The sequence below is a fragment of the Bradyrhizobium sp. HKCCYLS1011 genome (assembly GCF_051167795.1).
Taxonomy (GTDB): domain Bacteria; phylum Pseudomonadota; class Alphaproteobacteria; order Rhizobiales; family Xanthobacteraceae; genus Bradyrhizobium.
In genome coordinates, this window is record NZ_JBNPTT010000004.1 from 682,681 (window position 1) to 738,955 (window position 56,275).

Consider the following 56,275-nt stretch of genomic DNA (forward strand, 5'->3'; position numbering starts at 1 on the left):
GGCTTCAGCAAGGCCGCGGCGACGAGCTACAGGCTGGTTGCCAACCTGATCGCCAACAACCCGGCGCAGGCCTCGGTCTCAGGCACGGTGGTCAATGATCTCAACACCACCTCGGCGGCGAGCCTGATGTCAATCACCCAGGGGACCAACAACGGCTCGTTCTCCTACGATTTCGTCGCCGGCGCGGCGCTCGGGACCACGCCTTCGGCCAATCCCAACGCCGTGGTGGCGATTTCCGATCCCGCGACCGCCAGCAACACGACCGGCAGCGTGCTGATCAACGGTCATACGACCTACCTGGATCCGGCGAATGGTACGTTGGGGGTTAGCGGCATCCCAAATGCCACCATCAATATCCCGACCCTGGTGCGGACCGGCACTGGATCGATCGACATCACCGCCGCGGACAACGTCGCCTTCATCGATCAGGTGGCGCCGGGCGCCGTCTATACAGCAGGCGCACAGGTGACGACGCCGGCCGGCTATACCGTCCCCGCGGTCGGCGTCAGTTACGTCACCACCCCGACGGGGCTGGTGGGCCTGCCGGCCTGGTCGAGCGGCGGCGGCGCGGTGACGGTGACGGCAGGGGGCTCGATCATCGGCATCGAGAACCCGAGTGATAATTCCACCGGAAGCCAGTACGGCGTTGCGAACGGACCGACCGGCGAGTTCTGGAGCTCCTGGTACATTCACTATGGACAATCGAACGGGACGGCGACGCCGTTTACCAACTGCCGATCCAACAAGGCCTGCCAGACTTCGGCCTGGATCGATTTCAACGACTTCTTCCAGGGCTTCGGCGCGCTGGGCGGCGGCAACATCTCGCTGACATCAGGCGCCGACATCGTCGACGTCGGTGCCTCCTTGCCGGAAACCCTGGTGGTCAGCGGCGGCACCGGCACGCGCGACGCCAGCGGCAATCTGATCAATCCCGCGGCCACTTATTACGGTGGCGGCAATCTGATGGTAAAGGCCGGCCGCGACCTCCTGAGCAGCGACTTCCTGGTCGGCCGCGGCGCGGGCCTGATCCAGGTCGGCGGCACCGTCAAGGCCGACACCTCCATCGCGACGTCAACCTCGACCGACCCGATCACCAACCAGCCGATCGCAACCGGGCAAACCCCGCTACCGCTGCTGCTTGCGGAACAGGACGGTTTCGTGACCATCGCCGCGCGGGGATCCGTCACCCTCGGTGGGGTCTACGACCCAGCATCGCTGCCGATGGACGGCCAATTGCGCATGAAGGTCGGTCTTTGGCCCAACGGAATCGCGCTGACCCTTGCCCCTGGTTGGGGCTCACCTTTCACAACTCTCGGCGCCACCAGCGGCATCGCGCTGACCAGCACCGCCGGCGACGTGACAGCGCTGACGATCGACAACGCGTCCAACGCGAGCACGAGTTCCGCGTTGTTTCAGCATGGTACCACACTCAACTCCGCCAACTCCGCGGCCGGGGAGCTGCTTCCGGCGACGCTCGATCTGGTCTCGCTGCAGGGCAATGTCGACCTCAGCGGCGCGACCGCGGCCAATCTGGTCCCGATCCCGACCCAGACCGGCAGCGATACCGGTACGATCAGTATCGTCGCGGCGCGGTCGATTTTCCTTGGGCCTTCGCTCAACATGCCGGATCTCAACACCAGCGCGACCAACCGCGTTGGTCCTACTGTTACAGTCGTTACCAACTATGTCAGCCCGCTCGGGCTGGTGCTGCCCAGCCTGACGCAGGCGCTGCACGCCAACGATCCGCAGCCGGTGATCATCGCGGCTGGCGGCGATATCAGCGGAAGCCTCGGCGTGATCAAGCCGGCGCTGATTGAGGCGGGCAACAATATCAATCTGACAACCTTTACCGGTCAGAACAACAACTTTGGCGACATGACCAGCATCGTCGCCGGCAATAATCTGACCGGCGGAATCTATCAGCTCTATGGTCCCGGCACCTTCCTGCTCCAGGCGGGCCATGATCTGGGTCCGTTCACGCCAAATAGTGCGGGCATCTTCACCCTCGGCGACGGCAGCCCATCCCCGACGGCGATCTTCCCAGTCAAACCCTATCTGCCGCACCAGGGCGCCGAGCTCGACTTGTTGTTCGGCGTGAAGCCGCAGATCAGCAACTACACGGCCGTGATTGCGCTCTACGTCGATCCGGTCAACTCGGGTACGAGCGGCATCGACCTCTTGAAGATCATCGCGGGCATGCTCAATGACGGGGTCGACCCGGCCAAGTCGTGGGACACTACGGCCCGCCAGAAAGTGTGGAGCGACTTCAAGCTGTTGTCCGCGTCGCAACAGCAAAGCCTGGTCGACCGGGCCTTGACCAGCTATTTCGGTACCGGCCCGCGGGCCAACTACATGGCCTTCATCACGCAGTATCTCGCGCCCGGCGCGGCCGATGTCGGTTATGATCTTCTGTCCGATGTCGCGAAGGCCTTGGGCGTCAGCAGGAATGCGGCCGGTGTGCTGTTTGCGCAGGTCGCGACGGGGCAGCAGCCGCTGACCCAGCCCGAGAAGCTTGCGATCGACCGCGCCCTCAATGATCTGCTGATCCAGGTCGGCAAGGACGCCAAGGATCCGACAAGCCCTTACGTCGGCAAATATGCTCGCGCCTATGCAGCAATCTCCACCCTGTTCCCGGCCGCCCTCGGCTACACCGACAACAGCACGGGGAGCGGTAACGGTGCGGCGGCGAAGATCGCGACCGGCAAGATGAATTTGGCCGCAGCCCTGCTTGAGACCCAACTCGGCGGTGACATCAACATCATTGGCCCCGGCGGCGGCATCACAGTCGGCCATAGCTCCACTGATACGCTGCTACCGAATCAGGAAGGCATCCTGACGCTCGGCGGCGGAAACATTCGCATGTTCACGGATGATTCCGTGGTGGTGAACCAGAGCCGCATCATGACCCAGCAGGGCGGCGACATCGGCGTGTTCGTTGCCAATGGTGACATCAGCGCCGGCTCCGGGCCGAAGACCTACGCCTCGAGCCCGGCCGTCAGCGAGATCTGCACCCAGGATGGCTATTGCTACGTCAATCCGCAGGGGCTGGTCACCGGCGCCGGCATCGCCGCGCTGCTGACCGTGCCGGGACAGGATCCGAGCAAGAGCAATGTCACCTTGGTGGCGCCGCACGGCACCATCGACCTCGGCTCGGCCGGCGTACGTGCCACCAGCGCAATCTTTGCGGCGTTGACCGTGGTAAACGGCTACAACGTCCTGGCCGGCTCGGTGGTCGGCCTGTCCTTCACGCCGCCGCCGAACACGGCGGCGCTGACCACGGCCTCCAACGCCACGGCCGCGACCCAGCAGGCTGCCCCAGTCACGCAGCCGCAGAACAACGACCGGCCGTCGATCATCATCGTCGAGGTGGTCGGCTATGGCGGCGGCAGTACCACCAACGAGAACGTGGTGGCCCCGGCGAATGGCGTTGACACAAATCGCGCTGCCAAGGATGAGGAGGAGCGCCGCCGCCGGAAGCCTTAGGCTCGGCCTCGACAGGCCGATCAATCTAGCTGGCGACCCGACCTGGCGACCCGACGGGCGGTTTCGCTGCCGGGCGAGCAATCGCGATCCCCGCAGTATGATGCGAGCGCACGACATGCGCTACTGCAACGCGCATCGCGCCTATCAGACAGAGCGCTTCTGAATAACGAAGCCGGGCGCCTTTTGGCGCCCGGCTTTAGTGGTGGTTGCGAGCTGGCGTTGAGATCTTAGTTCGCGCCGCCGGTGACACCCTGGCAGCCATCGACCTGACTGCCGGAGGCGCTGTAGGCCGCGATTGCGGTCGGCCGACCGCCATCGATGCTCGGAAGCAGATATTGGCCCTGAATGGCAGCCGCCCAGGCCGGATCCAACTCGTGAAGACCGTTGTTGCGGACAATCGCCGCCACGTTCGGATCGTAACCCGGATTGACAGCGTTCGACGTCGCCGGGTTGTAGGCCGGCAGGCCGGTCTGCGATCCGCCGTACAGCCAGGCCAGCCAGTTCGTCAGCGCCGGCACGCGAGTTCCTGAAGCATCCGCATAGCAGCTATAGACGTCGAGGAAGCTCGCGCCCGTGATCGGATAGGCCCCTGCGCGCTGTGGCGTCGCCAGGATGGACAAGCCATCATAGTGCACGCCACCGAAGACAGTGTTGGTGCCGAACACCTGGGCGTAGACGTTCCAGGCGTCATAGGTTGCCGGCGGTCGGGGGAAGCTGAGGCTGCGGAACGCGGTCTCGGCGCCGGCCGGAGTCGGCGGGATGAAGTTCTGCGCATGGCCGCTGACGACCTGGCCCGGATGATAGACGCCGATGATGCGCTGGTTCAGGTTCTGGATGCTGGCCGAGAGCGGCGCCGGCGCCGCGTAGGTCTGGCCCAGGATCTCTTCGCTGACCGTCGTCGCATAAGGCTGCGTGAAGTCGGCGCTGAGATAGCCGATGTGACCGGCACGGAAGGCCTCGGTGCCGACCTTCAGAGCCTCGTGGTTGCTGCCTTCGGCACTGATCCAGTGCGGATCGGGCCGATCCGAGTCGTCCTCGACGGCGAGCGAATCGCGATGGTCGTGATCGGTGTCGCCTTTGATCGCGCGGATGTTCTCGATCAAATTGGAGAAGTCGGCCGACGGCAGGTTCGCCGTCGTGGTCACCGTCGTGCCGTTGGTGATGCCGACGCCAGTGAAGATCTGCTTGTATTGATAGGTGCCGGTGGGGTCGAGCAGCGGGCAGTTCGTGGCCAGGTAGTTGGTCAGTATGAAGGTCGTGCCGGATTCATCGGAGCGGAACACGACCTTGATCGGCAGGCGCCCGCTGGCATAAGCGGTGGCCGTGACCGTGCCGTCGGTATTGTCGTCGTAGAAGTGCTGGAGCTGCTGCGTTCCGGTCTTGTCGAGATAGGGGATCAGCGTCGTGCTGTCAGCCCAGTCGGTCACCGTGGCCGAGAAGATGGCGCAGAGTTGCGCGGTCGAGAGCTGGATGGCGCCGCCCGCCTGGGTGTTGGGCGAGAGCGCCGACTGGATGGTCCAGGTCACGCCGTTCACGGGATTGGTGGTGTTGACCGCAATGGCGACCGGCACTTCCAGCGCCGGCACCTGGATCGGCGCGCCGACCGTGGTCGGATCGTAGGTTGCGGCCGTGCTGGTGCGGGCGAGGATCGCGAACACCGACTGCCAGTTGGTCGACGGCGTGAAGTCGCCGAACGAAACCGTGGTCAGGCTGCTGACGGGGCTGGCGAGAGGCGCATCGCTGGTGGTGAAATCGAGCCGCGGATAGGGATAGGTTGCGAAGTTGGAGTTCGCGGTGTCCACGAAGGGCGGATTGATCGAAGGCCTCTTCACCACGGTGGGCGCCGATTTCGGATTGCCACGAAACAGCTGATGCGGATCGTTGGCGATAAAGGCCCGCTGGCCATTGCCGCTGCCGACGGCGGCGAACAGGCCCTCGACCGCGGTGGAGACCAGTGTGCAGCTGGTGGGCAAGAGGTCCGGCGATGGCGCCGCGGTGGTGAAGCTCGGCGAGAAGCTGTGGCCGTCATTGGCGACGGTGGTGCCGGCATAGCAGTCGAACAGCTGCCGCAGCGCGAGCGAGGGCAGCATGCTGCCGCCGCCATAGAGGCCGGTCGAGATCGTGCTCTGCGCTGCGGCGGGCGTCTGAGACGCGATGGTGGCGACAGCCGACAGCACGACCAGCGAGGTCGTGCCGAAGAGGCGGGCGGCGAAGGATTTCGTCGTCATGGTGATACTCCCTGTTTGAGATGGTGATGCGTTCGCCGACGCTCGGATGATCTCGCGATCCGGCAGGGATCCTGTTGGTGATGATGAAGAAATGCGATGAAGACAACCTGCAAGAACTAACAAGATTGCGAGCTTATGCGGCGCGCGAGGCAGGCGGCCTTGCGCGTCGTAGCGGCATTGACGCCGGCGAGCGGTTCACATCCTTAAGACAATGTGAGCAGGTGCGACGCGAATCGATTGTTGCTGATTTTGTCGGCCGTCACCCAACGTGACGGATTTGTTGCTGTTCAGCGGTGGATCAAATGTCTTTCGCCATGTCTTTAACTAATAGAACCTGTCGACTCACTGCTGATCCAGTGACGTTTTCACGTGGCGATGCGCGTTTTTCAGCTGCAAAAAAACCGGGCGCCTTGTGGGAGGTGCCCGGTCGTTGTCGTCAGAGCGTTGATGCCGGATCAGGCGCGGCGGCACGATGCGGCATCGTCACGTATCACGGATTGGCGCCGCCGGTGACGCCGGTGCAGCCGTCCACGCTGCCGCCCGAGGCGAGGGCGATGGTAGAGCCCGACCCCGCAACCAGGTAGACATTCTGAACGGCGGAGAGCCAGCCCGAATTCAGCTGGTGGAAGCTATTGTTCGCCAGAATGTCCGCGACATTCGAATCGGTGCCGTTGGTCTGGTAGTACCAGTTCAGGAAGTTGAGCAGGTTCGTCCCGTTGGTATCGTTGCCGTAGCAGCTGTACGCTGCCAGGAAGGTCGTGCCCGAGAGCGGATAGGCGTTGACCTTGCTGGTGAGCGGCAGGACCGGAAGTCCAGCCACCGCGACGCCGCCATGGGCCGGCTCGGTCGACGGGAAGTTGATGCCGTAGACGTTCCAGTTGGCCCAGGTCGAGCCGGCGCCGGGAGCGACCAGCGCGGAGTCTGCCCAGGCGTTATCCACATTGGCCGGCGTCGGCGGGATGAAGGTCAGCGCGGTCGCGGTCGAGGACGGAGTAGTTACGCCCGCAATGCGCTGGTTTTCGTTTTGCACCGACCCTGCATAGGGCGCGTTGCTGGCGATCGCGAACGGCTTGACGAAGTCGCCGCTGACATAGCCGATGCGGCCCGCCTGCGCCGTGGTCACGCCGACCGCGGCCTGAACGCCGCCGCTGCCGCTGGCGCCGACCCAGGCACCCGCCACCGTCGTCGCGGGCGTCCAGGGACCGTTGCCCCGGGCGTTCTGGATGTTGGTGATCAGGTTCGAGAAGCTGGTGCTCGGCAGGTTCGAGGCGCCGAAGATCGTCTTGTACTTGAAGGTGTCGGTCGGATCGATCAGGGGGCAGACGGCCTTCAGGTAGTTGGTGATGATGAAGCTGGTGCCGCTGCCGTCAGAACGGAACGCCACCGATATCGGCAGCGAGGCGCTGGCGTAGGCTTGGGCAGTCGCGACGCCATTGCCGACGTTGGTGTAGTCGAACGCTTGGTTCACGACCGTGCCGGTGCTGGAGAGCGTCGGGATCGTGGCCGTGCTATTCCAGTCGGTCACGAGGCCCGAGAAGATCGCGCAGAGCTGCGCGCTCGAGAGCTGGACCGCGCCGCCGGCCACGATAGTGCCGCCGGACTGGATCTGCGAGTTGATCGTGAACGAGGCGGTCGATGTGTTGCTGACGTTGACCGGAATGGCGACCGGAACCTCGAAGGCCGGCAGCTGGACCGGGTTGCCCCAGGCGGTGACGTTGAAGCTCGCCGGAGTGCTGCTGCCGACCGCAACCTGGGTGGTCGACGTGGTCGCACCGCTCGCCCAGTTGGTCGACGGGGTGAAGCTGAATGCCGCGGTGGTCAGCGACGCCAGCGTCGACGCCAGCGGCGAGTCGGACAGGCCGACATCGACGCGCGGATACGGATAGCTGCCGAAATTGGCCGAGTTGGCCGTATCGACGTAAGGCGGCTGAGCAGCCGGGAACGGCGTGGCAATCGTCGCGCCAGCGTTGACCGTGCCGCCATACCACTGCGCCGGATCGTTGCTGATATAACCACGGAAGCCGTTGCCCGAGCCGACACCGGCATACATGCCCTGGACGGTGGTATCGATGCCGGTGCAGCTGAAGGGCAGCTTGCCGGGCGACAGGGGCGCCGTGGTCGTCAAGAAGGTGAAGCCGTCATTGCCGACGGTCGCGCCGGTGTAGCAGTCGAAGATCTGGCGGAACGCTTCGGAGGCGAGCGTGGAGCCGCCGAAGTAGAGGCCGTTGGTCGCTTGCGCGTTGGCCGGTTGCGCGGCCGAGAGCAGGGCAGCGGCCGACAGCACCAGCGCCGACGACGTGCCGAGCAGATACTTGGTAGTCGATTGCATGTTCATCTCACTCATCCTGAGGGTTGGAACCATCGGCGCGCGGCGTCATCCCATCGTCACGAGACGGACAAGTCAACGTCAGGAATCCTGAAGTATTATGTGCCGTTTGTTCTGGGCCATTTCTCGTCTATTTCAGTAAGGCCTAAGTATCTCGTGCGCCGAAGGAATGTCTCCGTTCGTCGATGATTGGCTCACGACTGATAGACAACTCGAGCGTGAGATTCGCGCAGAGATTATTTCCAGCATTGAGTTGAAAAAATCTTGGCAATACCCGACGATGTGATCTATGGAATCGCGGCGCGATCATGGTGATCTGTGGATGCTGTTCCATGGAGAACAACCTTGGCGCGATCAGTTGGCGGGCGAGGCTTCCATATGGAAGACAATTCGAGCGGGCGACTCGCGATTCGAGTGGAGCATGACGGTCATGCGTTATTGGCTCGTCCCGCGTCGTATGGCGGTCATCATTCGGGACCTTCCAATGTGAAGCGCGCGCAGGAGCTGCATCAGCAGGGCATCGCGCATGCGCGGGCCGAGCGCTGGCGTCAGGCGCTGCGTGCGTTCAACGAGGCGGTGCGGCTCGCGCCGGATCAGCCCAGCTTCAACTATTGCAAGGGCGTGGCGCTCTGCCGGTTCGATCGCTTCGACGACGCGCGCGATGCATTCATGGCGGAGCTGCGCGTGACGCCGACGCACGCGCCGGCGCTGGCCGAGATCGGCACCTGTCTGGCGCGCACCGGCCGTCCACGCGAGGGCATTCCCTACCTGCAGGAGGGCCTGCGGCTGCTGCCGAACATGCCGCTCGCGCAATATAGCCTCGGTCTCGCGTTGCTCACCGATAACCGGCGCAGCGAAGCGCTGGAGGCGCTCGACAGGGCGATCACGCTCGATGCCGGCTACGTTGATGCCTATCGAACGCGTGGGCTGGCCTACGTGATGGATGGCCAGTTCGACAAGGCGGTCGAGGATCTGCAGGCCGCCTCCACTATCGACAGTCAGAACTACAAGGCGATCCTCGAACTCGGCATGAATTTCGGCGTGGCCGAGCGTCACCAGCAGGCCGCGCGCCTGTTCGAGCTCGCCGCCGAGAGCGCGCCGGGCGTCGCCTTGCCGCAATATCTCTATGGTCATTTCCTGATCAATCAGCGCCAGTTCGAACGTGGGCTTAGCTATGTCGACCGTGCGCTCGCGCTGGACCCGCTGCAGGCCGAGCACCACGTCGCCCGTGGTTTCGGCTTCCTTGGCCAGGGCCGCGTCGAAGACGCGGTCGCAGCCTATCGGCGCGCCGGCGAGCTCGATCCCGCCAATGCCGCGGTCGCCGGGACGCTGCTGTTTGCGCTTCAGCACAAGCCGGGGGTGACCCGTGACGAATTGTTGCGCGAGCACAAGCGATGGGCGGCGCTGTACCGTCCCAGCGCGCCGAACGATCGGCTGTCTTTTTCCAACACCCCGGATCCGAGCCGCAAGCCGCGGCTCGGCCTGGTGTCGGCCGACCTGCATCGGCACGCCGTGTCGTTCCTGATCTTGCGTGCCGTCGAGCAGCTCGCAGCGCTCGGCCACGAGATTGTCTGCTACAAGACCGATAGCAAGCGGCAGGATGACGATTTCAGCGAGCGTTATAAGGCGGTGTCGGTGGCCTGGCGCGACGTGTCGAGCAGCAACGATGCGGAGCTCGCGCGCCAGATTGCCGAGGACGGCGTCGACATCCTGTTCGATCTTGCAGGCCACACCGCCGGCAATCGTCTGTCGCTGTTTGCCGGTCGTGCTGCGCCGATCCAGTTGGGCTGGGCCGGCTACGTCGGCACGGTCGGGCTCGACACCTATGACGGCTTGATTGCCGATCCGGTCGAGATTCCGCCGGAGCATGATGCGAGCTATGTCGAGCGGCCGATCCGGCTGCCGGATTGCTATGTCTGCTACCAGCCGCCGACCAGCGCGCCCGACGTGGCGCGGCTGCCGAGCGAGACTGCCGGCCGCTTCGCCTTCGGCTGCTTCAACCGTCCGGCCAAGCTCAATGCCGACGTCGGCAGGGCCTGGGCCCGCATTCTCGCGGAGGTGCCGGAGGCGAGCATCTTGATGGTCTATGGCGGTCTCGGCGAGACCTCGACGCGTGAGGCCGTCTATGCGGTGCTGGAGCGCGGCGGCCTGTCGCGCGAGCGCGTCGAATTGATCGGCGAGAGCGAGCAGGCCAAGCTGCTGGAAGCCTATGGCCAGGTCGATCTCGCACTCGATCCGTTTCCTTATTCGGCCGGCGTCACTACGCTCGAGGCGATGTGGATGGGCGTGCCGACGGTGACCTTGGTCGGCGACACATTTGCCGGTCGCCACTCTGCCGCGCATCTGACTGCTGCTGGCCTCGGCCAGTTCTGCACCACGAGCATCGACGGCTATATCGCGCTTGCCGTCGACTGGACGCGCCGGCGCGGCGAGCTCGCCGAGCTCCGGAGCTCCTTGCGCGGACGGCTGGAAGCGTCACCGCTCTGCGACGCGCCCCGTTTTGCGGATCATCTGTCGCGTGCGCTGATGCAGCTCTGGACCGAGTGGTGTGCCACGCGCAACGCCGTGTGACCCGCCGTCCATCGGCTTGTGACGGCGCACGATGATTGAAGTGGCTGTGAACCGAACACGGGAGGAACGTGGCGATGGCGCGAGCCGGGAACAGTAAGGCGCAGGCGCAAAAAGGCGCGGCTCCGATGTTGAAGCAGGTCTCGACCGAGCGCCAGGCCGAGTTTGCGCAAGCGGTCTTGGACCGCGCCTTCGCGCTGTTCGGTGCCGGACAGATCGATAGCGCCGATGTCCTGCTCGAAACCATGGAGCAGCAGCCGACAGTGCGGCAGCGGGTCGTGCACCTGCGCGGCGTGATCGCCCTGTGCCGCGGCCAGGACGAGGACGCGCTCGATTTCCTGGAAGAAGCGATCAGGCTCGAGCCGTCCGATGCTGATGCTCACGCCAATATCGGCGCCTTGCTGCTGAAGTCGGGGCAGTATCCGCAGGCGCTGGCCGCCTACGCCGCAGCGCTGACCTTGCGGCCGGACAATGCCGCGGCGCGATTTGGCGTTGCGCGTGCGCTCGCCGGCTCGGATCTGCCGGAGCTGGCCATTGATGGCTTTCGCGATGTGCTCATCGCCGATCCCGAACAGGTCGATGCAGCGGCGGAGCTGGCGCTGCTGCTCAAAGATCACGGTCGGCGCGAGGAGGCTGTGGCGCTTCTGGACCAGATGCGCGCGCGTCATCCGGAGCATGAAGCGTTGGCGCGGCTCGCACGCGAAATGACCGACGCCGCGGACGGCGTCGGGGCAGGCGCGAGAGCCGGAGAGGTTTCGCCCAATCCGGGCGGATCGGCGGACCCAGTGATGGCCAGCGCCTTGCGTATGACGGCGACGCCGCGGGTCGCAAGCGCGACGCTTTGCGACGCGCTCTTCATGGAAGGATGTCGTCATCATCGCGCCGGCAATATCGCGCGGTCGAAGCGCTTTTTCGAGCGCGTTCTCGAGATCGATCCGGCGCATATCAATACGCTGTGCAACCTCGGCGCAATCGCGCTCGCGCTCGGAGACGTGGCCCGCGCGCAGATCTTGGCGCAGTCGGCCGTGACTTTGGCGCCCGAGCTTGCGCCGGCGCGGGTCGCGCTCGCCGATGCGATGATGGCCGGCGGCAAGGTCGAGCAGGCACAGGCACACTATCACAAGGCACTGGAACTCGCGCCCGGCGACGATGCAGTCCATGCGCAATACGCGATGGCATTGCAGGCGATCGGTGATCCCGATGATGCAATGGTGCATTTTCTTGCAGCGACCAGGATCAGTCAGCAGCAATCGCCACGGTTCTACGAGGCTCTGGGACGAACCTGCGCTGCGCGTGGAAATTCGCAAGGTGCCGAAATCAGCCTGAAGCACGCGCTTGCGCTCGATCCGCGGTGCGTCGGTGCCCATTGTGCGCTCGGTGAAGTCTACTTGGGAGCCGGTCGGCATGGCGACGCGGAAGCTGCCTTTCGCGCGGCGCTTGCTCTTGACGCAAACGATCTCCAAGCAAGGCGCGGCGTTGAACGGACTGCCCATGCGCGCCGATGCGAAGCGGACGGCGCGCCATGACGTGCGCGCAGTTCCGCGCGAGGAACGGCGGACTTGCGAACGCCGCTTGGCGACCAGGCTGACGTCTGTATTTGCTAGGTTGAAGTTGAGTCTTGACCGGGCAACGCAGGATTGGTCGCCGAGTTGCATGTGTTGTTAGTTGCGCGTGCCGTGCAGCTTTGGTTTCGCAGATGAGTTCATTGCGATGTCATCAACTTTGGTTATGAACAGCGCGGCTGAGATCAAGCGGGCAGAACGCTGCAGCTGGGGATGGGGTCCCTGCTATGAGCGACACCAATCGAGCGGCGTTGCTCAGCCTTCTGGTTGCGAGCTACGACGACCTCAGATCGCGCTTGGCGCGACGCGCTGGCTCTGCAGAGTTGGCGGACGAAGCGCTCCAGGACACATTCCTGCGCCTCTCCAACGCAACCGGAATAGGGCCGGTGCGCGATCTCAAGGCGTATCTGTTCAGGGTGGCGCTGAGCATCGTCAGCAATCGGCGCGTTGCGGAACGTCGCCGTCGCACCATACCGGAAACCGATGCGCTGTTCGACATGGTGGACGACAAGCCGGGGCCGGACCGCGTGATCGAGGCGCGCTCGGAGATCGGCGCGTTGAAGCAGGTGATCCAGGAACTGCCGTCGCGTCGACGCGAGATCTTCATGGCGACCTTTGTCGACGAAGTTCCGTTGCGGGACACGGCGGAACGATTCGGTGTCAGCGTGCGAACGGTGCAGGTGGAGCTCAAGCAGGCTCTGGTCCATTGCGCGAGGCGCCTCGACCGGACGACGCAGGCGTCGCGTTCGACGCGGTTGCAGAACCAGCTCTATCAGCAGGCGCAGGCGCGACGCGCGTTGCATTGGAATCAGACGCTTGCAGCCGACGATTGTCCGCGCATGGCAGCGCCCGACGAGCCGGTGTGATCTTGCGCAGAGAGATGCCAAGCCGTCGGCCGGCGGTCTTGATTGCAGGGTGCCAATCGGCCGGTCGCAGCGCAAGGACCGGATCGACATGAGCTCCGTCGAGGAGAAGATCAGACCGCGGACGCGACGGCCTCTGCCCGTCGACTTCATGGCGCATCTCGCTGCGCGCGGCGCGTTGCGGGACGCCCAGGCGGCGGACGTGGCACGAACGCCGCGCCACGGCGAGGCAATGTCCGCACCCGTCGATTGGAGTGCATTGACCAAGCTTACCGCATCGGCCCTTGCCGACGAACTGGCAGGCTTCTACGGCTGCGGCCGCGTCAAGCGCGACGATCTCACCCAACGCCGCTTCGCCGGCGGCGATATGTCGATGCGTTTCCTGAGGGAGGGCCGGCTGTTTCCTTATGAGGACGCGGGCGGCGCCTGCAATCTGGCGGTGGCCGCGCCGATCGACGACGAGACGCTGCGGTCGATCGAGATTGCATTGCGCAAGCCGATCGCGCTGGCGGCGGCGACCGCCGACGATATCGATGCGGCGCTGTCGCTGCAGATCGAGGCGGATCAGACCAACGCCCTGCCGCAGGCGTCCGCCGGCGCAGGCGAGGACGACCTCGACAACCTTCGTGACCTCGCCCGCGGCGCCCCGGTGGTGCGCGCGCTGGATGACCTGCTTCGCCTGGCAGTCGAGCAGCGCGCAACGGATCTGCACATCGAACCCAATGGCGACGGCCTGCAGGTGCGGCTGCGCATCGACGGCATGTTGAAGCACGTCCCGGCACCGCCGATGAGCATGGCCAAGGGCATCCTGTCGCGCCTGAAGATCCTGGCGGGGCTCAACATCATCGAGCGCCGTCTTGCCCAGGATGGCCGGGCGCATATCGCCGTCGGGGGCTCGGAGATCGATCTGCGCGTCGCGACCATGCCGACGATGCATGGCGAATGCGCCGTGATCCGTCTGCTGCGCAAGGGTTCCGGTCTGGTCGCGCTGAACCAGATCGGGCTCGGCCCGCGCGACGAGGCCATCCTGCGCAAGGCGCTGCTCGCACCTTACGGCATGATCATCGTCACCGGGCCGACAGGCTCGGGCAAGACGACCACGCTGGCCGCCTCGCTCGCCGTGATCAACGAGCCGACGCGCAAGATCCTGACCATCGAGGATCCGGTCGAGTATCAGATCCCCGGCATCAACCAGACCCAGGTCCATCCCGCAATCGGGCTGACCTTCGCCTCGGCGCTGCGCTCCTTCATGCGCCTCGACCCGGATGTCATCATGGTCGGCGAAATGCGGGATTCTGAGACCGCGCATATCGGCGTCCATGCGGCGCTGACCGGGCATCTCGTCTTGACGACATTGCACACCAACACCGCGGCCGGCGCGATCACGCGGATGATCGACATGGGAATCGAAAGCTTCCTGTTGGCGTCCTCTGCGCGGGTGATCGTGGCCCAGCGCCTGGTGCGCATCCTCTGCGACCATTGCAAGGAGCCTCACCGTTTGACGGAAGCGGAGGTCGGCGCGGACGAGCGCTATGCCGCGCTCGGCATCGCACCGGGTGAGACCGTCTGCCGTCCCAAGGGCTGCGAATGGTGCGGCTTCACCGGCTTTCGCGGACGCAAGGGCGTGTTCGAGATCATGGAGATCGGCCCCGCGCTGCGCCGGGCAATCGGTCCGAAGACGGATGCCAGTGAGCTCGAAGCGGCCGCGCGGCGCGAAGGCATGAGCACGATGACCGAGGACGGCATCGTCAAGCTCCGCGCCGGGCAGACCACGCTCGACGAAATCTTCCGCCTCACCTCGAGCCTGTAGCGACCATGCCGCATTACCGCTATCGCGCGCTGACCCGGGCCGGAGAGATCATCCTCGGCGATGTCGAGGCGCCCTCGCGCGAGGAGGTGTTGCGGCGGATCGAATATCTCGGCCATCTGCCGGTCGAGGCCGAGATCGCCGGCTCTGGCGCGAAGCGAAGCAGCCTCATCAGCCGCGGATCGTTGGGCGCGCGCGAGCTGACGACCTTTCTCCGGCTGCTCGCGCTTCTGCTGCGCTCCGGATTGAACCTCGAAGCCTCGCTGCAGACACTGGAGGACGACACCAATAAATCGGTCGCGCGTTTTGCCGCAGGGCTTCGGTCCGCGGTGTCCGGCGGTGATGGTTTTGCCGAGGCGCTGGAGCGGCAGGCCACCTCGCTCGAGCCGATGTATGTCGCGATGGTCCGCGCCGGCGAGGCGTCGGGCAAGCTCGAAGTGGTGTTGCGCGCGATCGTCGAGGACCGCACCCGCCGCGAGCAGATGTCGCAACGGATCAGCACGGCGACCCGCTATCCGCTGTTCCTGGTTGGATCGGCGATCGTGATCCTGTTCTTCTTCCTGCTCTATGTGGTGCCGCAGTTCGAGCCCATCTTCACCGAGATGCAGGGCCGTCTGAATACGGGCGCGGCCTTCGCGCTGACAGCGTCGACCTGGCTGCGCTCGCATCTCGATCTGCTGCTCGGCATCGGCACCGGCGTGCTGCTGGTCGGCTGGCTCATCCTGCGCCAGCCGGCCGCGCGTGCCCGACTGGCGGCCGGCTTTGCCAGCCTTCCGGGGATTGCCGGGCTGATGCACGATCGCCGTGCGGCGCGCTTCATTGGTACGCTTGGACTTCTGGTGGAAAACGGCGTGGCGCTGCCGGCGGCGCTGAAAATTCTGCGCGATATCGTGACAGAGCCGGATTACGTCGCCGCAGTCGAGCAGGTGCATGAGCAGGTCCGCAATGGCCGCCGGTTCATCGAAGCGCTTGCCGACAGCAAGCTGGTGCCGCCGCTCGCAGTGCGCATGCTGCGTGTCGGCGACGAGACCGGCGACCTGTCTGCGATTGCGCAGCACGCCTCGCAGTTCTATGAGCAGCGGCTCGCCATCGGCCTCGATCGCATGATGGGTGCGATCGGCCCTGTTACCATCATCCTGGTCAGCATCGGCATCGGCTCCCTGATCGTCTCGATCATGAGCGCGCTGCTGAGCATCACCGAGCTCGCCAAATGACGGCTCCCATTAGCAGCGATCCGCGCGCCGGCTCGACCCTGATCGAGATGATGGCCGTCATGGTGATCATGGCGATGCTGGCGTCGCTGGTCGGCGTGCTGCTGCCCGGCACCGGCCGCGGCAGGCTGAAGGCGCTGACCTTGCAGACGGCCGCGATGATGCGGCGCGAACGTCTCGCGGCCGTGCTCACCGGAACCAGCCGCCAGATCTCGCTCGATACTGGCGCGCGCCAACTCATCGGCGACAGCGGAGCGATTGCGATTCCGCGCGACGTGGTGGTCGACGTGGTCGGCGTGGATGAAATCTGGTCGGGGCGTCAGGCCGTGGTGCGATTCGAGCCCGACGGCGCCTCGACCGGTGCCGCGCTCAAATTCTCCTGGGACAAGGTGCGCTATGAGGTGGATGTCTCCTGGTACAACGGCCGGGTCGCGGTCGATGTTCAGTGAACGCCGCGCCGCTCGCGCGGGCTTTACGCTGATCGAGGCGCTGGTGGCGATGACGCTGCTGCTCGCCTTCATGTCCGTGGTCGGGCCCCAGCTGTTTCACGCGCGCCGCATCGCCGATCGCATCGATGGCCGCATCGCGGCGCAGACGCTGTTACGGACGCTGCTCGACGCGCCGGTTGATCGCGCGCAGCTTGCCGCGGGACCGCGCAGCGGCGAGACCGGCGGGATGCGCTGGAGCATCAGCGCCGAGCCGATGTTTGTCGAGGCGATGATCCCTCCCGCCGCGGCGCCGGTCCCTGTCAAGGCAACCAAGTCGGTCGAACCGGTCGAGAAGGGCCCGAGCTGGATCGCGTATCACCTGACGGCTGTAGTGTCGTGGGCGCCCGGGCGGATGGTCACCGCCGATACCTTGCGGCTCGGTCTGCCCGGAGATGACCGATGATGAGGCTCCAGCTCTGCGTCCGCCATTCCGGCGAGCATGGCTTCACCCTGATCGAGGTGCTGGCGGCGCTGGCGATCGGGGCGGCCGTGATCGCAGGCACCGCGGCGCTGATCCACAATGTCGCGCTCAATTTCGATCGGGGCACCGGCCTTGCCGGCAAGACCGATCAGCTGCTGCTGGCAGTCGAGCGCATCGCGGCGGATCTGGGATCGGCACGGCAGGTGCCACAGGGACGCGACGTCCAAACGGGCGCAGCCTTTGTCGGCGCGCCCGGCCAACTCAAGTTCATCGCCGCCGGCGGCGCAGCTTCGGGACCACAGGGCGAGGAGGCGGTCAGCCTGACGGTCGAGGACGTCGATGGGGCGGCGCGCCTGATCCGGCGCCGCGCGCCGTGGCTCGGGCAGCGCACCTTGTTCGAAAGCGTCGCGCTGCGCGATCCGATCGAGCTGATCGAAGGTCAGGTCGATATCAGCTTCGCATTTGCCGGCGTCGGCACGGACGGCCATCTGACATGGAGCGACAGCTGGCGCGGCCAGCCGCTGCTGCCGGTGATGGTGCGGCTCACGATCCGGGACCGCGCGAGCGGCGCCGAACTGCTTCCGGACACCGAGTTCGCGCTGCACGCCGACGCGCCGATCGGCTGTGCCCGTGCCGGCGCGAGTGCGGACTGTTTGAAAGGGGGGGCACCGGAGCAAACCCCGCCGGCGAAAGTTCGGCCCAAGAATGAACCGACTGGCAACGAGCCCGCTGGAGCCCGTGGATGAGCGTCCGGGACAGCGAGCGCGGAATGGTTTTGTTCGCCGTGCTGTGGGCGATCGCGTTCTGCTCCGTGCTGGTGATGGCGACCTCGGCAAGCTTCCGCAGCCTGGCCGGGATCGTGGCGATCGACCGCGACCGCGTGCAGGCGGATGCGCTGTTGAGCGCCGGCGTGGAGGCTGCGGCCGGCATGGTCGCCGTGATCAAGGATGCGCCGCTCACCGCGCGCAGCACCGTCGTCATCCTGCCGACCGGGACGGTGCGGGTGAGTATCAGCGACGAGACCGGCCGTATCGATATCGGCAGGGCGCCGGCCGAAATGCTGGCTTCGCTGCTGCGTCATGTCGGTGCCGATGATGATGAGGCCGATCGTCTAGCCCGGACGATCGTCGGCCTGCGCGAACCGGACCAGGCCGCGCGTCCGAGCAATCCGGCGCCGCGGCCCAATGATGCTGCGCCGCGTTCGGATGCCGGCGCCGCGCGTCAGCCCGCTGCCGACAAGAAGCCCGATCAGCCTGCACCTTCGCAGGCGCAGTCGCCGTTCACCGACATCCGCCAGCTCGCTGCGGTCCCGGGGATGCGGACGGAATGGATCGCCGCGATGGCGCCGTTGGTCACCGTCTATGGCAGCGAGGCCGTGAATCCGTTGACGGCACCCGTCGCGGTCCTCCGAGCGCTGCCATTCTTCGAGGAGGCGCGGCTGGAAGGCTTTCTCGCGATGCGCCAAGCGCCGCTGGTCGACGCCGAGCGGCTCGCATTCCTGCTCGGTCGCACGCAAGCCTATCTGAAAGTTCAGCAAAGGCAGGTGATCTCGGTCGCGCTCGCGGCGAGCACCACGGATGGCTATGCGGCGCAGGCAAGCGGCTTCATCGTGCTGCTCAAGGGCGACAAGCTGCCTTACCGTGTTCTTGCCTGGACTCCTGGCGCACAGGCGCGCGTGCGCGACATCGCCATGCTGTCGGGGGACGACGATGGACGTTGAGGTGATCGCCAGGCGATGGATCGATGCGCTGGCGCGGCTTTGGCTTGGCTGGCGCGACCGGCGCCGCGCCCGAAACTCGCTCAGGCTTCGCCAGGCTGATGACGGCCTGATCGTACGACAGAGCGACGGCCAGGAACGGATCGTCCCCGGCGCGCTGTCGTCGGGAGCCGTCCTTCCGAGTGATGTCGTCCGCTCGGCGCAACGTGCTTTCGTGATGCTTGAACTCGGCAGCGACGAGATCGTCTCGCGCCGCATGACCGTTCCGGCGCAGGCCCGCGACCTGCTGCCGGGCATTGTTCGCAACCAGATCGAACGGCTCTCGCCGTGGCGTCCGGCTCAGGCCTATTACGGGTTCGAGATCCAGGACGGTGCCGATGCCGGCAGTCTCGACGTGCGGATTCTGATCACGCCCCGCGCCGCTGTCGATGAATCCTGTCAGCGGCTGGCGGCGCTGGGTCTCCACGTCGACGCCGTGGTGGCCGGGGCGCCGCCGGCGGGCATGACGCTGTGGTCGCGGCTTGCGGATGCTGACAGCGCACGGGTGAAGCGCCTGCGCCGGGCGATCGGTAGCCTGCTGGCCGCCGCCGTCTGCATCGCCGTGCTCGTGAACGTCTGGACCTTCATGACGTCAGCGGCGGCGGACGCCGAGAGCGAGGAGATCGGCGCGGAGATCGCCAGGCTGCAACGCCAGGTCAAGGGCACCTATTCGGCGCAGTCGATCGCTGCGCTTCCGCCGGCCGAGCGCGCCTGGGCGTTGAAGGAAACCTCATTGGTCTCGGCGATCGTGATCGAGGCGCTGTCGCGCGCGCTGCCGGACAGCGCCTATCTGACGGAGCTGACCATCGATGGCGCGACGGTGCGGATCGCCGGGATCGCGCAGGACGCGCCCGCGCTGATCGCCCCGCTCGAGCAATCGGGACAGTTCAAGGACGTCCACTTCTACGCGCCGACCACGCGCAGCGCCGACGGCGCTCGCTTTGTCTTCCACATCGAGGCGCGCGTCGAGCCACACCAGACAATAGGCGGAGGTTAGGGGATGCCGAAGCTGAACCTCAGGCTGAAGCTCGATCTGAACCGCGAGCAGTTGCTCGCGCTGGGCGCCTTCTGCGCGCTGCTCGTCATCTGCGCGCTCGCCATCGCAAATGCGCTGCTGAGCTGGGCGGAGGCGACGCAAGCCCGCGACGACCGGCGCGACCAGCTCGCAAGCCTGCGGTCGCGCGTGGGCAGCGTCGCCAAGCAGCGCCAGCAGACGCAGACCATTGCGGCGCCTGCGCCTGCCTTTCTTGATGCTGCCACCAGCGGGCTGGCCACCGCGCAGTTCCAGGCCTATCTGTCGCAACTGATGACGGACCAGAAAGCGGTTCTGGTCTCGTCCGGGATTCAGCCGGCCGAGCGCGACGACAGGAGCGACGCGATAAGGCTTCAGGTCGCGCTGACCGCGACGATTCCTGCGCTGCAGGCGCTGCTGTACCGGCTGGAGAGCGGAACTCCTTACGTGTTCGTGGACTCGTTGTCGCTGCAACTCGGCGGCTCGACCGAACGCAACACTGCCGACCCGGTCTTAAAGGTCACGCTGACGGTGCATGCGTTCTGGCGCCGGCCGAGCGCGTGAGCTGTGTGCTCCGCGTTGTCGGCGCAGAGCGCTGCGCTCGAGCAAACGCTCGCAGAGCTGCGAGCGAGCACCTGAAGCCGCGTCAGTCTTTCCTGATGATCGGGGCCCTTACGATCGACGTGGCCGCAGCCGAGTTGGACGGCCATGCCCAATGCCGCGGCCGGGTCGGAACAAAGCCGGCGATATGCGAGCAATCGCCACTCTGGGAGCCGAACACCGTCCATTGCGTCACTTTCCAGACCGTGCGCCCGCGCAGGCTGGCGCCGGCGATGACGCAATTGTTCCAGGGCGCGACGATGAACTGGATGTCGTAGCAACCGGGCGCGAGCCCCGAGACCGTTGCCAGTCTTGAGGGCGGAAGCGGCTCAGCCAGCTGATCAGGACCCCACTGCCCGGCATCGCAGGGCGAGACATAGAGATGTTGGAGAAAGACCGGCGAGGCGTTGACGATCGAGAATTCGGCGGCGTCGACGGGCGAACAGGCTGCGAAAAGCGAGGCTGCTAATGCCAACGCCGTTAGTGCCAACGTTGCGAATGAGGACATCATCGTGGCAATCGACGTCCACGCAAGCGTTCGAGATGTCGCGCTCAGAGCGCGCATCCCATCTCGTCGGCCTATCATCGCTGGACCGTCCCGATGTCTTTGCTGACGACGGTAGCATCTTGCCATTGCAGATTTGTGGCGTGCGCGCGATCTCGACTACGTCGTGATCTCGATGCGGGTTCCGTCCGGCATCGCAATGACCGCTTCGTAGAAGCCATCACCGGTGCGGCGCGGCGGCGACACCAGCGCACCAGCGGCGGCGCAGCGTTCGGCGAGTGCGTCGACCTCCGCTGCGCTGCCGAGCGAAATGGCGATATGGTCCCAGCCGATGCGATCGGCCGAGCCCGCGCCGGCAAGCCATGGTGCGGTCATGAGTTCGATTTCAGCTCCGCCGTCCGGCAGCGTGATGAAGCGCGACACGAAGCCTGGCCGACGTGCGCTGCGATAGCTTGGGCCGACGGCAGCATTGAAATAGCGCTGCCAGAACGCCGCGGCCGCATCGAGGTCTGCCGTCCAGAGCGCCACATGTGCAAGATGCATTGGGCTTCTCCGCTCAGGTCTGCGCGGCTCCTGCGCGATGCGCGGACAGCGGCACGATGGTGAGCAGCGCGGCCAGCATCCAGAATGCAGTCTGCAGGCTGGTGAATTCGGCGACGAAGCCGATGGCGGCGGGGCCGAGCAGCACGCCGGCATAGCCGACCATGGTCACTGCGGCGACCGCCAGTTCGATCGGCATCCGCGTCTGCGTGCCGGCTCTACGGAACAGGATGGGCACGAGGTTCGACGCGCCGAGGCCGATGAGCAGAAAGCCGGTCATGGCCAGTGCGGCGACGGGAACGGTGAGCAGGACGACGAAACCGGCGATCGCGATCGAGCTGCCCCAGAACAGCGCGGCGCGGTCACCGACGCGGCTGACCACGGCATCGCCGCCGAGCCGGCCTGCCGTCATGGCGATCGAGAACAGGATATAGCCGATGCCCGCTTGCGTCTCGGGCAGATGCTTCGTGCCCGCGAGCAGCAGAGCCCCCCAATCGAGCATCGCCCCCTCGACCAGAAACATGACGCCGGCCAGCGCAGCCAGCAGCACGACAAAGCCATGGGGGATCACGATCAGCGGTCCTGCCTGTTGCGGCGATGCGCGCAGGAGCCGCGGAGCGGCGAGCACCATCGCCGCGCCCATGAGACACGAACAGAGGACCGCGCTGACCAGTGCGTCGATCTGCATTGCGAGCAGGAGCGTCATCAATCCAGAGCCGGCAAAGCCGCCGATGCTGAACTGCGCGTGAAAGCCGGACATCAGCGGCCGGCCTTCCGCGCGCTCGACCTCGATGGCATGGATGTTGACGGCGACATCCAGCGAGCCCAGCGCGGCGCCGAAGGCGAACAGGGCGGCGCCCAATGTCGCCGGCGTCGCCGCAACTGATAGTGCCGGCAGCATGACGGCAAGCCCGAGGCCGCTCGTGATGATGATCGGCTTGCTGCCGAAGCGTGCACTCAGCACGCCCGTCAGCAGCATGGCCGCCACGGAGCCGATGCCGAGGCAGAGCAGCAACAGCCCGAGCGTCGCGTCGTCGACCGCGAGATGCTGCTTGGCGAAGGGCACCAGTGGCGCCCAGCCCGCCAGGCCAAAGCCGGCGACGAAGAATCCAAGCCGCGTGGCGAGCTTGGCGGCGCGCTGATCAGGAGACGACATGATGAACTCTCACGGTAGCGTTTTGCGTTAGCGCTGCGGTGGCGGATCGGCCTTCAGGATGGAGGCGCCGGCCTTGGCAAAGGCCTTGAGGTGAGCGGCGGGCGCATCGTGCTCGACCACCAGGCATGCGATATCCTTGTTCGCAGCGACGCGGTGCGGCGCGCGCGTGTCGAGCTTGTCGGTGGTGGCCAGCACCACACTCTCGCGGCTGACCGAGAGCAGGGCGCGCTTGAAGGCGGCATCGGACAGGTCGAACGCACTGACGCCGCCCTTCGGTGACACCGCGCAGGCGCCGAGAAAGCACCGGTCGATGTTCAACTGCATGATCGCCAGCACCGCGCCGGCATCGACGCAGCCGCCGACCACGGGATTCACGGCACCGCCGATCATGATCAACTGAAGGTCCTGCCGCCGCAGCACAGCGGCTGCGATGTCGATCGAATTGGTGGCGACCGTGAGCTCGGCATCCTCGGGAAGAAATTCGGTCAGCGCCAGATTGGTGCTGCCATTGTCGAGAAAGATGAACTCGCCGGGCTTGATCGTTGTTGCCGCAGCGCGGGCCAGCGCGCGCTTGCGCTCGCGGCCTTCACCGATGCGCGCCGCCATTGGGGACATGCCGGGGGTGATCGGCAGTGCGCCACCATAGACGCGGCGACAGCGTCCCTCAGTCGCAAGCGCGCGCAGATCGCGCCGGATCGCGTCTTCGGAGACGTCGAATTCGGCGGCGAGCGTTGCCGCAACCACGGCTTGTCCTTGCGCCAGGCGGTCGGCGATCACGTCCCGCCGCGCCATCGGAATTTGCTCTGACATGGAGGGAAGCCTATCATGCAGAAACAAGAATAACAACGTGCACGAACGTGCATGGCTACGTTGCTTCGGAGTCGGGACGCTTCATTGCTATCGACGGTCTCATCCCCATCAATCCGCTGCGCCAAAAATCCAATTTCGGTCGTGGTTCCAGCCTGATTTGCCCTGTCCAGACCTCCCGCGAAAAAGATTTCGATTTCTATTTTTCAGAAATCGTGGTTGTCTAGCGGCATCCCGCCTCGTGCAGAGGGACGTATCGCGGTCGTCACGAACGTGGAGGCGGGGAGCGGTGGGCATGTTGAATTGCAGCGCGTTTCTCGCGCGGACGAACAGTTCGACATGCACGGTCAAGTCGCGCGGTCCTGATCCTCCGACGCTAGGATTCCCGCGCAGCGCGCGAGAGCGCGTTGTCGCGTACGGTGGCCAGACAGCCCGGCGCACCGGGGAGAACGCGAAGCAGCCGTTAAAACCATCGCGCAGGGAGGGTCGGGATGTCTTGGCCAAACCTGTGGTACCTGCCGCCTGCATTTTTTTCCGCAGGCGGGCCATGGGGGCGGCAAGCTCCCGGCCTTTCCTGCGCCCTCTCGTTTCAGAGGGCAGCTCACGACCCATCATTCGGGCGCGCAACGCGCCGCGAAGACGACGAGGCGCGTCCTGCTTCCGGTCACGCCAACGCGCGCCTTCTCAACTTCGTGCGACGGCGGAAATAACACGGCGGCTCACTTCGTATTCTCCCGTTGAGCGGGGCATCCCGTTGATGACACCGCTGGTCGAACCAACAAGGAGACATGAACATGACAATCGAAAAGATCGGATATGTATTGCTCGTTACCGTGGCCGCGGCGTTCCAGGCGTCGCCCGCGCTCGCAGCACACCATGCGGGTGCTGACATGATGACGCATGACGTCTGCCGCTACCGCGACCATGAAGGATATGACGCCCTGCGCATGCGCCAGCCATGGCGCCATATAACCATGCCGTCTCGCGACATGGTTGACCCCTTTGCATCATTGCTGCTGGGATAGGGATGCGGCGGATGATATGGCGCTCTGCCACAGCGGCCGCAGGCAACAGCCGTTCAGCGGAACTCGATCGCCAAGGCTGCCGCGCGGCAGGCGCGGCTTGACCTTTCGCCGAAATGAGGCTGGATGCGGAAGCTGCCGACCGGCGGCAGCAGATGAGGAGAATTGAGGTGATCGCAGAGCAGGCCGACGGCGCCAAGCCCGCCTTTCTCGCCATCGATTGGGGCACGTCGAGCTTTCGCGCCTGGTTGATGTCGGCTGCGGGCGGCGTGCTTGCGGAAAGCCGCAGCGGCGAGGGCATGCTGCATTGTGCCAGCAGCGGCTTTGCGCCCGTCTTGCGTGATCATCGCGCCAAGCTTGGCGCGCCCGACGATTTGCCGGTGCTGATCTGCGGCATGGCCGGTGCGAAACAAGGCTGGGTCGAGGCGTCATACCTCGAGATCCCCACGCGGCTCGATGCCCTGCATGAAGGCGCCGTCCGCGTCGATACGCCCGGCGATGTCCGCATCCTGCCCGGGCTTGCGCAGGCGCGGGCCGAGCAGCCGGATGTGATGCGCGGCGAGGAGACCCAGCTGCTCGGCGTCACCGAAGCTGATTTCACCGGGCTCGTCTGTATTCCCGGCACCCACAGCAAGTGGATCAGGATCGAGGCTGGGCGCGTCGCCGAATTTACGACCTATATGACCGGCGAGCTGTTTGCGGTGATCTCACAGCACAGCATTCTTGCGCATGCCGTTGAGGCGTCGGCCTCGCCTGCAGGCGAAAGCGCAGCGTTCCGCGAAGGCCTTGCCACGGCGCGAGCCGTGCCGAGCGGTCTGACGGCCGCGCTGTTTCGCGTCCGGGCTGCGCAACTGCTCGGCTTTGCGCAGCGCTCCGATGGCGCTGCGATGCTGTCGGGTTTGTTGATCGGCACCGAGCTTGCCGACGTTGCGCAACGATTTGCTGTCGCGCGAACCGTCCGTCTGATCGGCACAGGCGGGCTCGGCGAGCTTTATCAGCAGGCCTTGACCAGCGCCGGCCTTGACGTGACCGTCCTCGATGCCGAACAGGCGTCGCGGCAAGGCCTTGCCAGGGCCGCTTTGCATCTTTGGGGAGCTCAGTTCTAGATATGACGCAGCCTGTATCCTGGCCCAACGTGAAGCGTGCGCTGGTTGCCATTTTGCGCGGCGTGAAGCCGGATGAAGCGGAGGCGATTGTCGGCGCCTTGATCGAGACCGGCTTCGAGCTGATCGAGGTGCCCTTGAACTCGCCTGATCCTTTCGTCTCGATCGAGCGTCTGTGCAAACGCTTCGGTGGCGATGTCTATATCGGCGCCGGCACCGTGCTCAGTGCTGCCGATTGCGCCCGTGTCGCCGACGTCGGCGGCCGCCTGATGGTCAGCCCGAATGTCGATCCGGACGTCCTTGCGACGGCGGTCGCGCGCGGCATGGTGACCATGCCCGGCGTGTTCTCGCCGACGGAAGCGTTCTTGGCGCTGCGCTCTGGCGCCTCCGCGCTGAAGTTTTTTCCAGCCTCCGTCCTGGGACCTTCCGGGATCGCGGCGCAGCTCGCCGTGCTGCCGAAGGGCGTGGTGGTCGGCGCCGTCGGCGGCGTGTCGGACAAGAATCTGGCCGACTATGTTGCGGCGGGCGTTCGTGCGTTCGGCCTCGGCTCCAGCCTCTACAAGCCCGGCATGACGGCCGAGCAGGTGCGCGAGACCGCGCTGGCATCAGTGCGAGCCTACGATGCCGCGATGCAGGGCAGATGAGGTGAGCTGGGCGTCGGAGCAGGGGCTGCGGCGCGGAACTTGTGTGACACTTTTGTGAAACATCTTTGCCGTGCGGGCGTTGGAAGGGAACCCTCTGAAACCCTCACGGTGTCTGCGTTGAATTTGTTGAAGCAGCTGAAGGATTCGCCGCGCGGCGGCATGATTGCCAAAGCTCACCCGAAGCCCCTGCTGCGGGTGCAGCCCACCGCGCCCGATCTCGCCATCGCGGATGCGATCGCGCATCACGCGCGACCCGTGCCCGAAAAGCTCGGGCGGGCTCTCTCTTGGGGCGCCGACGAGCATGTGCTGCTCGCGCTGGCTCTGGTGGGCTGGCTTGGTGCGCGCGGTCAGGACCGGTCCATCCGCCGTGTGTCCGATCACATGCTGCTGCTGATCATCGCGGCGTCGGCCCTGCCGCATCTGATGAAGCGCTACATCAATCAGACCCGCCCCGATCGCGAGACCGTGCTCGGCCACCTCAACGGGGTACCCTTCTCCGGCAAACGCGAGGATGCGTTCCCCTCCGGCCATGCGCTGCATATGGGAGCGGTCGCCTCCGCAGCTAGCCTGCTGCCGCCGCGGCCTCGCGCATTGGTCCGCGGCATCGCGGTCGGCCTGTCGCTGACGCGGGTGCTCATTCTCGCGCACTGGGCAAGCGACGTGGTCGCCGGCTTCCTGATGGGCGCGGCGCTCGATCGCCTGTTGCGGCTATTCACCGGCTGTCCGTCGCAGCTTCCACGATCGAGCCAGGCAACCGTGGCGCCGAGCAAGCCGGGGAGGCGGTCATGACCGAATATCTCATTCGCTTTGTCATCGGCGGTCTCGTCGTTTCCGCGTTCGCGGTGCTCGGCGACGTGCTGCGCCCGAAGAGTTTTGCCGGCCTGTTCGGCGCGGCGCCGTCGGTCGCGCTGGCAACGCTGGGCATCGCTGTTGCTATCCATGGGGCCGACTACGCGGCCATCCAGAGTCGCTCGATGATGTTCGGCGCCATCGCGCTCGCGATCTACTGCATCGTGGTCTGTCAGCTCCTGATGCGCGCGCGCATGCGTGCACTCTCGGCGAGTCTGCTCGCCATCGCCGTTTGGTTGATCGCTGCACTCGGCCTGCAGGCGTTGTTTCCGGGAGGCGCCTGATGCTGGTCGGCGCCTCGCTGTCGTCGCTGAAGGAGGGCCGCTGGTACGAGCATGTCGTCCGCTTTGCCCTTGGCGGCGCCGCGACGGTTGCGACCGGACTGATCGCGCGCGGCTTCGGGCCCGCGCTCGGCGGCCTGTTTCTGGCGCTGCCCGCGATCTTCTGCGCCAGCGCCACGCTGATCTGCTCGCATGAGATCCGGCGCAAGCGCGAGGCCGGCCTTGTCGGCATCAGGCGCGGGCAACAGGCGGCCGCATTGGACGCGGCGGGCGCCGCGCTCGGCAGCCTGGGCATGTTGGCTTTTGCCGTTTGTTTCCTGCTACTGGTCCGCCACAGCATCGCCGCAGCCTTCGTCGCCGCATCGGGCGCGTGGCTCGTTGTTTCGGTCTTCGCCTGGTGGGCCCGTCAGACATGGCGGGTGGCGATGCATCGCCGCGCGGCCGGAGCCTCCAGAGCCGCGCGCGATCGCGCGCGTTCGCGGCCCAAATCATTGTCGGAGGTGGAGGCATCACAGCATTGAGCGCCGTCGAGTGTGGGAATATCGGCGCCCTGCAGCTTGCTGAGAGCCGCGGGGCGCCTCGCTGGTCAGCTCGCCGCGGCGTGGATCTCCGGCGCGGCGCTGGCGGCCTCGTCTTTCGATCGCGCGAACACGGCCAGCGCATCGGCCATCTGGATACGGCCGCTGACGCCGGTGATGACGACGTCGACCATCGTGAAGGACGAATGGAAGTGACCATGCGCCTTCAACTGTCCGACCGGAACGCCGGCCGCTGCCAACGCCTCGGCATAGGCGACGCCTTCATCGCGCAGGGGATCGAACTCGCACGTGACGATATAGGCCGGCGGCAAGCCGGCCAGCTGGCCGCGCAGCGGCGCGACGCGCGGATCGGTGCGATCGGCCGGCGAGCAGTAGATGTCCCAGAACCAGTACATCAAGGAGCGCGTGAGGAAGTAGCCAGTCGCGTTCTCCTCGTAAGACGGACGATCGAAGCTGCAATCCGTCACCGGGCAAACCAGCAGCTGCCCGCCGATCTCCGGTCCGCCACGGTCGCGCGCAAGCTGGCAGGTCACCGCGGCGATGTTGCCGCCGGCACTCCAGCCCGCCACCAGCAGCGGGCCGTCGCGGCCGCCGAGCTCAGCGGCGTGTTCGGCGACCCAGCGCGTCGCCGCATAGCCGTCTTCCGCCGCGGCCGGAAAGCGGTGCTCCGGCGCGTGGCGATAGCCAACGCTGACGAAGATCATGTTGGTGCGGCGACACATGTCGCGGCAGAACGGATCATCGGATTGCTCGTCGCCGAGCACCCAGCCGCCGCCATGGAAATAGACCACGATCGGATGCGGTCCCGGCGTGGCCGGGCGGTAGAGCCGATAGGGCAGTGGACCTTCGGCGCCTTGCAGGATGCCATCTTTGACCTCGCCGACCGGCCGTCCTGGCGGACGTGCTGCATTGAACTGCGTGACGAAATCGCGCGCGCCCTGAGCGCCGAACGATTCAAGCGGTGGCAGGTTCATCTCGGCGAGCATGTTCAGCACCAGCCGTACATCCGGCTGCAGCCGGACGATCTCGCCGTCGTTGCATTGCGTGGCGCCGTTCGGGCCGGTCAGCTTGAAGCCGAGCATGCCGCGGCTGACGATCTCGTTGCAGATGCTGCGATAGGGGCCGACGCCGCCCGTGTAGGGCATGACGCCCTGCGGTTTGCCGGGCACGTTGGCGCCCGTGTACCAGGTGTTGGCAAGTCGATGCAGCGTCACCATCGAGCAGTCCGCCATGTGCCGCGCCCAGCCGGCCTGCGCGGTCTCGGTCGCTTCCATGGTGGTGAAGCCGGACTCGCGCATCGCGGTCAGCCGATCGACCACCCAGTCGACATGCTGCTCGATCGAGACCGCCATGTTCGACAGCACCGACGGGCTGCCGGGGCCGGTGATCAGGAACAGATTTGGGAAGCCGGCAACGGTCAAGCCGAGGTAAGTCTCGGGACCATTGGCCCAGAGATCGGACAGCGACTGGCCGCCGCGCCCGGTGATCGGATGCACGGCCCTGATCGCGCCGGTCATCGCATCGAAGCCGGTTGCGAACACGATGATGTCGATATCGAAGCTGCGCTTCTCTGTCGTGATGCCGGCAGCGGTGATCGCGGTGATCGGCTCCTGGCGCAGATTGACCAAAGTGACGTTCGGCCGGTTGAACGTCGCATAGTAGTTGGTGTCGAGGCAGGGCCGCTTGGCGCCAAACGGATGATCGTGCGGGGTCAATGCGGCAGCGGTTTCGGGATCCTTGACGATCTCGTGGATCTTCTCGCGGATCAGCTCGGCTGCGAGGGCATTGCCATCGGGATCGACGCCCTGGTCGGCCCAGAGCTGGGTCAGCATGCCGACGAGGTCGCCGGAGGCCCACAGCTTCTCGAAGCGAGCCCGGCGCTCGGCCGCGCTCATCTGCCAGCTATATTCGGTTGCGGGCGGCAGCGGCACGCCGGTGAGCGACCAGCGTGCCTGTTCGCGGAAGGCGGCGCGATCCTGCGCAAACTGAGTGGCGCGATCGTCCGGTACCGGCCCGTTATGGGCGGGCATGGCGAAATTGGGCGTGCGCTGGAATACGACCAGCTGCGCCGCCTGCTCGGCGATCACGGGAATCGACTGGATGCCGGACGATCCGGTGCCAATCACGGCGACGCGCTTGCCGGCGAGCTGCACCTCGTGCTTCGGCCAGCGGCTGGTGAAGTAGATCTCACCCTTGAAGTCCGTGACGCCGTCGATCTCCGGAGGCTTCGGCTGCGACAGGCAGCCGGTCGCCATGATGTAGTGGCGGCAGGAGACGGCAGGTCCCTTGTCGGTGGTCAAAAGCCAGCGCTCGCTGGTCTCGTCCCACTTGGCCTCGACGACCTTGGTGCCGAAGCGGATGTCGCGGCGCAGATCGTAGCGGTCGGCGACGAAACCGAAATAGCGCAGGATCTCAGGCTGGGTGGCATATTTCTCCGACCACTGCCAGGCGGTGTCGAGCTCGGGGTCGAAAGTGTAGCCGTAATCGATGGTCTGGATGTCGCAGCGCGCCCCGGGATAGCGGTTCCAGTACCAGGTGCCGCCGACATCGTCGGCCGCATCCAGAGCAACAGCCGAAAAACCGGCCTTGCGCAGCCGATAGAGCGTGTAGAGACCGGCAAAGCCAGCACCGACCACCGCGACGTCGACCTGTTGGGTCTCGCCGTGGATGGACTCCGGAGCACGTGCCGCGACCATGGCGTCAGACATCCGATTCCTCCCGATGATTTTATGGTTGATGGGAGGCTAGTTCTGCGCGCCGGGTTTGTCATCAGCCGAAAGGGCAATCTATGATTGCTGCATTGCGATCTGATCTGTGCGGCGTCGATTTTGCATTGCCGGTGAAAATCGGTCGCGCGTGTAGACAAGCGCTTGTGAAAGCGACAGAAAGCGCCTTGCGGCGGTGCCGTTCACGAAGTTTAACGTCGCACGCCCGTCAGAATCGCTACACTGTCGCAAACCCGAAGACTGATTCAGGTACGCCCATGCCGCTATCGCTGCCGAAACAAAAGATCCGCGTCCTGCTTCTGGAAGGTGTGAACGACTCGGCCGTCCGCATGTTCGAGGCCAACGGTTATACCGAGGTCGATCGGCTGCCGAAGGCGCTTGGCGCGGCTGAGTTGAAGCGGATGCTGTCCGGCGTGCATATGCTTGGCATTCGCTCGCGGACTCATCTCACGGCAGAGATTTTGGAGGCCGCCGACCGGCTGATGGTCGTGGGCTGCTTCTCGGTCGGTACCAACCAGGTTGATCTCGACGCGGCGCGTCGGTTCGGTATCCCCGTGTTCAACGCGCCATACTCCAACACGCGCAGCGTGGCCGAACTCACCATCGCCGAAGTGGTGATGCTGCTCCGCCGGATCTTCCCGCGCTCGGTCTCGGCGCATGGCGGCGGCTGGGACAAGTCGGCGGCAGGCAGCCGCGAGGTGCGCGGCAAGACGCTCGGCATCGTCGGCTACGGCAATATCGGTTCACAATTGTCGAACCTCGCCGAAGCCATGGGCATGCGCGTGATCTTCCATGATCTCACCGACAAGCTGCGCCACGGCAACACCGAGCCGGTCGAAAGCCTCGATGATCTGTTGGCGCAGAGCGACGTGGTCTCGCTGCACGTGCCGGAGACGCCGGCCACCGCCAACATGATCGGCGAGCGGCAGATCAGGCACATGAAGGACGGCGCTTATCTGATCAACAATTCGCGCGGCACCGTCGTCGATCTCGACGCGCTCGCCAGCGCGTTGCGCGAGGGCAAGCTCGCCGGCGCCGCGGTCGACGTGTTTCCGGTCGAACCAGCTTCGAACGCTGATCCGTTCGTCTCGCCGCTGCAGGGCTTGCCCAACGTGATCCTCACCCCGCATATCGGGGGCTCGACCGAGGAGGCGCAGGACCGGATCGGCGGCGAGGTCGCGCGCAAGCTGATCGATTATTCCGATGTCGGCTCGACCTTCGGCGCGGTCAATTTCCCCCAGGTGCAGTTGCCGGCGCGCCCGACCGGCACGCGCTTCATCCACGTCCACCGCAACGTGCCGGGCGTGCTGCGCCAGATCAACGAAGCGGTGTCTCGCCATGACATCAATATCTTGGCGCAATATCTGCAGACCGATCCGGAGGTCGGCTATGTCGTGCTGGAGACCGACGTGGTCGGCGGCGAAGGCGAGGCGCTGCTGGCCGAACTGCGCGCTGTCGAAGGCACGATCCGGGTCCGCGTGCTGTATGATCACGACCGGCCGTGAGGCCTGCGGAGGCCCGTGGCGATGACCGGTCATGGTCCATCGGCTTCTGTGGTTCTCTCGACGACCGTGCCGGCGCGGGTGCTGCGGCACGACCCGCAATACGGGATGTCGACGCTGTTCTTTGCCGATGGCGAGCTGCGGGTACCGGTGGTCGATGCGCCGGTCGACGCCGGCGTCTCCGTCACGATCGAAGCGCGCGACGTCTCGATCGCATTGTCCCGGCCGATGGATGTTTCGATCACCAATCGGCTGCCCGGCCAGATCGAAGAGATTCTGCCGCTGGAGCCGCCCTACGTCCGCGTCACCTTCGATCTCGGAACCACCCGGCTGCATGCGCTGGTGACATTGGAATCGGTCGAGCGCCTGGCGCTGGAAAAAGGCTTGTCGGCCTGGGCGATGATTAAGAGCGTCGCGATCGGGCCCGGCGCGGTTCGGCCTTCGGAGCTGCCTCGGCCGCGCCACTGGCCCGCTTCTGATAGTCCGGATCGGTAGCCTTCTGCAGCTCGCCGAGTGCGGCCGCGGTCGCCGTTCGCGTGCGTCGCTCCATCGAGCGGTACAGCGCGATCAGCCGCTCGCCGAACGGGGTGATTTCCGCTCCGCCGCCGCGCCGCCCGGGATAGGTCTCGAACACCGGCGTCTCGAAGGTGCGGTTGAGCGCATCGACCATCAGCCAGCATTTGCGGTAGGAAATGCCGCTGGCCCGCGCCGCACCGAGAATCGACCGTTCCTTCCTGATCGTCTCGATCAGCAGCAGATCCTCCGGCGTGAGGCGGCCGCCATTGTTGAAATTGATCGTCAGTTCGATCTGCGCTGCGCCCTTCATCCCGTGCCGATCCAGTCATTGACCGGTTTGATCATGTCACGTGCACGAGGGGCTGTCACCACGTGACGGGACCAGGCATTGATCCAGCCGGGGTGTTGCGCGACGTCTGCCTGCACGCATTCGCCAAGCTCGCCGGCGAAGTTTCGCCACTCTTTCGTCAACGCGGGAGAGACCGACGTAATGATCGGCAGCCCTGCGGCAATCGCGGCGCCGAAGGCGTCGCTTAGGCCGCGGCCGAGTGCTTCCTGCTTGCCGAACTTGCTCAGGATGACGATGTCGGCGCCGCGCGCGATCTGGTCCTGCACGGCGGCGCAAGCCAGCACCAGCCCTTCCGGATCGAGATTGCAGGCCTGCGAGCCGGGACCGAGATCCTGCGAGATCGAGAACAGGCGGCCATCCTCAAGGCTGCGCAAGGCCATGGACTTGCAGGGATGGTCGCTATCGGCGGCACTCTCAACCACGCCGGCGACGCGCAGGCCGGTGTCGGTGAGTTGCGCGGCGAAGTCGCGCAACAGGCCCTGGATGATTGCGGAGGCAGCGCCTTGCAGCGCCACGATCTGGCACGTCGCGATCTCGGCAATACTCATGGCAGCTCTCCTCATACATGGGCGGAGACGCGGCCCGCCTTCCGATCGTTCTGCATCATGCTGGTGACTGCCGCGACCGTGCTGGTCGCGATGGCATGGCCGCGCTCGTCGATGCCGCTCCACGATGCGTGGCGTCCGCGCGGATCGATCTCCAGTAGCTTGACATTTGCGGACACACGCGAGCCGTCTCTGACGATGCCGCGGAGCGCGCCGTCGAGCGGCGCAAACACCGGCGTGCCGCCGAGGGAGCCGAGCTGCAGCCCTTTATAGACGCGTGTTCCGATATCGACCGGCGTATGCCAGACGCCCTCATGATCCGAATAGACAAAGCGTTCGCGGCCGGCATCTCCGAGGCTGCGCGCCTTGCCATCCGCAAGCTGCGTCGTGCCATGCGAAACGACCGTTCCGGTTGCGCAGGGATGCGTCTCGATCGCCACGTCGCAGTTGAGACCGACCGCAAAGCGCGGCCCGATCCCGACCGCGATGCCGGCGACGCCGCGCAGGTCCGGCGTGGTGAGATGTTTCTGCATCCGGGCGTCGACGATCACGGCGGGATAGCGGAAGGCGATGATGTCGGTCAGGTGCATCTCGGTCACCGCAATGCGGTCGCCCTCCCGGTGAATCCGCGCAATGTCGGCCACTGCGTCGGCGCGCACGGCGACAACTCCGGCAAGCTCACGATGCTCACCGAACAGCACGTCGTGAAACGCCATGCCGCGCCGGATCACCGGCGGGAATGCGTCGTGACACATCACGACCGCAAACCGCGCATCACTCAACTTGCTCGCGACTGCGGACGCGATCTCGTTTGTGCCAAGCACAAGCGCGAGGGGTTTGGGTGCGTTCGGATGCCAGGTGATGGCCGCGGGCTTCATCGGAGATCCTCGTGTTGCGAGAACCGTCGTAGCAAGCGGCGCGCCAGTCGCCGAAACCGATTTCAACCACTTGAGTTCTTGCAGGAAAATCCAGTTCTGCCCCACTCGCAAGGTTTCAGCTGTATTGTTCAGTATATAACAATACATCCTATATTGTCGTGGATATAACAGCGTGAAGCGGCGCTGTTCGAGAGAGGGGGCGGGAGGTGCCTCAGGCGGAAGGCTCGCGCCGGACCAGCGCGACGCCTTTGACCTGGACATAGACCTCGAGGCCGGTCTTGAGATCGAGTTCGTTCCAGGAGCGCTCGGTCACGCGCGAGAGCAGCCTTGCGCCTGCGCCGTCTGCGCCCAAGCCGAGCAGGGCGGTGACCCGGTGATCGGACTGGCTGCGGATGCTGAGGATCTTGGCCGGGAGCACGTTCACGATGGTGCTCCGGCTCGGCTGTTCGCGCGCCAGGCTGACATCGTCGGCCAGCACGCGCAGGCGACGGCTGTCGCCGATCCGCAACGGTTCGGCCGGCACCAGGAACTGGCCGCCGGGAACGGCGAGCGTTGCCGTGCCATCCGCTTCGTTCTGGGCAACGACCGTCGCATCGAGGCTGACCGCGGCGTCGCGCGACACGGAGAGCGGCAGCGACAGATCGGCCTGCAGGTCGGTGAGCAACCCGGCAGCAATCACACCGCCGCTTCTCATCAGTACGAGCTGATCGGCGAGCCGTTCAACCTCGGCCATGTCGTGGCTGATATAGAGGATCGGCAGGTCAAGCGCGCCGTGCAGCCGCTCCAGATAGGGCAGGATCTCGTCCTTGGTCATCTGATCCAGGGCCGAGAGCGGCTCGTCCATCAGCAGGAGCTTCGGTTGGCTCAGCAGAGCGCGGCCGATCGCGACGCGCTGGCGTTCGCCGCCGGAGAGGTTGCGCGGCGAGCGCTCCAGCAGCTTCTCAAGCCCGAGCAGGGCGACGACCTCGTCGAAAGCAATCGCGCCGACACCGGCTTGCCCGGAATACCCGTACATCAGGTTGCGGTGAACCGAGAGATGCGGAAACAGATTGGCTTCCTGGAATACGTAGCCGATCGGTCGCTGGTGCACCGGGCGGAACGATTTTTCGTCCTGCCACACATCGCCGGCCACCGAACAGAAGCCTGTCTTCAAGCGATTGAGGCCGGCGATGCAGCGCATCACGGCCGACTTGCCGCAGCCCGAGGGACCGAAGATCGCCGTGACGCCGAGCGCCGGAAGCTCGAACTGTGCGTTCAGCTCGAAGCGTCCGAGGCGCCCGCGAAAATCGACCTTGATCGTGTTGGAGGTCATGGCGCTAATCGGGTGACCTTCTTCTCGATCAGCATCATGGCGAGAATGACGCTGAATGAGAAGACGACCATGCCGAGCGCGAGCACGGAAGCCTCGGCCCATTGCGAGGTCTCGACGTAATCATAGATCGCGATCGACAGCACCTTGGTCTTTCCGGGGATGTTGCCGCCGATCATCAACACCACGCCGAACTCGCCGACGGTGTGGGCGAAGCCGAGAATGGCGCCGGTCAGGAAGCCGGGGCTCGCCAGCGGCACCGCGACGGTCCAGAACGCACGCCAGGGCGAAGCGCGCAGGGTGGCTGCGGCTTCCATCGGCCTGTCGCCCATCGCGTCAAAGGCGTTGCGGATCGGCTGCACCACGAACGGCATCGAGAACAGGACCGAGCCGATCACCAGGCCCGGAAACGTGAAGGCTAGGGTGCGTGCACCCCAAAGCGAGGCCAGCAGGCCGCCAGGTCCGTTCGGACCGAGCGCAACGAGAAGGTAGAAGCCGAGCACCGTCGGCGGCAGCACGAGCGGGATCGCCACCAGCGCCGCGACGGCCTCCTTCCACCAGCGCTTCGAGCGCGCCAGCCACCAGGCGACCGGCGTTCCCACCAGCAGAAGGATAGCCGTCGTAAGCGAGGCCAGCTCGAGCGTCAGCCAGACCGGTTGCCAGATATCGCCGGAGAGAGTCATGGCGTGCGGACGTGTTTTTCCGACCCTCCCCCTCCAGGGGAGGGTGATAGCTCAGCTCCCACGATTCCGAGCCGATCTACACTCATTTCCGCCTACGAGCCCGACTTCGGATCGAGCGCATAGCCGAACTTTTCGATCACGGCGCGGGCTTCGGGGCTTCTCAGGAAAGCGAGGAAGGTGGTGGCGGCCTCGTTGCCGGCCGAAGATTTCAAGAGCACGGCATCCTGCCGGATTTCGCTGTAGAGGTCCTGCGGCACCAGCCAGCGTGATCCGCCGGCATTCGGCATCAGCTGCGACAGCGCCACGAAGCCGATTTCGGCATTGCCGGTGTCCACGAACTGGAAGGCCTGCGAGATGGTGTTGCCCATCACGATCTTGGACTGCAGCGTGTCGTAGAGCTTGAGCGCCTTCAAGGTTTCCACCGCTGCGGCCCCGTAGGGTGCTGCGGTCGGATTGGCGATCGAGAGCTTGTTGAAGGCGGCCGCTTTCAGGGTCTCTTCACCCTTTACGGCATTGGGATCCTTGCTCCAAAGCACCAGCTTTCCGATCGCATAGGTGAAGCGGCTGTCGGCTACGCCCAGCCCTTCGTCGACCAGTTTTTTCGGCCTCTCATCGTCCGCGGAGAGCAGGATCGCGAACGGCGCATTTTCCTTGATCTGGGTGTAGAACTGACCGGAGGCGCCGAAGCTCAGTACGGCCTCGTGGCCGGTCTTGGCCTTGAACAGCGCGGCGATCTCCTTCGCGGGCTCGGTGAAGTTCGCGGCCACGGCAATGTTCGCGCTGCCGGCGAATGCAGCTGCGCTGCTGAACAGGCAGGCCGTGGCGCAAAGGGCGGCGACCAGCGCCGAGCGGATCAGTTTCATCACGTTCAACCTCATTCCTTCATCGCGCCGACAGACGTCAGCCCAGAGGACCGTTCGCTCCGTCCGGCGCTTCCGTCGCCGATGTCGCAAAGCCGACGGTGCGATCTGCGTCCAAGATATGGTGCAAGTGCCATTCCATTCCCGTGGATCACATCGGCTCTGTCCGCAATATGCTATATCATCCCGTATACATGACGGTAAACGGGCTGGACCGGGCGCGTCAACGATCGTTGTCGTCAAGCGGCTTGTGGAACGGGCCGTCCGGGGCGAGCGGACGGCCTGTCGGAAATGCGACAAACTGCCGACGTCAGGCCCAATCGCGCGGGAGCGGTCAGCCCTTGACCGCATCCGGCAGATAGCGCGCCCCCTCCTTGCCGAGGAAATCCAGCATTGCCTGGGCGGGCGGTAACAAAAGCTTGTCGGCCCGCCGGATCGCATGCCATTGGCGGATGATTGGCAGTCCTGGAATCTTAAGCGCGATCAGCCGGCCCTCTTCGAGCTCGTGGGAGACCGTGTGCTGTGAGATGAAGGCGATGCCGAGACCCGCGATCACAGCCTGTTTGATGGTCTCGTTGCTGTCCATCTCCATGCTGATTTTCGGCTGTAATCGGTTCTTCCGGAAAAAATCCTCCATCAGCATGCGCGTCCCCGACCCGACCTCGCGGATGATGAAGACCTCGCCCGCGAGATCGGTGGGCGCGATCCGCCGCTTTCTGGCGAGCCAGTGCCCCTGCGGTGCGATCACGACGTGCGGGTGTTTGCCGAGCGGCCGCATATCGACCTGGATGTCGGCGGGCGGCCGCCCCATGATGGCGATATCTAGGTCGTAGCCCCGTAGCGCCTCGCGGATAGTGTCGCGATTGCCGACCCGCAAGCTCACGTCGATCTTCGGGAAGCGGCGGGAAAATTCAGCGATCGCGAACGGTACGAAATATTTCGCCGTACTGACGGCGCCGATCGACACGCGCCCGCCGCTGCGGCCGGCGATCATCTCGAGTTCCTGTTCGCAATCGAGCATTGCAGCTTCGACACGTTCGGTCAGCACGAGCACGCTGCGCCCGGCGTCGGTCAGGACCATGCCGTCCGCGGTTCGCTGGATCAGCGGCAGGCCGGCAAGCTCCTGGAGGTTACGGATCTGCAGGGTTACGGCCGGTTGCGTCAAATGGAGGCGGCCGGCCGCCGACGTCACCGAGCCGGAGGTCTGGACTGCCGCGAGCGCGCGGAGCTGCCGGATGGTCAAATCGCGCGAAAAGCGCTTCGCCATGATCCTCCTCCCATAAAAAATTCTTTTGTCGATCCAAAGATAAAGAAATTTCCCTAATCGCGCAATTCGCGCCTTGATAGGCGTGCGGCGATGCTGAAACGTCGCAGCGTCAAGCCCGAACAAGAGGGGCGGGCGGTACGGGAGGGGGCACATGGACCAACATCTGACATTGCAGGCTCATCTCGCCGCGCAAGGCGCCGAAACGTCCTGTGCTGCGGTTATCGAAGCGCTGGCGGCAGCCGCGCGCGATCTCGCTCGGCTGATTGCCGTTGCCCCCCTCTCGGACGGAAATGACGGCGTCGCCGGGTTCAATTCCGACGGCGATGGACAAAAGCAGCTTGATCTCGTCGCCGACGGGCTGATGCGGGAGGCGCTGCGCCAGGCGCCGGTGGCCGGCATCCTGTCCGAGGAGGTCGATCTGCCGGAAACGGTGGATGCGCTCGCGCCGCTCTGCGTCGCGATCGATCCGTTGGACGGCTCGGCCAATCTCGAGAACAACGTCTCGGTCGGCACCATCTTCTCGATCAGGCCACGTGGCCGTGACGTCGTCTCGAGCTTCTTCGAGCCGGGCACCGCTCAGCGCGCGGCGGGCTTCTTCATCTATGGACCGCAGACATCACTGGTGCTGGCGATCGACCGGCGCGTCGATCTGTTCGTGCTCCATCCGTCGCTGCGCGAGTTCGTGCTTGCCAAGACGAACGTGCGCATTCCGCAGGATACGCCTGAATTCGCGATCAATGCCTCGAACCGGCGGCACTGGAATGGCGCGGTCCGCAATTATGTCGACGAATGTCTGTCCGGCACGGCCGGGCCGCGCGGCCGCGACTTCAACATGCGTTGGATCGCGTCGCTGGTGGCTGAAGCCTATCGCATCCTGATACGCGGCGGCGTGTTCCTCTATCCGGCAGATCTGCGTCCCGGCTATCGCGAAGGCCGCCTGCGGCTGGTGTATGAGGCGCATCCGATGGCCCTGATCATGGAATGGGCGGGAGGCGCAGCGTCGAACGGCCGCTCGCGCGTCCTTGAACTGTCGGCCCGCTCGCCGCACCAGCGCGCGCCGCTGATGATGGGCGACGCTCGCGCGGTGCGCGACCTCGACATCCTGCATGAAGGCGTCGAGCCGCTGTTCGAAAGCAGCGACGCGCCGCTGTTCGCGCGCCGCGGCCTGTTCCGCTGAGGAGGGCTCCATGTCACGTCGTCATCCCATCATCTCGATCACAGGCTCCTCGGGCGCCGGCACGACGTCGGTCAAGAAGACGTTCGAGAACATCTTCCGCCGCGAGAACGTCAAGGCGACCTATATCGAAGGCGACGCGTTCCATCGCTACGACCGCGAGGAAATGCGGCGCAAGATGGTCGAGGAGCAGGAGCGGGGCAACAAGCATTTCAGCCATTTCAGTCCCGATACCAATCTGTTCGAGGAGCTGGAAAGGACCTTTCGCGACTATTCCGAATCCGGCACCGGCATGACGCGCCACTACGTGCATGATGAGGAGGAAGCGCGCCTCTATGACGGACGTCCGGGTACATTCACGGAATGGACGCAGCTGCCCGGCGACTCCGATCTCTTGTTCTATGAAGGGCTCCACGGCGCCGTTGTCACCGAGAAGGTGAATATCGCGAAATATGCCGATCTGAAGATCGGCGTCGTCCCGGTTATCAATCTCGAATGGATCCAGAAGCTGCATCGCGATCGCGCCTCGCGCGGCTATTCGACCGAAGCGGTAACGGACACGATCCTCCGGCGCATGCCGGACTACGTGAACTACATCATTCCGCAGTTCTCGGAGACCGACATCAATTTCCAGCGCGTGCCGACCGTCGACACGTCAAATCCTTTCATCGCGCGCTGGATCCCGACTCCGGACGAATCGATGGTGGTGATCCGCCTGAAGAATCCCCGCGGCATCGATTTCCCCTATCTGCTCTCGATGATCCCGCAGAGCTTCATGTCGCGGGCCAATTCGATTGTCATTCACGGCGCAAAGCTGGACCTCGCGATGCAGCTGATCTTGACGCCGATGATCCTGCAACTGATGGAACGAAAGAGGCGCACGCTATGACCGCAATGGCCCTGCAAACCGTGGCTGCAAAGCCGGAGATCAGGCACGCCGAGATGGCGAACGCCATTCGCTTTCTGGCGATCGACGCGGTCGAGAAAGCAAAGTCGGGGCACCCTGGGATGCCGATGGGCATGGCCGATGTCGCGACCGTGCTGTTCTCGCAATTTCTCAAATTCGACCCTGCCGATCCAACCTGGCCCGATCGCGATCGCTTTGTGCTGTCGGCAGGCCATGGCTCGATGCTGCTCTATGCGCTTCTTCATCTGACGGGCTACGAGGCCGTGACGCTCGATGAGCTGAAATCGTTCCGGCAATGGGGCACGAAGACACCGGGGCATCCCGAATATGGCCATACGCCGGGGGTCGAGACCACGACCGGGCCGCTGGGCCAGGGGATCGCAACCGCGGTCGGCATGGCGCTGGCCGAGCGGATGATGAATGCGCGTTACGGTGACGACCTGGTCGATCACCACACCTACGTGATCGCTGGCGACGGCTGCCTGATGGAAGGCATCAGCCACGAGGCGATCTCGCTGGCGGGACATCTCAAGCTCAACCGCCTCATCGTGCTGTTCGACGACAATCATATCTCGATTGACGGCTCGACCTCGCTGGCCTGTTCGGATGATCAGCTGGCGCGCTTCGCGGCATCGGGCTGGGCGACGCGCCGGATCGACGGCCACGATCCCGCGGCGATTGCCGATGCGATCGCACAGGCGCGGCAAAGTGATCGTCCCAGCCTGATTGCGTGCCGAACGACGATCGGCTTCGGCTCGCCGGGACGGCAAGGATCTGAAAAGGCGCACGGCGCGCCGCTCGGTGCGGAGGAGGTCGAGAAGACGCGCGTCGCCTTGAACTGGCCGCACCGGCCATTCGAAGTCCCGGCCGACGTGCTGGTGAGCTGGCGCGAGGTCGGCGCGCGCGGCCGCGCCGAACGTGAGGCGTGGAAGGAGCGAACGCGGCGGCTCTGCGCGGGTGGGCGATCGCCCTGTCATGATGCGTTGAACAAGAAATTGCCCGCAGCCTACGCCGAGCAGATGTCGCAGTTGCTGGCGCAACTCACGACCGAAGGACCGAAGATCGCGACGCGCCAGGCGTCGCAGATCGTGATCGACGTGATCGCCCAGGCGTTGCCCAATCTGTTGGGTGGTTCGGCGGACCTGACCCACTCCAACCTGACCAAGGCGAAGACGCAAAAGCCAGTCACGCCCGATACGATGGACGGCAACTATATCCATTACGGCGTGCGTGAGCATGCGATGGCGGCTGCGATGAACGGCATTGCGCTGCACGGCGGGTTCATTCCGTATGGGGGCACGTTCCTCGCGTTCGCCGATTACAGCCGTCCCGCGATCCGGCTCGCGGCGCTGATGGGCATCCGGGTCATCCATGTGATGACGCATGACTCGATCGGGCTCGGCGAGGATGGCCCGACCCACCAGCCCGTGGAGCATGTGCCGGCCTTGCGCGCCATCCCGAACCTGCTGGTATTTCGCCCCGCCGATGCGGTGGAGACAGCCGAGGCGTGGGATTGCGCGCTGCGGGCCGAGGCCTCGCCTTCGGTGCTTTGTCTCTCGCGTCAGGCGCTGCCGCCGTTCCGGACAGAGCCGTCCGACCACAATCGCGTGGCGCTCGGCGCTTACGTCGTCGATGAGCCCGAGAGCGGACGCGACGTCACGCTGATCGCGACCGGCTCGGAAGTCGCGATCGCGCGTGAGGCCGCCACGCTGCTTGCCGCCGACGGCGTGCGCGCCGCAGTGGTCTCGGCGCCATGTTTCGAACTGTTCCGTCAGCAGCCTTCCGAGTACCGCGCTGGCGTCCTCGGAGAGGCGCCGCGGATCGGCGTCGAAGCCGCGGTCGAAGGCGATTGGGGGCGCTGGCTCGGCGACAGCGGCGAGTTCGTCGGTATGCACGGCTTCGGCGCATCGGCGCCTGCCGACGTCCTCTACCGTGAATTCGGCATTACAGCCGCCGCGGTCGCCGATGCAGCATTGCGCAGCATCATCCGCGCGCAAGCGACCTGAAGATTCAGACAACACGGGACGGAGACGGACAAATGGCGCGGATCACCTTGAGGCAGTTGCTGGATCACGCCGCCGAGCGCGGCTACGGCGTGCCGGCGTTTAATATCAACAATATGGAGCAGGGGCTTGCGATCATGGAGGCGGCGGCCGCCGTCGACGCCCCCGTGATCATCCAGGCCTCGCGCGGCGCGCGCTCCTATGCCGGCGACATCATGCTGGCGAAGATGATCGACGCGCTGGAAGAGATGTATCCGCAGATACCGCTCTGCCTGCACCAGGACCACGGCAATGACGAGGCCACCTGCGCGACCGCGATCAAGTACGGCTTCACCTCCGTCATGATGGACGGCTCGCTCAAGGCCGACGCCAAGACCGCGGCCGATTACGACTACAATGTCGATATCACGCGGCGCGTCGTCGAGATGGCGCATTGGGTCGGGGCGTCCGTCGAGGGCGAACTCGGCGTGCTCGGCTCGCTCGAGCATGGCGGCGGCGAGCAGGAGGACGGTCACGGCGTCGAAGGCAAGGTGAGCCACGACCAGCTGCTGACCGATCCCGTGCAGGCCGTCGACTTCGTCCGTGCGACCAAGGTCGATGCGCTCGCAATTGCGATGGGGACCTCGCATGGCGCCTACAAATTCTCGCGCAAGCCGGATGGCGACATCCTCGCCATGCATGTGATCGAGGAGATCCACCGCCGGCTGCCGAACACGCATCTGGTCATGCATGGCTCGTCCTCGGTGCCGCAGTCCTTGCAGGACATGTTCAACGCCTTCGGCGGCGAGATGCCGCAGACCTGGGGCGTACCGGTCGAGGAGATCGTCCGCGGCATCCGGCACGGCGTGCGCAAGGTCAATATCGATACCGACTGCCGGCTCGCCATGACCGCAATATTCCGGAAAGTGGCGTCGCAGTCGGGGGTCGAGTTCGACCCGCGTAAATTCCTAAAGCCCGCGATGGACCAGATGCGCGAGCTGTGCCGCGAACGGTTCGAGCAGTTCGGTACCGCCGGCAACGCGTCGAAGATCAGGGTGATCCCCCAGGCGGAGATGGCCAAGCGCTATCGCTCCGGCGCGCTCGACCCACGGATCGGGGGAATGACCGAGGCCGCGTGAAGTAGACCCACAACGAACAGGAGGAACACATGAACGATCAGTCGATCACAGTGCGCGGCAAGGATCGCTACAAGTCCGGCGTGATGGAATACAAGCGCATGGGCTATTGGGAGCCGTCCTATCAGCCCAAGGACACCGACGTCATCGCGCTCTTCCGCGTCACGCCGCAGGATGGCGTCGATCCGACCGAGGCTTGCGCTGCGGTCGCCGGCGAATCGTCGACTGCGACCTGGACCGTGGTGTGGACCGACCGACTCACGGCGGCCGAGAAGTATCGCGCCAAATGCTACCGCGTCGAGCCGGTGCCGAACTCGCCCGGCAGCTATTTCGCCTATATCGCCTATGATCTCGACCTGTTCGAGGCGGGCTCGATCGCCAATCTGACTGCGTCGATCATCGGCAATGTGTTCGGCTTCAAGCCGCTGAAGGCGCTGCGGCTCGAGGACATGCGGCTGCCGATCGCTTATGTGAAGACCTTCCAGGGGCCGGCCACAGGAATCGTGGTCGAACGCGAACGGCTGGACAAGTTCGGGCGGCCGCTGTTGGGCGCCACCGTCAAGCCGAAGCTTGGCCTGTCCGGGCGCAACTACGGCCGCGTGGTCTATGAGGCGCTGAAGGGTGGACTCGATTTCACCAAGGACGACGAGAACATCAATTCGCAGCCGTTCATGCATTGGCGCGAGCGCTTCCTCTACTGCATGGAGGCTGTGAACAAGGCGCAGGCGGCGACCGGCGAGATGAAGGGTACCTATCTCAACGTCACCGCGGCGACCATGGAGGACATGTATGAGCGCGCCGAGTTCGCGAAGCAACTCGGCTCCTGCATTGTCATGATCGATCTCGTGATCGGTTACACCGCGATCCAGTCGATGGCGAAGTGGGCGCGCAAGAACGACATGATCCTTCACCTGCACCGCGCCGGACATTCGACCTACACGCGGCAGCGCTCGCACGGGGTTTCGTTCCGCGTCATCGCCAAATGGATGCGGCTCGCCGGCGTCGACCACATCCATGCCGGCACCGTGGTCGGCAAGCTCGAAGGCGATCCGAACACCACGCGCGGCTACTACGACATCTGTCGCGAGGATTTCAACCCGATGCGGCTCGAGCATGGGGTGTTCTTCGACCAGCCTTGGGCCAGCCTCAACAAGATGATGCCGGTCGCCTCCGGCGGCATCCACGCCGGGCAGATGCACCAGCTCCTCGACCTGCTCGGTGAGGATGTGGTGCTGCAGTTCGGCGGCGGCACCATCGGTCATCCTCGCGGCATCGCCGCCGGCGCGACCGCCAACCGCGTCGCGCTGGAAGCGATGATCCTCGCCCGCAATGAGGGGCGCGACTACGTGCATGAGGGCCCGGAGATCCTGGCCAGGGCGGCGCAGAGCTGCACGCCGCTGCGTGAGGCGCTCGAGGTCTGGAAGGACGTCACGTTCAACTATGAATCGACCGATACGCCGGACTTCGTTCCGACCGTCACGGCTGCGGTGTAAGAGGAGATCACTATGCGCGTCACTCAGGGCTGCTTTTCTTTCCTCCCCGATCTGACCGACGAGCAGATCACGGCGCAGGTCCAATATTGTCTCGACAAAGGTTGGGCGGTGAACATCGAGTTCACCGATGATCCGCATCCCCGCAACACCTATTGGGAGATGTGGGGATTGCCGATGTTCGATCTGCGCGATGCGGCCGGCATCATGCGCGAGCTTGCGGATTGCCGGAAGATCTATGGCGACCGCTATATCCGCATCTCCGGCTTCGATTCCAGCCATGGCTGGGAATCGCTGCGCATCTCCTTCATCGTCAACCGGCCGCAGCATGAGCCGGGCTTCCGGCTCGACCGGCAGGAAACGGTCGGCCGTAACCTCCGTTACGCCACGCATGCCTACGCCACCGAGCGACCCGAAGGCGAGCGGTATTTCTCATGATGCAGACGGCGCAGGTGGATGCAAACCAGGTGGCGCCGGTCGACACCATCGACCTGCGTCGCGAATTTGAGGATGTCGAGATCGCACCGGTGCTCGAGCAGCTCGATCGCGAGCTGGTCGGGCTGGCGCCGGTCAAGACGCGGATCCGGGAGATCGCCTCCCTGCTGCTGATGGAGCGCATCCGGCAGAAGATGGGGCTTACGACCACGTTCCCGACCCTGCACATGTCGTTTACCGGCAATCCCGGCACCGGCAAGACGACGGTGGCGCTGCGGATGGCCGGCATCCTTCACCGGCTCGGCTTCGTCCGCCGCGGCCATGTCATCAGCGTGACGCGCGACGATCTGGTGGGGCAGTATATCGGCCACACCGCGCCCAAGACCAAGGAAGTGCTGAAGAAGGCGATGGGCGGCGTGCTGTTCATCGACGAGGCCTACTATCTTTATCGGCCCGAGAATGAGCGCGATTACGGCCAGGAGGCGATCGAGATCCTGCTGCAGATCATGGAGAGCCAGCGCGAGGACCTCGTTGTCATTCTCGCCGGCTACGCCGATCGGATGGAGAAATTCTTCTCGTCCAATCCGGGCTTCCGCTCGCGCATCGCCCATCACATCGACTTTCCGGATTATTCGGAAGGCGAGCTGCTGACCATCGCCGAGCTGATGCTGGAAGGGCAGAATTATCGGTTCACTCCCGAGGCCCGTGCTGCATTTGAGAAATACATCTCGGTGCGCAGGACTCAGCCGCTGTTTTCCAACGCACGCTCGATCCGCAACGCGCTCGATCGCGTCCGGCTGCGCCAGGCCAACCGGCTGGTCTCGCGGCTCGACCGGGTGCTGACCTCGAACGACGTGATGTCGATCGAGGCGGCCGACGTGCTGGCAAGCCGGGTGTTTCGCAACGCGGAGCAGCAAGCATGAGCCTCGCATTGGTAAGGGCGATCACACCGACCGACAGGATTCGACGCCGGCTCGCGGACGCCGCCGCGTTGATCTTCGACGTCGACGGCACCTTGGCCGAGACCGAGGAGCTGCATCGCGAAGCCTTCAACGAGGCCTTCGTGCAGCTCGGGCTGGACTGGCATTGGGGACGGCGCATCTACAAGGAGCTCTTGCGCGTGACCGGCGGCAAGGAGCGCATCCGCGCCTTCGATCAGAGGCGCCGATCCGGCCCGGCCTTGACTGATGCCGCCATTGCCAGACTGCACCATGTCAAAACCGAGCGGTTCGCTGTCCTGATGGCCGAGAAGGGCTGTCCGTTGCGGCCTGGAGTTCGATCGCTGCTCGATGCCGCGCTCGCGCGCGGGCAGACACTGGCCGTTGCGACCACCACGACGCGCGGCAATATCGACGCGCTGCTCGCGCCGGCGCTGGGCCCGGCCTGGGAGGCGAAATTTGCTGCGGTCGTCGCGGCCGATGATGTCGCGCGCAAGAAGCCGGCGCCGGATGCCTATCTCGAGGTGCTGTCGCAGCTCGAGCTGCCGGGATCCAGTTGCGTGGCTATCGAAGATTCCCGTAACGGCCTGATCGCAGCGACGCGCGCCGGCATTCCGGCGCTGATCACCCGCAGCCGCTATTTCGGTGATGACGCTTTCGACGGCGCGCTCGCGGTCGTCGATGATCTCACCGAACTTGCGCTTTGATGCTCTGATCACATCGGCTCGTTGATGTGCGAGCGTCGGATGTGGCGCACCCTGAGCCAGATCGTCAGCGCCGCCAGCGGCACGAACACGGCGATGGCATAGCCGGGTTCGACATGCAGCGCGCCGGTCTCGTGCGCGGCCTTGACCAGATAAGAGAACAGCCCGGTCAGGTAATAGGTGATGGCCGCGACCGAGAGGCCTTCGACCGTGGTCTGCAGCCGCAGCTGCAGCTGGGTCCGCGCATTCATCGATTTCAAGAGCTCCTGGTTCTGCTGCTCCAGCTCGACGTCGACCCGCGTGCGCAGCAGATTGGCGGCGCGCGCCAGCCGCAGCGAGAGCGCGCCCTGGCGCGCTTCGGTCGCCATGCAGGTGCGCATCGCCGGCGCCATCCGCCGAACCAGGAACGATGACCAGGTCGGAAAGCCCGGCGTCTTGCGCTCGCCGATGCTGTCGAGCCGTTGCGTGACGATCTCGTCATAGGCGCGGCTGGCGCCGAACCGGAACAGGCTGGCGGCGGCTCCCGCCTCAACCTCGGCGGCGAGCGCCGTCAGTTCGCTGAGCATCTGGTTGTTGTCGGAGAGATCGGTTGCGCTGCGCATGCGCTCGGTGACTTCGGCGAGCCGCTTCTCGGCCGCGTTGATCGAAGGCGACAGCCGCTGCGCCTCGGGCAGGCCGAGCAGCGCCAGGTTCCGGTAGGTTTCGATGTCCAGGAGATGCTGGACCGTGCTGCCGATCCGCGCCGGGCTCATGCCGCGATCGAGCAGCAGGATGCGCACATAGCCTTCCGGATTGGCCTGGAAGTCGGTGGCATAGATGCCGTTGCCGTCGGCGATCTCGGCCATGGCGAGGCTGACGGAATCGAACATCGCCAGCAGGCTGGTCCTGACCTCGTCATCGGGCAGCACGTTGAGATCGACGGCGACCAGCAGCGGCCCCGGCTGCGGCACGAGCCGCATCGGTGCGGCGAGCGACGCTGCGGATGGATGAAACGCGCCGGCATTCGGGTCGACCGGCACTTCCCAGGTATAGGTCGTGAACTCGGAATGCTGCTCCCAGCGCAGCACGGTGCCGCCGAGCGACATCCGGAAATGCTTGTCCTGTGGCGGGGGCGGCGGCAGCCCGCGCGACTTGCACAGGTCGATCAGGTGTGCGCGGTCGGCAGCCGCGCCCGGGCCGGAGGTCTCGAAGCCGAAATGCAGAATGCGCGCCGGCACCGTCACCGGATGCGACGGCCGGGCATGGACCTCGCCAAGCACGGCCGTCCGCAGCGGGTGCGGCGCCAGCCGCGCGACCTCGCTGTCACCGATCAAGACCTCATTGCTCATGTCAGGCAAATCCGCTGCACCTGTTCGACTCACGCATCAACGCATATTCGTTGCTGCAAGTCGACATAGGCGTGCGCCATGACATCATCGTCGCGCGCCCGCGACGTGCACGTGACGAGGTGAGGCAGCGGCTGCCGATGGAAACTTCGTTTCCATTTTCGCGGGCCGCCGCCTGCACCTTTTGCTCACGCCACCGACATGGTCAGCGGCGGCTCAACCTCTTCCGGCAGCGGGCTGACATAGGGCGTCCGCGCCGTGCGCTTGTTCAGGTCGGCCTTGGCGGCCGCGATCAGCGCGGGCTCGTTCAGCGCCTTGACGCCGAGCGACGCCATCGCCTTGGCCGCCTGCACCATGGCCTTATGCGCGGCCGGCGACTTGCCCTGCGCCACGACCTGCCAGGTATGGAACGGCGTGCCGATCGCGACCGTCGGCGCGTGCACCTGCACGGTCGGCACCACCCAGCTGACGTCGCCGACATCGGTCGAGCCGATCTGTGGGTTGCGCTTGGCATCGAGCGGCACCAGGAAATCCGCAAGCGGCCGGTCGGTCGGCTCCATGCCGATCGAGTAGTAGACCGACGAGATGTCCTTGTCGGTCAGCGTCGCCTGGATCTGGCCCGCGAAATTCTTATCAGTGTCGTCGAAATGCGGCGGCCCGAGCTCTTCCATGATCCTGTGGAGCGCCTGCTCCAGCGGCGTATTCGGCAGGATGTTGGAGACGGCGGAGATGATCTTCATCTCGACCTTGGTCTCGGTCATCAGCGCCGCGCCTTGCGCGATCTTGTGCACGCGCCCGACCAGCTCGTTCATGCCGGGCAGGTCGCGGGCGCGGATCGAATAGCGCACCCGCGCATGCGCCTGCACCACGTTCGGTGCAATGCCGCCGGTATCCAGCAGCGCATAATGCACGCGCGCGTCGCTCGGCATGTGCTCGCGCATGTAGTTGACGCCGACATTCATCAATTCGACTGCGTCGAGCGCGCTGCGGCCGAGATGCGGCGAGGCGGCGGCGTGCGACGTGCGGCCGGTAAAGGTGAAATCGGCGCGGGTGTTGGCGAGCGACGGCGTCATCACCACTTCCCAGAAGCTCGACGGATGCCACGTGATCGCGATGTCGGCATCCGAAAAGGCGCCGGAGCGCACCATGAAGGCCTTGGCGGCGCCGCCTTCCTCGGCCGGACAGCCGTAATAGCGGACGCGCCCCGGCACTTTGTTGGTCGCGAGCCAGTCCTTGACGGCGGTGGCGGCGAGCAGCGCGGCGGAGCCGAGCAGATTGTGGCCGCAGCCGTGACCGTGACCACCGGTCTCGACCGGCCGATGCTCGGCGACGCCGGCTTCCTGGCTCAGGCCGGGCAGGGCGTCGTACTCGCCGAGAAACGCGATCACCGGGCCGCCTTCGCCCCATTCGCCCATCAGCGCGGTCGGAATGCCCGCGACCTTTTCGGTAATCCGAAAGCCCTGATGGCGCAGCTCGGCGAGGTGCTCTGCGGCCGAGCGCGCCTCAGTGTAGCAGACCTCCGGCATACCCCAGACTTTATCGCTGAGTTCGATGAAACGGGGTTTGATCGCGTCGACGCCGCGCCAGATGTCGCTACGGTTGTCCATCTTAGGTCCCTGAAGTGTGATGCATTTTGGAGGAGGCCATGGTTATCAGCTTCGCTTTGTCGCGCCTAGCGCGCTCGCAAGTAGCAGCCATGCGGGGCACCAGGAGACCGCCTCCGCATTCGCAAATTTGAGCACGCGCTGTGCAGCATGCCGCTTTCTGCAGCGCAGCAGCGTTATTGCCGGCTCGGATTTTGGAACTGTCGGAGAGTGCACGTGATACGATCAGGAACGATCGGGATCGCGCCCGGTTGGGGGCTCAAAGGGAGCGCAAAAGCATGCGAGCAGGATCTATTGCGGCCATTGCGGCGCTGTTGATCATTCTGGCAGGCGCGGTGGCTTTCGCCTATCTCGGGCTGACGGTACCGGGCGAGCCGATGCCGACACAAGGCTGGATCGCGCTGACGCTCGGCGTCGTGGTCTCGCTGATCGTGGGCATCGGGCTGATGGCGCTGGTGTTCTACAGCAGTCGCCGCGGCTATGACGAAGCCGCGCAATTTCGTTCGGACGATCGCCGGGACTGAGGCCAGCGGCCCCGCTGTTTCCGCAGATGCAGCGGGTTGCTCAAAATGCCGGGCGCGGCGGGTGCTCGGTACGCGGGTGCCGATCGTGCAGGAGCTTTGCGAGGTCGTGACGCAGCTCCTCGTGACTGCGCATCGCGGTCTCGAACAGCGCTTCCTGAATGTCGCGCGGCATGTCGCCCCACACGCTGATCGCGGCTGCCCCAAGCAGCTGTGCAAACCTGGTCTCGTCCATGTGGCACCTCCCGACGGGGTTACGTCCGGGCGCAGCAAATGTTCCATGCCTGCCTCCGGAGCCTTCGTCACTGCGCGAGACTATACGTTCTCGCCGCGCGATGCGCCCGAGTTGATCGAGAGTTCACCCTGCTCGCATGCGAGAGGGTGCAGGGAATGCCGGGTGATGGCCTCACCCATGGCCCGCCTGCATCGAAGAAAGCAGGCGGCAGTTACCACAGGTGCAGCCGGATCAACCCGGCATTCCCTGCGCGATGGTCTTAACGCTTATGTCGCGCTCTCCTCGGTGTACCGGGCTTGTTAGCCACCGTCATCCGCGCGATGCGCAAGCATCATCGCGAACTTAGCGCCAGCGTCGGGGCGCCAGGACCACACGATTTCACGTCCGCATCCGCCTTGTTCGTCTGCATGAAGGATCATGCTCGCCAAGGCAGTCACGGCCACCGCATCCCCGCCTCACGTGTCGTGACGATCGCGCGCAACGTCCCTCTCATCGAGGCGGGATGCGCGAATGATCGTCGTGATTTGCCCGACGACACAAGCGAAATTCACTGCGGCAGATTGGCACGACGGGCAGTCACGGAACGGGTCACACATCCGACGGCGTCTCCCCAGTGCTCCGAGGTCAGGTCTGCGTCATATCGCGGCGAGTTCGTTCGCAAAACTTCGAAATCGCGGGAGCCCTTCGGCCGTGAACCAATCTGACATTGGGATGGATTAGGCCGCGTACTCATTAAGCAGCTGGCCGCCTGACGTCCGCTCTACCCCCAACAGCGGCGAAGAATCGGACATCTCCCGAGGTCGCTGAAGGGCCAGAAGGCGACCTCGGAAGCAGCCAATTCAGGCGACCTGCCGCTCTAGCTCTCTGCGAATTCGATTACGGTGCTGGATGTGCAGGACCTGACATTCATAAAAGTTCTCCAGAAGTTTCTTAGCTTCCGCGAGATCGTGGCCGAGGCGCGCGAGGCCTACAATCCGTTCCTCCTGCTCAGCAATGTGTCGTTCGCCTTCGGCGACGTGCCGCTCGGCTTCATCCAAATGACGAAGCTGCATCGCGCGAAAGTCTGATCGAAGGAGGTCTGACATGGCTCGCTCCCGTCCTGTGTAGGCGGGAGCGCAAGCGGTCTCTCAGCCACCAGCGCCCGTATCGGCTCACTGCCGGTGATATCCTGACGCTACCACCTCCTGATCGGGCCGCGGGATTAATTCTGGTGCTGCCGCGCGTTAATCGTCCCAGACCAGCTCGCCGCATTTGCATTCGTAAATGCGGATGAACCGGGGTGGGTTCATGCTCCATACTGTTTCCGCCAGTCTGAGCGGCTGATTGCACTTGGGGCAACGGAGGGTCGGCTGTGGGGGCATGGCTGAAGGCATTGGCGTCTCTTTCTTCGGAGACGCAGAAGCTGAGCCGGAGTTCCCAAACTGAGGTCAGGCCAGTGTTTTTTGAAGCTAGCTAAACGGCTCCGGAGCGGGGCCGGCGCTTGGCAGCGAGGCGGGGACTACGGACCAAGCTCTTTGACCGCTAGGGCGGCGATCTCTTGCGCGTTACGAGTACCGTCAGCCGCAATCTTGAGCACCTTGCGGGCAACAATTTCGCAAATCGGATCGTTTCGGTCAACCAAATGGAGGCTGCGGAGGGCTGAGTCGAAGGCCGTCTGCAAGCGTTCGATTTCTTGCGGCGTTAGTTTGCATCCCGCGATCTAACGGGAGATCGGCATTGATCCCGGGTCCCCTGCGTGTGGGAACCCATCTTAGCAGGTGACGGGCGCCATGTCTGCTGTCGCCAAGAGCGGCCGCTCCCCCGACTGCTTACTTCCAGTCGAGGCGCGGAAGCCGCGGGCGCAGACCGGAAGATCCGAGACAGGCTGCAAACAGACGCCCCGGCACATAGAGGCCCCCAACCAGGGCGGCCTATTCATGCCGAGGCGGTGTTTGGTTAAGAAGCTGAGAAACGCCCGTAACCACTTGCGCTGGCGCGAACGGCTTATTCAACAGCACGCTATTGGGGACGCCGTGCGACGGCCACTGATCCGCTGCGGCTCCGGTCATGTAGACGATCGGCATCTCTGGGTTCAGTTCTCTGGCGCGCTTGGCGACCTCCCAGCCTGTAAGCTGTCCTTGCAAATTGATATCCGTGAGGAGAGCGCGGTATTTGGTCTTGTCCGCTTGAAGCAGCGCAATCGCTTGCTCACCTGATGCGATTGTCTCGGTCTCAAATCCGCCCTCTGTCAGGCGTCGTGTATCAGGTCTCGAACTAGAAAATCGTCCTCGACAACGAAGATTAGCAATGAAGCGTTTTGCACTACCCCGCCTCCTCCAGCGCCACCAACGCGAAGGGCAAATTCCGAAGGGAACTCTGTTCCAAGCCGCGCCTGCGAGCTGATGTAGCCAATTTGTCAAGAAAGAGGCCGCCCGGAGAGGCGACCTACGAGAGCCGGCCCGTCGTCGAACGCGCGTTGGACGACGGGCCGTCCCGGGTGGATGGCAGGAAGCTGCATAGCTATCAAGCCACAGACCAATTTCTTAAGCGGGTAGTTGGCGTTTCGTTCCCGTCGGGGCGTGTTCGCCAGGCACGGATTGGTCGCAGACCGAAGCGCCAGCAGGCAAGATTGCAAGGGCGGCCTCGGCCGTCGGCTGCTGTAGCTCTCACTCCTGTTCGCGATGCCTGAGCGCATTCAGCGTATTGTTTGACCAAGCAACGCTGCCGCGCTTTCGGCAAGCACAAAGTAGCTCTCGGCCAATCATCGCAGTTGCCGGTGTGAAACGCGCTCAGTTGTCCTGCCCGCCGCGCGCTCGAAGTGCGATGCGAATTCCAGATACTGCTCTGACGTCATTATGGGCCGGGACGTACCCGCGCGGCAACGTTCCTAACCCACTCAGCCGGCCTTACTTGGCGGCTGAAGCTCGGTCGAGGCGACCCACGCTTGCGCCCGTTCATCATCCTCAGACGGAGACGGCTCCTGCGTCTTGCGGCCGAGGAACGTGTCAGCGCCTGCAGATTGCCTCAGCGTGCCGAGCGCGCGGGACAGCATGTCCCGGATGTTCTCGATTTGCTTGCTGATGTACTCGCTCGATACCCCAAAACGGGGCCTGTTGACCGACATGACGGTGCTCCCTGTTGTGCAGGCGGGAGCGCGATGGGTCTCTCAGACACCGACGCCTACGGGCAGAGCCTCGGCCGGTGATGGCGGTAAACTAACCAAGGGTGGACTAAGTTCCTCGAGAGGCGTCGATCCAGTCAGTAAATGTCACCGTGCCGCCCCTCTCGGACAAGGTGGGCGAGGTCGGCTTTGGGTCACAACCGGCGGTCGAGCATCGCGAGACACACGTCCGGTCTGCCCCGGACAGCGGACCTGCACGACACTCCCAGGCTATTCGCCTTCGGGCCCAAGAGGAGACACGGCGAAGAGTTGCCTTTTTGTTGAAGAATGGCAAAAATGAAGGTGCTCAACCGGCGCGTTCAATGGGACGAATGTCATGGAAAATTCCAAGGTCCGCCTTCCACTGCTTGGTGGATGCCTTTGCGGCGCAGTTCGCTACAGCTTGAATGGCGCGCCGCTACTGGTTCACGTTTGTCACTGCCATGACTGTCAGTCGGTTTCAGGATCAGCCTACAGTCTGACCGTGCTGGTTCCGACTGCAGCGTTGGCGCTGACTGGCCCGTTGGAGTCATTTACGAGAACCACGGCTCGTGGTCGCGAGGTCCGAAATGCTGCGTGCACCAAATGCCGTGCCGGTTTGACATCAAATGACGTAGCAAGGCCCGACTTTACGGGGCTACGAGCCGGCACTCTCGATGACGCGAGTTGGGCCGTTCCCGTCGTTCAGACGTTCGTCCGAAGTGCAATTCCGTGGGCTATAATACCTGGAGTCGAGCAGGTCGACCCGAAAGATTTCAACTATGTGAATTTAAGTGCGGCGTGGCGAGCTACGGCGCCGATCTTCTCTTAAGCGCAGCCAATAGGGGAGATTGTCTTTCCGAATGGTTCGGCGCCGGGCCGGTGTCCCCCAGACAGCTGCCGATTTTTGCGTCGCCAGATTCCGCAGCCCGGACGGCGACAGCGGTGCTGTCGGGAGCACTTCTGCTTCGGGTCATTCGCGTCGATCTGGTGGCGCTTTGACTATGTCCGGTCTACCCATCACAGCCGACATGCAGGCGACAGGCGATTTCGTCGCGAAGGGCCAACAAGAGACATAGCAGCGCACTATGGCTGCATGCGCCGGGCGTCAGACGCATCGCCCGGAGTGCGGTGCCGTCGCTCCGGGTTAGCCTGTTAAAGCATGCGGGTGCACCACGACCGCACGTCGTAGGTCCGGCGACAACTTCAGTGTGATTAAGAGTTCAATTCAAAGTGTCTCGATGATTTGAAGTGTCCGCAATGGGGGCAAAATGCGAAACACTCGACCTGAGCAATTCCGGTCCGCTTATCGCCCCGGAAGCCGACATGGCACGCGCAAGCCGGGACGTCCGGGACGGACCCACGCCGTCATTCCGGGTTCGATGCTGTCGCGCCGCCCCGGAATGACGGCGAAGCAGGCGGTGTCTCGCGCTTATGACGCAGTAGGGTAGCGGCCTGTCAGTTAGTTGCGATCGGAAGGGACAGGAAGCCATCGGAGCGCGCTACTTCAGCGGCAAGAACACGTCCGCGACCGTCTCGTGCTCCGGCACCTCCGGGAAGAAGCTCAGCCGCTGGCAATAGATCGGGAAGTCGCGTAATTCCTCGCCGCTGGCCGGAAGCCAATCGCGATAAAGGTAGAGCGCGGCGGGCTCCAGATTGTGGGTGTTGCCAACGACGCGCAGCACCGCGCAGCGTCCGCCTGGGATATCGCCGGCTTTGATCTGCTCGCCATTCGCCTCGATCGGTTGGTCGGTCCCGACACAAAGGTCCGCGCTGTAATCGGCTGATGATGCAGGACGCCGCTCTGAACGCCAGACGGTGAAGGTCGGATTGGTCTTGGGATGCAGGCCGGCCGCCTTGCGCCACGCGATGAACCGCTGGATGGTGGCGCCGAGCATCGCCGGGTCGCCTCGATGCTCCATGATCGCCACGGGCGTGGTGGGCACCTCGCGAATCGTCACGTCGTCACTGGTAAAAATCTTCTGCATCAGCTTGCTCCTCGCGTTGTCGAGAGGCCCGAAGGCCGCAAGCCACGGCTCCCAGTCGGGAGACTTCCGGAACGACGAAGGCGATTGCCCAAACCTTTGCCGAAAGGCGCGGGCGAAGGCATCCGGTGCATCGTAACCGGCATCCATCGCGATGTCGGTGACGCTTTGGGCATCATCCCCGAAGGCCAGCCGGTATGAAGCGCGCTTCATGCGGGCGAGCTGGACATAGCGATGCACGGACAGCCCGAAGGTTGCCATGAACTGCCGGTGGAAATGATATTTCGAGTAGGCCGCTATGCTGCTCAGCGTGTC

At 64.8% G+C, this 56,275-nt stretch carries 53 protein-coding genes (2 of these 53 running past the window's edge); 32 read left to right on the top strand and 21 right to left on the bottom strand.

Annotated features, from left to right (window positions below):
* Positions 1-3,483, top strand: the end of a protein-coding gene (locus tag ACQR1W_RS16150) for a filamentous haemagglutinin family protein (RefSeq protein WP_434851684.1). 8,679 nt of this gene lie to the left of the window's left edge; the window shows 3,483 of its 12,162 coding nt (coding positions 8,680-12,162); its start codon lies beyond the left edge, outside the window; it ends in the stop codon at positions 3,481-3,483.
* A gap of 227 nt (positions 3,484-3,710) precedes the next feature.
* On the opposite strand, the gene ACQR1W_RS16155 is transcribed toward ACQR1W_RS16150, so the two are convergent.
* Positions 3,711-5,711 (bottom strand): substrate-binding domain-containing protein, encoded by a 2,001-nt coding sequence (locus tag ACQR1W_RS16155; RefSeq protein ID WP_434851685.1) that lies wholly within the window; start codon positions 5,709-5,711, stop codon positions 3,711-3,713.
* A 77-nt stretch (positions 5,712-5,788) separates the two neighbouring features.
* On the opposite strand from ACQR1W_RS16155, the gene ACQR1W_RS16160 reads away from it, so the two are divergent.
* Entirely contained in the window at positions 5,789-5,983 is a 195-nt protein-coding gene (locus tag ACQR1W_RS16160; protein WP_434851686.1) for a hypothetical protein, read from the top strand.
* A 218-nt stretch (positions 5,984-6,201) separates the two neighbouring features.
* Here ACQR1W_RS16160 and ACQR1W_RS16165 read toward each other — a convergent pair whose 3' ends face one another.
* Positions 6,202-8,046 (bottom strand): substrate-binding domain-containing protein, encoded by a 1,845-nt coding sequence (locus tag ACQR1W_RS16165; RefSeq protein ID WP_434851687.1) that lies wholly within the window; start codon positions 8,044-8,046, stop codon positions 6,202-6,204.
* Positions 8,047-8,523: 477 nt separating this feature from the next.
* On the opposite strand from ACQR1W_RS16165, the gene ACQR1W_RS16170 reads away from it, so the two are divergent.
* The 11 genes from ACQR1W_RS16170 to gspM all read left to right on the top strand — a co-directional run bounded on the left by ACQR1W_RS16170 (position 8,524) and on the right by gspM (position 20,289).
* The gene (locus ACQR1W_RS16170) at positions 8,524-10,608 is read left to right on the top strand and encodes a tetratricopeptide repeat protein (RefSeq protein WP_434851688.1); all 2,085 of its coding nucleotides are present in this window, start codon (positions 8,524-8,526) and stop codon (positions 10,606-10,608) included.
* Between the two features lie 242 nt (positions 10,609-10,850).
* A complete protein-coding gene (locus ACQR1W_RS16175) occupies positions 10,851-12,131 on the top strand; it encodes a tetratricopeptide repeat protein (protein ID WP_434851858.1) in 1,281 nt (426 codons plus the stop codon).
* A gap of 263 nt (positions 12,132-12,394) precedes the next feature.
* Entirely contained in the window at positions 12,395-13,033 is a 639-nt protein-coding gene (locus tag ACQR1W_RS16180) for an RNA polymerase sigma factor (RefSeq protein ID WP_434851689.1), read from the top strand.
* Between the two features lie 88 nt (positions 13,034-13,121).
* On the top strand, positions 13,122-14,840 hold the full coding sequence (locus ACQR1W_RS16185) for a GspE/PulE family protein (protein ID WP_434851690.1): 1,719 nt from the start codon (positions 13,122-13,124) through the stop codon (positions 14,838-14,840).
* Positions 14,841-14,845: 5 nt separating this feature from the next.
* Positions 14,846-16,051, top strand: a complete 1,206-nt coding sequence (locus ACQR1W_RS16190; protein WP_434851691.1) for a type II secretion system F family protein — start codon at positions 14,846-14,848, stop codon at positions 16,049-16,051.
* Entirely contained in the window at positions 16,048-16,497 is a 450-nt protein-coding gene (locus ACQR1W_RS16195) for a prepilin-type N-terminal cleavage/methylation domain-containing protein (protein ID WP_434851692.1), read from the top strand. The genes ACQR1W_RS16190 and ACQR1W_RS16195 overlap by 4 nt, the downstream gene beginning before the upstream one ends.
* Complete coding sequence (locus tag ACQR1W_RS16200; protein ID WP_434851693.1) at positions 16,487-16,939, top strand: prepilin-type N-terminal cleavage/methylation domain-containing protein; 453 nt, start codon at positions 16,487-16,489, stop codon at positions 16,937-16,939. The genes ACQR1W_RS16195 and ACQR1W_RS16200 overlap by 11 nt, the downstream gene beginning before the upstream one ends.
* Positions 16,936-17,703, top strand: coding sequence for a PulJ/GspJ family protein (locus ACQR1W_RS16205; protein ID WP_434851694.1), 768 nt, complete (start codon positions 16,936-16,938; stop codon positions 17,701-17,703). The genes ACQR1W_RS16200 and ACQR1W_RS16205 overlap by 4 nt, the downstream gene beginning before the upstream one ends.
* Complete coding sequence (locus tag ACQR1W_RS16210) at positions 17,700-18,677, top strand: general secretion pathway protein GspK (protein ID WP_434851695.1); 978 nt, start codon at positions 17,700-17,702, stop codon at positions 18,675-18,677. The genes ACQR1W_RS16205 and ACQR1W_RS16210 overlap by 4 nt, the downstream gene beginning before the upstream one ends.
* Entirely contained in the window at positions 18,667-19,710 is a 1,044-nt protein-coding gene (locus ACQR1W_RS16215; RefSeq protein WP_434851696.1) for a PilN domain-containing protein, read from the top strand. The genes ACQR1W_RS16210 and ACQR1W_RS16215 overlap by 11 nt, the downstream gene beginning before the upstream one ends.
* Before the next feature lie 3 nt (positions 19,711-19,713).
* Positions 19,714-20,289 (top strand): type II secretion system protein GspM, encoded by a 576-nt coding sequence (gene gspM, locus ACQR1W_RS16220; RefSeq protein ID WP_434851697.1) that lies wholly within the window; start codon positions 19,714-19,716, stop codon positions 20,287-20,289.
* Between the two features lie 82 nt (positions 20,290-20,371).
* On the opposite strand, the gene ACQR1W_RS16225 is transcribed toward gspM, so the two are convergent.
* From ACQR1W_RS16225 to ACQR1W_RS16240, 4 genes are all read right to left on the bottom strand, one after another.
* On the bottom strand, positions 20,372-20,836 hold the full coding sequence (locus tag ACQR1W_RS16225) for a hypothetical protein (RefSeq protein WP_434851698.1): 465 nt from the start codon (positions 20,834-20,836) through the stop codon (positions 20,372-20,374).
* A gap of 153 nt (positions 20,837-20,989) precedes the next feature.
* Entirely contained in the window at positions 20,990-21,373 is a 384-nt protein-coding gene (locus tag ACQR1W_RS16230) for a VOC family protein (protein ID WP_434851699.1), read from the bottom strand.
* Between the two features lie 13 nt (positions 21,374-21,386).
* The gene (locus ACQR1W_RS16235; protein ID WP_434851700.1) at positions 21,387-22,526 is read right to left on the bottom strand and encodes an MFS transporter; all 1,140 of its coding nucleotides are present in this window, start codon (positions 22,524-22,526) and stop codon (positions 21,387-21,389) included.
* Positions 22,527-22,553: 27 nt separating this feature from the next.
* Positions 22,554-23,336 (bottom strand): DeoR/GlpR family DNA-binding transcription regulator, encoded by a 783-nt coding sequence (locus ACQR1W_RS16240; protein ID WP_434851701.1) that lies wholly within the window; start codon positions 23,334-23,336, stop codon positions 22,554-22,556.
* Positions 23,337-23,383: 47 nt separating this feature from the next.
* On the opposite strand from ACQR1W_RS16240, the gene ACQR1W_RS16245 reads away from it, so the two are divergent.
* The 7 genes from ACQR1W_RS16245 to ACQR1W_RS16275 all read left to right on the top strand — a co-directional run bounded on the left by ACQR1W_RS16245 (position 23,384) and on the right by ACQR1W_RS16275 (position 27,753).
* On the top strand, positions 23,384-23,560 hold the full coding sequence (locus tag ACQR1W_RS16245) for a hypothetical protein (protein WP_434851702.1): 177 nt from the start codon (positions 23,384-23,386) through the stop codon (positions 23,558-23,560).
* Between the two features lie 567 nt (positions 23,561-24,127).
* Complete coding sequence (locus ACQR1W_RS16250; protein ID WP_434851703.1) at positions 24,128-24,358, top strand: hypothetical protein; 231 nt, start codon at positions 24,128-24,130, stop codon at positions 24,356-24,358.
* 152 nt (positions 24,359-24,510) lie between these two features.
* A complete protein-coding gene (locus ACQR1W_RS16255) occupies positions 24,511-25,461 on the top strand; it encodes a 2-dehydro-3-deoxygalactonokinase (protein WP_434851704.1) in 951 nt (316 codons plus the stop codon).
* Positions 25,462-25,463: 2 nt separating this feature from the next.
* Positions 25,464-26,102, top strand: a complete 639-nt coding sequence (locus ACQR1W_RS16260; RefSeq protein ID WP_434851705.1) for a 2-dehydro-3-deoxy-6-phosphogalactonate aldolase — start codon at positions 25,464-25,466, stop codon at positions 26,100-26,102.
* 108 nt (positions 26,103-26,210) lie between these two features.
* A complete protein-coding gene (locus tag ACQR1W_RS16265; protein ID WP_434851706.1) occupies positions 26,211-26,891 on the top strand; it encodes a phosphatase PAP2 family protein in 681 nt (226 codons plus the stop codon).
* Entirely contained in the window at positions 26,888-27,235 is a 348-nt protein-coding gene (locus ACQR1W_RS16270) for a DUF3147 family protein (protein WP_434851707.1), read from the top strand. Before ACQR1W_RS16265 ends, ACQR1W_RS16270 begins: the two co-directional genes overlap by 4 nt.
* Entirely contained in the window at positions 27,235-27,753 is a 519-nt protein-coding gene (locus tag ACQR1W_RS16275) for a DUF3147 family protein (RefSeq protein ID WP_434851708.1), read from the top strand. The genes ACQR1W_RS16270 and ACQR1W_RS16275 overlap by 1 nt, the downstream gene beginning before the upstream one ends.
* A gap of 65 nt (positions 27,754-27,818) precedes the next feature.
* Here ACQR1W_RS16275 and ACQR1W_RS16280 read toward each other — a convergent pair whose 3' ends face one another.
* The gene (locus ACQR1W_RS16280; RefSeq protein ID WP_434851709.1) at positions 27,819-30,479 is read right to left on the bottom strand and encodes a flavin-containing monooxygenase; all 2,661 of its coding nucleotides are present in this window, start codon (positions 30,477-30,479) and stop codon (positions 27,819-27,821) included.
* A gap of 275 nt (positions 30,480-30,754) precedes the next feature.
* Between ACQR1W_RS16280 and serA the strand changes: the two genes are divergently transcribed.
* Both serA and ACQR1W_RS16290 read left to right on the top strand, forming a co-directional pair.
* Positions 30,755-32,002, top strand: coding sequence for a phosphoglycerate dehydrogenase (serA, locus tag ACQR1W_RS16285; RefSeq protein ID WP_008973721.1), 1,248 nt, complete (start codon positions 30,755-30,757; stop codon positions 32,000-32,002).
* 21 nt (positions 32,003-32,023) lie between these two features.
* The gene (locus ACQR1W_RS16290; protein ID WP_008973720.1) at positions 32,024-32,494 is read left to right on the top strand and encodes a TOBE domain-containing protein; all 471 of its coding nucleotides are present in this window, start codon (positions 32,024-32,026) and stop codon (positions 32,492-32,494) included.
* On the opposite strand, the gene ACQR1W_RS16295 is transcribed toward ACQR1W_RS16290, so the two are convergent.
* From ACQR1W_RS16295 to ACQR1W_RS16325, 7 genes are all read right to left on the bottom strand, one after another.
* Positions 32,403-32,825, bottom strand: a complete 423-nt coding sequence (locus ACQR1W_RS16295; RefSeq protein ID WP_434851710.1) for a winged helix-turn-helix domain-containing protein — start codon at positions 32,823-32,825, stop codon at positions 32,403-32,405. The two genes, ACQR1W_RS16290 and ACQR1W_RS16295, sit on opposite strands and share 92 nt — an antisense overlap.
* Entirely contained in the window at positions 32,822-33,412 is a 591-nt protein-coding gene (locus ACQR1W_RS16300; protein WP_434851711.1) for a DUF2478 domain-containing protein, read from the bottom strand. The genes ACQR1W_RS16295 and ACQR1W_RS16300 overlap by 4 nt, the downstream gene beginning before the upstream one ends.
* An 11-nt stretch (positions 33,413-33,423) precedes the next feature.
* Positions 33,424-34,287 carry a xanthine dehydrogenase gene (locus tag ACQR1W_RS16305; protein WP_434851712.1) on the bottom strand — a complete coding sequence of 288 codons (864 nt, stop codon included), beginning with the start codon at positions 34,285-34,287 and terminating at the stop codon, positions 33,424-33,426.
* A 211-nt stretch (positions 34,288-34,498) separates the two neighbouring features.
* Positions 34,499-35,599: a molybdenum ABC transporter ATP-binding protein gene (gene modC / locus ACQR1W_RS16310; RefSeq protein ID WP_434851713.1), complete on the bottom strand. Its 1,101-nt coding sequence runs from the start codon at positions 35,597-35,599 to the stop codon at positions 34,499-34,501.
* The gene (modB, locus tag ACQR1W_RS16315) at positions 35,596-36,279 is read right to left on the bottom strand and encodes a molybdate ABC transporter permease subunit (protein WP_434851714.1); all 684 of its coding nucleotides are present in this window, start codon (positions 36,277-36,279) and stop codon (positions 35,596-35,598) included. The genes modC and modB overlap by 4 nt, the downstream gene beginning before the upstream one ends.
* 92 nt (positions 36,280-36,371) lie before the next feature.
* Entirely contained in the window at positions 36,372-37,142 is a 771-nt protein-coding gene (gene modA, locus ACQR1W_RS16320; RefSeq protein ID WP_434851859.1) for a molybdate ABC transporter substrate-binding protein, read from the bottom strand.
* Between the two features lie 331 nt (positions 37,143-37,473).
* Positions 37,474-38,406, bottom strand: coding sequence for a LysR family transcriptional regulator (locus ACQR1W_RS16325; RefSeq protein WP_008973713.1), 933 nt, complete (start codon positions 38,404-38,406; stop codon positions 37,474-37,476).
* A 151-nt stretch (positions 38,407-38,557) separates the two neighbouring features.
* Here ACQR1W_RS16325 and ACQR1W_RS16330 point away from each other — a divergent pair, with 151 nt between their 5' ends.
* The 8 genes from ACQR1W_RS16330 to ACQR1W_RS16365 are packed head-to-tail and all read left to right on the top strand — an operon-like array spanning position 38,558 to position 47,175.
* Positions 38,558-39,583, top strand: a complete 1,026-nt coding sequence (locus ACQR1W_RS16330; protein WP_434851715.1) for a class 1 fructose-bisphosphatase — start codon at positions 38,558-38,560, stop codon at positions 39,581-39,583.
* A 10-nt stretch (positions 39,584-39,593) separates the two neighbouring features.
* Positions 39,594-40,469, top strand: coding sequence for a phosphoribulokinase (locus ACQR1W_RS16335; protein WP_008973711.1), 876 nt, complete (start codon positions 39,594-39,596; stop codon positions 40,467-40,469).
* Positions 40,466-42,493, top strand: coding sequence for a transketolase (gene tkt / locus ACQR1W_RS16340; RefSeq protein WP_434851716.1), 2,028 nt, complete (start codon positions 40,466-40,468; stop codon positions 42,491-42,493). Before ACQR1W_RS16335 ends, tkt begins: the two co-directional genes overlap by 4 nt.
* A gap of 32 nt (positions 42,494-42,525) precedes the next feature.
* On the top strand, positions 42,526-43,608 hold the full coding sequence (gene fba, locus ACQR1W_RS16345) for a class II fructose-bisphosphate aldolase (RefSeq protein WP_008973709.1): 1,083 nt from the start codon (positions 42,526-42,528) through the stop codon (positions 43,606-43,608).
* A 29-nt stretch (positions 43,609-43,637) separates the two neighbouring features.
* Positions 43,638-45,098, top strand: coding sequence for a form I ribulose bisphosphate carboxylase large subunit (locus tag ACQR1W_RS16350; protein ID WP_434851717.1), 1,461 nt, complete (start codon positions 43,638-43,640; stop codon positions 45,096-45,098).
* A 12-nt stretch (positions 45,099-45,110) separates the two neighbouring features.
* Positions 45,111-45,533 (top strand): ribulose bisphosphate carboxylase small subunit, encoded by a 423-nt coding sequence (locus ACQR1W_RS16355; RefSeq protein WP_434851718.1) that lies wholly within the window; start codon positions 45,111-45,113, stop codon positions 45,531-45,533.
* Positions 45,533-46,453 carry a CbbX protein gene (cbbX, locus tag ACQR1W_RS16360; RefSeq protein ID WP_434851860.1) on the top strand — a complete coding sequence of 307 codons (921 nt, stop codon included), beginning with the start codon at positions 45,533-45,535 and terminating at the stop codon, positions 46,451-46,453. Before ACQR1W_RS16355 ends, cbbX begins: the two co-directional genes overlap by 1 nt.
* Positions 46,450-47,175: an HAD-IA family hydrolase gene (locus tag ACQR1W_RS16365; protein WP_434851719.1), complete on the top strand. Its 726-nt coding sequence runs from the start codon at positions 46,450-46,452 to the stop codon at positions 47,173-47,175. The genes cbbX and ACQR1W_RS16365 overlap by 4 nt, the downstream gene beginning before the upstream one ends.
* An 8-nt stretch (positions 47,176-47,183) precedes the next feature.
* Here the strand turns inward: ACQR1W_RS16365 and ACQR1W_RS16370 are convergent, their stop codons facing one another.
* Together ACQR1W_RS16370 and ACQR1W_RS16375 are read right to left on the bottom strand one after the other, a co-directional pair.
* On the bottom strand, positions 47,184-48,500 hold the full coding sequence (locus tag ACQR1W_RS16370) for a DUF3422 family protein (protein WP_434851720.1): 1,317 nt from the start codon (positions 48,498-48,500) through the stop codon (positions 47,184-47,186).
* Positions 48,501-48,685: 185 nt separating this feature from the next.
* Positions 48,686-50,104 carry a M20 family metallopeptidase gene (locus ACQR1W_RS16375; protein WP_434851721.1) on the bottom strand — a complete coding sequence of 473 codons (1,419 nt, stop codon included), beginning with the start codon at positions 50,102-50,104 and terminating at the stop codon, positions 48,686-48,688.
* Between the two features lie 275 nt (positions 50,105-50,379).
* On the opposite strand from ACQR1W_RS16375, the gene ACQR1W_RS16380 reads away from it, so the two are divergent.
* Positions 50,380-50,625, top strand: a complete 246-nt coding sequence (locus ACQR1W_RS16380; protein ID WP_434851722.1) for a hypothetical protein — start codon at positions 50,380-50,382, stop codon at positions 50,623-50,625.
* A 40-nt stretch (positions 50,626-50,665) separates the two neighbouring features.
* On the opposite strand, the gene ACQR1W_RS16385 is transcribed toward ACQR1W_RS16380, so the two are convergent.
* The 4 genes from ACQR1W_RS16385 to ACQR1W_RS16400 form a co-directional block, all read right to left on the bottom strand.
* Complete coding sequence (locus ACQR1W_RS16385) at positions 50,666-50,857, bottom strand: hypothetical protein (protein ID WP_008973701.1); 192 nt, start codon at positions 50,855-50,857, stop codon at positions 50,666-50,668.
* 839 nt (positions 50,858-51,696) lie between these two features.
* The gene (locus tag ACQR1W_RS16390; protein ID WP_434851723.1) at positions 51,697-51,942 is read right to left on the bottom strand and encodes a hypothetical protein; all 246 of its coding nucleotides are present in this window, start codon (positions 51,940-51,942) and stop codon (positions 51,697-51,699) included.
* Positions 51,943-52,767: 825 nt separating this feature from the next.
* Positions 52,768-53,256 (bottom strand): response regulator, encoded by a 489-nt coding sequence (locus ACQR1W_RS16395; RefSeq protein ID WP_434851724.1) that lies wholly within the window; start codon positions 53,254-53,256, stop codon positions 52,768-52,770.
* A gap of 476 nt (positions 53,257-53,732) precedes the next feature.
* Positions 53,733-53,960, bottom strand: a complete 228-nt coding sequence (locus ACQR1W_RS16400; protein ID WP_434851725.1) for a hypothetical protein — start codon at positions 53,958-53,960, stop codon at positions 53,733-53,735.
* A 373-nt stretch (positions 53,961-54,333) separates the two neighbouring features.
* Between ACQR1W_RS16400 and ACQR1W_RS16405 the strand changes: the two genes are divergently transcribed.
* The gene (locus ACQR1W_RS16405) at positions 54,334-54,807 is read left to right on the top strand and encodes a GFA family protein (RefSeq protein ID WP_434851726.1); all 474 of its coding nucleotides are present in this window, start codon (positions 54,334-54,336) and stop codon (positions 54,805-54,807) included.
* Positions 54,808-55,477: 670 nt separating this feature from the next.
* On the opposite strand, the gene ACQR1W_RS16410 is transcribed toward ACQR1W_RS16405, so the two are convergent.
* Positions 55,478-56,275, bottom strand: the 3' portion of a protein-coding gene (locus ACQR1W_RS16410) for an AraC family transcriptional regulator (protein WP_434851861.1). 87 nt of this gene lie beyond the right edge of the window; only the last 798 of its 885 coding nucleotides appear in the window; its start codon lies beyond the right edge, outside the window; it ends in the stop codon at positions 55,478-55,480.

Excerpts from the sequence above, each read along its gene's own strand:
- ACQR1W_RS16155 (WP_434851685.1), bottom strand. The coding sequence starts at position 5,711 with ATGACGACGAAATCCTTCGCCGCCCGCCTCTTCGGCACGACCTCGCTG.
- ACQR1W_RS16165 (WP_434851687.1), bottom strand. The coding sequence starts at position 8,046 with ATGAACATGCAATCGACTACCAAGTATCTGCTCGGCACGTCGTCGGCG.
- ACQR1W_RS16175 (WP_434851858.1), top strand. The coding sequence starts at position 10,851 with ATGGAGCAGCAGCCGACAGTGCGGCAGCGGGTCGTGCACCTGCGCGGC.
- ACQR1W_RS16180 (WP_434851689.1), top strand. The coding sequence starts at position 12,395 with ATGAGCGACACCAATCGAGCGGCGTTGCTCAGCCTTCTGGTTGCGAGC.
- ACQR1W_RS16185 (WP_434851690.1), top strand. The coding sequence starts at position 13,122 with ATGAGCTCCGTCGAGGAGAAGATCAGACCGCGGACGCGACGGCCTCTG.
- ACQR1W_RS16190 (WP_434851691.1), top strand. The coding sequence starts at position 14,846 with ATGCCGCATTACCGCTATCGCGCGCTGACCCGGGCCGGAGAGATCATC.
- ACQR1W_RS16195 (WP_434851692.1), top strand. The coding sequence starts at position 16,048 with ATGACGGCTCCCATTAGCAGCGATCCGCGCGCCGGCTCGACCCTGATC.
- ACQR1W_RS16200 (WP_434851693.1), top strand. The coding sequence starts at position 16,487 with ATGTTCAGTGAACGCCGCGCCGCTCGCGCGGGCTTTACGCTGATCGAG.
- ACQR1W_RS16205 (WP_434851694.1), top strand. The coding sequence starts at position 16,936 with ATGATGAGGCTCCAGCTCTGCGTCCGCCATTCCGGCGAGCATGGCTTC.
- ACQR1W_RS16210 (WP_434851695.1), top strand. The coding sequence starts at position 17,700 with ATGAGCGTCCGGGACAGCGAGCGCGGAATGGTTTTGTTCGCCGTGCTG.
- ACQR1W_RS16215 (WP_434851696.1), top strand. The coding sequence starts at position 18,667 with ATGGACGTTGAGGTGATCGCCAGGCGATGGATCGATGCGCTGGCGCGG.
- gspM (WP_434851697.1), top strand. The coding sequence starts at position 19,714 with ATGCCGAAGCTGAACCTCAGGCTGAAGCTCGATCTGAACCGCGAGCAG.
- ACQR1W_RS16225 (WP_434851698.1), bottom strand. The coding sequence starts at position 20,836 with ATGATGTCCTCATTCGCAACGTTGGCACTAACGGCGTTGGCATTAGCA.
- ACQR1W_RS16230 (WP_434851699.1), bottom strand. The coding sequence starts at position 21,373 with ATGCATCTTGCACATGTGGCGCTCTGGACGGCAGACCTCGATGCGGCC.
- ACQR1W_RS16235 (WP_434851700.1), bottom strand. The coding sequence starts at position 22,526 with ATGTCGTCTCCTGATCAGCGCGCCGCCAAGCTCGCCACGCGGCTTGGA.
- ACQR1W_RS16240 (WP_434851701.1), bottom strand. The coding sequence starts at position 23,336 with ATGTCAGAGCAAATTCCGATGGCGCGGCGGGACGTGATCGCCGACCGC.
- ACQR1W_RS16250 (WP_434851703.1), top strand. The coding sequence starts at position 24,128 with ATGACAATCGAAAAGATCGGATATGTATTGCTCGTTACCGTGGCCGCG.
- ACQR1W_RS16255 (WP_434851704.1), top strand. The coding sequence starts at position 24,511 with ATGAGGAGAATTGAGGTGATCGCAGAGCAGGCCGACGGCGCCAAGCCC.
- ACQR1W_RS16260 (WP_434851705.1), top strand. The coding sequence starts at position 25,464 with ATGACGCAGCCTGTATCCTGGCCCAACGTGAAGCGTGCGCTGGTTGCC.
- ACQR1W_RS16270 (WP_434851707.1), top strand. The coding sequence starts at position 26,888 with ATGACCGAATATCTCATTCGCTTTGTCATCGGCGGTCTCGTCGTTTCC.
- ACQR1W_RS16275 (WP_434851708.1), top strand. The coding sequence starts at position 27,235 with ATGCTGGTCGGCGCCTCGCTGTCGTCGCTGAAGGAGGGCCGCTGGTAC.
- ACQR1W_RS16280 (WP_434851709.1), bottom strand. The coding sequence starts at position 30,479 with ATGTCTGACGCCATGGTCGCGGCACGTGCTCCGGAGTCCATCCACGGC.
- serA (WP_008973721.1), top strand. The coding sequence starts at position 30,755 with ATGCCGCTATCGCTGCCGAAACAAAAGATCCGCGTCCTGCTTCTGGAA.
- ACQR1W_RS16290 (WP_008973720.1), top strand. The coding sequence starts at position 32,024 with ATGACCGGTCATGGTCCATCGGCTTCTGTGGTTCTCTCGACGACCGTG.
- ACQR1W_RS16295 (WP_434851710.1), bottom strand. The coding sequence starts at position 32,825 with ATGAAGGGCGCAGCGCAGATCGAACTGACGATCAATTTCAACAATGGC.
- ACQR1W_RS16300 (WP_434851711.1), bottom strand. The coding sequence starts at position 33,412 with ATGAGTATTGCCGAGATCGCGACGTGCCAGATCGTGGCGCTGCAAGGC.
- ACQR1W_RS16305 (WP_434851712.1), bottom strand. The coding sequence starts at position 34,287 with ATGAAGCCCGCGGCCATCACCTGGCATCCGAACGCACCCAAACCCCTC.
- modC (WP_434851713.1), bottom strand. The coding sequence starts at position 35,599 with ATGACCTCCAACACGATCAAGGTCGATTTTCGCGGGCGCCTCGGACGC.
- modB (WP_434851714.1), bottom strand. The coding sequence starts at position 36,279 with ATGACTCTCTCCGGCGATATCTGGCAACCGGTCTGGCTGACGCTCGAG.
- modA (WP_434851859.1), bottom strand. The coding sequence starts at position 37,142 with ATGAAACTGATCCGCTCGGCGCTGGTCGCCGCCCTTTGCGCCACGGCC.
- ACQR1W_RS16325 (WP_008973713.1), bottom strand. The coding sequence starts at position 38,406 with ATGGCGAAGCGCTTTTCGCGCGATTTGACCATCCGGCAGCTCCGCGCG.
- ACQR1W_RS16330 (WP_434851715.1), top strand. The coding sequence starts at position 38,558 with ATGGACCAACATCTGACATTGCAGGCTCATCTCGCCGCGCAAGGCGCC.
- ACQR1W_RS16335 (WP_008973711.1), top strand. The coding sequence starts at position 39,594 with ATGTCACGTCGTCATCCCATCATCTCGATCACAGGCTCCTCGGGCGCC.
- tkt (WP_434851716.1), top strand. The coding sequence starts at position 40,466 with ATGACCGCAATGGCCCTGCAAACCGTGGCTGCAAAGCCGGAGATCAGG.
- fba (WP_008973709.1), top strand. The coding sequence starts at position 42,526 with ATGGCGCGGATCACCTTGAGGCAGTTGCTGGATCACGCCGCCGAGCGC.
- ACQR1W_RS16350 (WP_434851717.1), top strand. The coding sequence starts at position 43,638 with ATGAACGATCAGTCGATCACAGTGCGCGGCAAGGATCGCTACAAGTCC.
- ACQR1W_RS16355 (WP_434851718.1), top strand. The coding sequence starts at position 45,111 with ATGCGCGTCACTCAGGGCTGCTTTTCTTTCCTCCCCGATCTGACCGAC.
- cbbX (WP_434851860.1), top strand. The coding sequence starts at position 45,533 with ATGCAGACGGCGCAGGTGGATGCAAACCAGGTGGCGCCGGTCGACACC.
- ACQR1W_RS16365 (WP_434851719.1), top strand. The coding sequence starts at position 46,450 with ATGAGCCTCGCATTGGTAAGGGCGATCACACCGACCGACAGGATTCGA.
- ACQR1W_RS16370 (WP_434851720.1), bottom strand. The coding sequence starts at position 48,500 with ATGAGCAATGAGGTCTTGATCGGTGACAGCGAGGTCGCGCGGCTGGCG.
- ACQR1W_RS16375 (WP_434851721.1), bottom strand. The coding sequence starts at position 50,104 with ATGGACAACCGTAGCGACATCTGGCGCGGCGTCGACGCGATCAAACCC.
- ACQR1W_RS16380 (WP_434851722.1), top strand. The coding sequence starts at position 50,380 with ATGCGAGCAGGATCTATTGCGGCCATTGCGGCGCTGTTGATCATTCTG.
- ACQR1W_RS16385 (WP_008973701.1), bottom strand. The coding sequence starts at position 50,857 with ATGGACGAGACCAGGTTTGCACAGCTGCTTGGGGCAGCCGCGATCAGC.
- ACQR1W_RS16390 (WP_434851723.1), bottom strand. The coding sequence starts at position 51,942 with ATGTCAGACCTCCTTCGATCAGACTTTCGCGCGATGCAGCTTCGTCAT.
- ACQR1W_RS16400 (WP_434851725.1), bottom strand. The coding sequence starts at position 53,960 with ATGTCGGTCAACAGGCCCCGTTTTGGGGTATCGAGCGAGTACATCAGC.
- ACQR1W_RS16405 (WP_434851726.1), top strand. The coding sequence starts at position 54,334 with ATGGAAAATTCCAAGGTCCGCCTTCCACTGCTTGGTGGATGCCTTTGC.